General features: G+C 66.3%; 32 protein-coding genes (1 of these 32 cut by a window edge). 13 read left to right on the top strand and 19 right to left on the bottom strand.

Annotated elements, in window-relative coordinates; all coding sequences use genetic code 11:
- The 5 genes from NOV72_RS26420 to NOV72_RS26440 all read right to left on the bottom strand — a co-directional run.
- Positions 1 to 946: the 5' portion of a pyruvate kinase gene (locus NOV72_RS26420; RefSeq protein ID WP_106857489.1), read on the bottom strand. It extends 938 nt beyond the left edge of the window; 946 of the gene's 1,884 nt are visible here — the first part of the coding sequence; it begins with the start codon at positions 944 to 946; its stop codon lies off the left edge, out of view.
- A 15-nt stretch (positions 947 to 961) separates the two neighbouring features.
- Complete coding sequence (locus NOV72_RS26425) at positions 962 to 2,380, bottom strand: inorganic phosphate transporter (protein ID WP_106857490.1); 1,419 nt, start codon at positions 2,378 to 2,380, stop codon at positions 962 to 964.
- 94 nt (positions 2,381 to 2,474) lie between these two features.
- Positions 2,475 to 3,890: an MFS transporter gene (locus NOV72_RS26430; RefSeq protein ID WP_106857491.1), complete on the bottom strand. Its 1,416-nt coding sequence runs from the start codon at positions 3,888 to 3,890 to the stop codon at positions 2,475 to 2,477.
- Between the two features lie 92 nt (positions 3,891 to 3,982).
- Positions 3,983 to 4,492: an NUDIX domain-containing protein gene (locus tag NOV72_RS26435; RefSeq protein ID WP_106857492.1), complete on the bottom strand. Its 510-nt coding sequence runs from the start codon at positions 4,490 to 4,492 to the stop codon at positions 3,983 to 3,985.
- 34 nt (positions 4,493 to 4,526) lie between these two features.
- Entirely contained in the window at positions 4,527 to 6,080 is a 1,554-nt protein-coding gene (locus NOV72_RS26440) for a methyl-accepting chemotaxis protein (protein WP_106857493.1), read from the bottom strand.
- Positions 6,081 to 6,349: 269 nt separating this feature from the next.
- Here NOV72_RS26440 and NOV72_RS26445 point away from each other — a divergent pair, with 269 nt between their 5' ends.
- Complete coding sequence (locus NOV72_RS26445; protein ID WP_106857494.1) at positions 6,350 to 8,491, top strand: alkaline phosphatase family protein; 2,142 nt, start codon at positions 6,350 to 6,352, stop codon at positions 8,489 to 8,491.
- A complete protein-coding gene (locus NOV72_RS26450) occupies positions 8,469 to 9,137 on the top strand; it encodes a hypothetical protein (protein ID WP_106857495.1) in 669 nt (222 codons plus the stop codon). The genes NOV72_RS26445 and NOV72_RS26450 overlap by 23 nt, the downstream gene beginning before the upstream one ends.
- Here NOV72_RS26450 and NOV72_RS26455 read toward each other — a convergent pair.
- Entirely contained in the window at positions 9,134 to 10,606 is a 1,473-nt protein-coding gene (locus NOV72_RS26455) for a mechanosensitive ion channel family protein (RefSeq protein WP_106857519.1), read from the bottom strand. The genes NOV72_RS26450 and NOV72_RS26455 overlap by 4 nt on opposite strands.
- 140 nt (positions 10,607 to 10,746) lie before the next feature.
- Between NOV72_RS26455 and NOV72_RS26460 the strand changes: the two genes are divergently transcribed.
- The 4 genes from NOV72_RS26460 to NOV72_RS26475 all read left to right on the top strand — a co-directional run bounded on the left by NOV72_RS26460 (position 10,747) and on the right by NOV72_RS26475 (position 14,476).
- A complete protein-coding gene (locus NOV72_RS26460; protein ID WP_106857496.1) occupies positions 10,747 to 11,331 on the top strand; it encodes a ParB-like protein in 585 nt (194 codons plus the stop codon).
- Between the two features lie 87 nt (positions 11,332 to 11,418).
- Positions 11,419 to 12,789, top strand: a complete 1,371-nt coding sequence (locus NOV72_RS26465) for a TAXI family TRAP transporter solute-binding subunit (protein ID WP_106857497.1) — start codon at positions 11,419 to 11,421, stop codon at positions 12,787 to 12,789.
- Positions 12,790 to 12,939: 150 nt separating this feature from the next.
- Positions 12,940 to 14,040, top strand: a complete 1,101-nt coding sequence (locus NOV72_RS26470; RefSeq protein WP_106857498.1) for an NAD(P)-dependent alcohol dehydrogenase — start codon at positions 12,940 to 12,942, stop codon at positions 14,038 to 14,040.
- A 100-nt stretch (positions 14,041 to 14,140) separates the two neighbouring features.
- Positions 14,141 to 14,476: a hypothetical protein gene (locus tag NOV72_RS26475; protein WP_106857499.1), complete on the top strand. Its 336-nt coding sequence runs from the start codon at positions 14,141 to 14,143 to the stop codon at positions 14,474 to 14,476.
- 49 nt (positions 14,477 to 14,525) lie between these two features.
- Here the strand turns inward: NOV72_RS26475 and NOV72_RS26480 are convergent, their stop codons facing one another.
- Together NOV72_RS26480 and NOV72_RS26485 are read right to left on the bottom strand one after the other, a co-directional pair.
- Positions 14,526 to 16,880 carry a type VI secretion system Vgr family protein gene (locus NOV72_RS26480; protein WP_106857500.1) on the bottom strand — a complete coding sequence of 785 codons (2,355 nt, stop codon included), beginning with the start codon at positions 16,878 to 16,880 and terminating at the stop codon, positions 14,526 to 14,528.
- Positions 16,881 to 16,908: 28 nt separating this feature from the next.
- Positions 16,909 to 17,391, bottom strand: a complete 483-nt coding sequence (locus tag NOV72_RS26485) for an Hcp family type VI secretion system effector (RefSeq protein WP_106857501.1) — start codon at positions 17,389 to 17,391, stop codon at positions 16,909 to 16,911.
- Between the two features lie 148 nt (positions 17,392 to 17,539).
- Here NOV72_RS26485 and NOV72_RS26490 point away from each other — a divergent pair, with 148 nt between their 5' ends.
- The 7 genes from NOV72_RS26490 (at position 17,540) to NOV72_RS26520 (ending at position 26,509) form a co-directional block, all read left to right on the top strand.
- The gene (locus NOV72_RS26490; protein ID WP_106857520.1) at positions 17,540 to 18,130 is read left to right on the top strand and encodes a type VI secretion system tube protein Hcp; all 591 of its coding nucleotides are present in this window, start codon (positions 17,540 to 17,542) and stop codon (positions 18,128 to 18,130) included.
- A 16-nt stretch (positions 18,131 to 18,146) separates the two neighbouring features.
- Positions 18,147 to 18,653 (top strand): type VI secretion system baseplate subunit TssE, encoded by a 507-nt coding sequence (gene tssE, locus NOV72_RS26495; protein ID WP_106857502.1) that lies wholly within the window; start codon positions 18,147 to 18,149, stop codon positions 18,651 to 18,653.
- Positions 18,654 to 18,676: 23 nt separating this feature from the next.
- Positions 18,677 to 20,563 carry a type VI secretion system baseplate subunit TssF gene (gene tssF, locus NOV72_RS26500; RefSeq protein ID WP_106857503.1) on the top strand — a complete coding sequence of 629 codons (1,887 nt, stop codon included), beginning with the start codon at positions 18,677 to 18,679 and terminating at the stop codon, positions 20,561 to 20,563.
- Positions 20,539 to 21,633 carry a type VI secretion system baseplate subunit TssG gene (gene tssG, locus NOV72_RS26505; protein ID WP_106857504.1) on the top strand — a complete coding sequence of 365 codons (1,095 nt, stop codon included), beginning with the start codon at positions 20,539 to 20,541 and terminating at the stop codon, positions 21,631 to 21,633. The genes tssF and tssG overlap by 25 nt, the downstream gene beginning before the upstream one ends.
- 81 nt (positions 21,634 to 21,714) lie before the next feature.
- On the top strand, positions 21,715 to 24,351 hold the full coding sequence (tssH, locus tag NOV72_RS26510; protein ID WP_106857505.1) for a type VI secretion system ATPase TssH: 2,637 nt from the start codon (positions 21,715 to 21,717) through the stop codon (positions 24,349 to 24,351).
- A 3-nt stretch (positions 24,352 to 24,354) separates the two neighbouring features.
- On the top strand, positions 24,355 to 25,710 hold the full coding sequence (tagH, locus tag NOV72_RS26515; protein WP_106857506.1) for a type VI secretion system-associated FHA domain protein TagH: 1,356 nt from the start codon (positions 24,355 to 24,357) through the stop codon (positions 25,708 to 25,710).
- Between the two features lie 13 nt (positions 25,711 to 25,723).
- Positions 25,724 to 26,509 carry a PP2C family protein-serine/threonine phosphatase gene (locus NOV72_RS26520; protein ID WP_106857507.1) on the top strand — a complete coding sequence of 262 codons (786 nt, stop codon included), beginning with the start codon at positions 25,724 to 25,726 and terminating at the stop codon, positions 26,507 to 26,509.
- 29 nt (positions 26,510 to 26,538) lie between these two features.
- On the opposite strand, the gene tssC is transcribed toward NOV72_RS26520, so the two are convergent.
- The 11 genes from tssC to NOV72_RS26575 form a co-directional block, all read right to left on the bottom strand.
- Positions 26,539 to 28,005 carry a type VI secretion system contractile sheath large subunit gene (gene tssC, locus NOV72_RS26525; protein ID WP_425428782.1) on the bottom strand — a complete coding sequence of 489 codons (1,467 nt, stop codon included), beginning with the start codon at positions 28,003 to 28,005 and terminating at the stop codon, positions 26,539 to 26,541.
- Positions 28,006 to 28,071: 66 nt separating this feature from the next.
- Entirely contained in the window at positions 28,072 to 28,599 is a 528-nt protein-coding gene (gene tssB / locus NOV72_RS26530; RefSeq protein WP_106857509.1) for a type VI secretion system contractile sheath small subunit, read from the bottom strand.
- A 59-nt stretch (positions 28,600 to 28,658) separates the two neighbouring features.
- Positions 28,659 to 29,888, bottom strand: coding sequence for a TIGR02270 family protein (locus tag NOV72_RS26535; protein ID WP_106857510.1), 1,230 nt, complete (start codon positions 29,886 to 29,888; stop codon positions 28,659 to 28,661).
- A 10-nt stretch (positions 29,889 to 29,898) separates the two neighbouring features.
- On the bottom strand, positions 29,899 to 30,783 hold the full coding sequence (locus NOV72_RS26540; protein WP_106857511.1) for a hypothetical protein: 885 nt from the start codon (positions 30,781 to 30,783) through the stop codon (positions 29,899 to 29,901).
- Between the two features lie 19 nt (positions 30,784 to 30,802).
- Positions 30,803 to 31,933, bottom strand: coding sequence for a PAAR-like domain-containing protein (locus tag NOV72_RS26545; RefSeq protein ID WP_106857512.1), 1,131 nt, complete (start codon positions 31,931 to 31,933; stop codon positions 30,803 to 30,805).
- A complete protein-coding gene (locus NOV72_RS26550; RefSeq protein WP_106857513.1) occupies positions 31,930 to 32,967 on the bottom strand; it encodes a hypothetical protein in 1,038 nt (345 codons plus the stop codon). Before NOV72_RS26550 ends, NOV72_RS26545 begins: the two co-directional genes overlap by 4 nt.
- A gap of 10 nt (positions 32,968 to 32,977) precedes the next feature.
- Entirely contained in the window at positions 32,978 to 34,066 is a 1,089-nt protein-coding gene (locus NOV72_RS26555) for a DUF2169 family type VI secretion system accessory protein (protein WP_106857514.1), read from the bottom strand.
- A 12-nt stretch (positions 34,067 to 34,078) separates the two neighbouring features.
- Positions 34,079 to 34,537 carry a DUF6484 domain-containing protein gene (locus tag NOV72_RS26560; RefSeq protein WP_106857515.1) on the bottom strand — a complete coding sequence of 153 codons (459 nt, stop codon included), beginning with the start codon at positions 34,535 to 34,537 and terminating at the stop codon, positions 34,079 to 34,081.
- Between the two features lie 58 nt (positions 34,538 to 34,595).
- On the bottom strand, positions 34,596 to 35,618 hold the full coding sequence (tssA, locus tag NOV72_RS26565) for a type VI secretion system protein TssA (RefSeq protein WP_106857516.1): 1,023 nt from the start codon (positions 35,616 to 35,618) through the stop codon (positions 34,596 to 34,598).
- An 11-nt stretch (positions 35,619 to 35,629) separates the two neighbouring features.
- Positions 35,630 to 41,851 carry a two-partner secretion domain-containing protein gene (locus NOV72_RS26570; RefSeq protein WP_106857517.1) on the bottom strand — a complete coding sequence of 2,074 codons (6,222 nt, stop codon included), beginning with the start codon at positions 41,849 to 41,851 and terminating at the stop codon, positions 35,630 to 35,632.
- Positions 41,852 to 41,885: 34 nt separating this feature from the next.
- Positions 41,886 to 43,437 (bottom strand): ShlB/FhaC/HecB family hemolysin secretion/activation protein (locus tag NOV72_RS26575; RefSeq protein ID WP_106857518.1); only part of this gene is annotated, 1,552 nt, incomplete at its 5' end.

A 43,437-nucleotide genomic window follows, 5' to 3' on the forward strand; every position in this document is an offset into this window, starting at 1 on the left:
TCGAACCGTCGCGCCGGAGTTTGAGCACGGTTCCGGGCACGACGTACGCGGTCCGGTCCATTTCGCAGAGACATTCGCCGCCGCGTGTCGTACGCACCTCGAGCGTTCGCTTGCGGCCTCGGGCATCGACGAAGCGAATCGTGTCGCCGGCGCTTGCCTTTTCGATGAACGCGCCGCCGACCGGAATCGCCGCACCGGTGTCTTTTGCATCGCGCGTCTGCGCGACGAATCGCACTTGCGCGGCGCGCGTGACGCGTCCCAACGCATCGCGCGACGGACGACATTTGACGACCGCCGGTCCCGCTTCGATCGGCCCGGTGCGAAGTTTCGGCCCGGCGAGTTCGCACGAAATCAGGCAGCGTTTCTCTCGGTCGCGATCGGCGTGACGCAACTGCGTCGCCATGCGCCGCCAGGTATCGGGCGTATCGTGCGCGCAATTGATGCGCATGATGTCCATGCCGGCGTCGATCAGGCTTTGAATCAGTTCGGGGTCGTCGGCGGCGTCGCCGGGCATCGTCACCATGATGCGGGTTCTGCATGCTTGCGGCGGCGGGCCGAGCACGTCGTCGGCGTGGCGGGCGAGAAGCGTCGCGCCCGAATCGAAAGAAACCGGCCCGGGTTGCAAGACATCGTCGGGAACCGGTTCGCCCAGCAAGGTGTGGAGCACCCGCAGCACCGCGTTCAGCGACGCCATCACATGCGCTTCCATTCGTCCCAGCGAGCTGAGTCCAATGCACGCCAGTTCCTCTTGAAGGGCGCGCACATCGTGCCGTCGCACGGCGAGGTAATGCACGAGATTGATCGCGCTCATGCGCCTGTCGGATGGCACCTGCGCGATTTCGGCAGCGAATTCCTGTTCGGCGGCGCGGGCATCGTGCCGCAGTTGTTCCACGCCGACGCGCGCGCGCCGGAGCTGTTCGGTCCACGAAGTATCGGCTTGCATCATGTTCGCGCTGCGCGATCAGGAAAGCACATAAAACAGCCCGCCGGCCAGCAGGATCGTGACTGGCAGCGTGACGAGCCACGTCAATCCGATGCGAACGAGCACGCCGCCCTGAACGCCTTGTCCGCTTGCGGCCATCGTTCCCGCGATGCCCGAGGTGATGATATGCGTCGTGCTGACAGGCAGTCCCGTCAGGCCCGCCGTCCCGATCAGCACGGAGCCGACGAGTTCCGAACTCGCGCCTTGTCCCGGCGTCATGTGCTCGCGCCCCAGCCGCTCGCCCAGTGTGCGGACCACACGCCGATAACCGACCATCGTGCCGACGCCGAGACACACCGCGCTCAGCACGCGCACCCACCACGGCGCATATTCGACCGGCCCGCTCATTTCCTTGAGCAACGACGAAGCCTGCTTGCGCTGCGGTTCGGGCACACCCTTTTGCTCGCTGACGTATTTCATTTCCGAGGCCACGTCGTACACGTAGCCGCGCAATTGCGCCCGCGTCGCGCGTTCGTCGCCCTGGTTCTGGTTCTGATTCTGCTGATGGGAATCGAGCGCGTTGGCTTCGCGCTGCAGGTCCGGCTGTCCGCGCTGAAGCGCCTGCGCCGCCTTGAGCCCCTGCGCCTTCACATCGTCGCCGTATTGGGAGATCAGCGGTATCGCTTGCGCGCCGTACTCGCTCAACCGCTTCATCGCTCCGGTCGCCTGGGGATTGAGCGCGTACGTCGCCGGCAGCAGGCCGATGATCGTGAGCATGATGAGACCGATGCTCTTCTGTCCGTCGTTGGTGCCGTGCGACACGCTGACCGTCGTGCATGTCGTGATCAGGAGCGCGCGCAGCCACCACACCGGCGCCTTACCATCGCGCGGCGGTTCGAGCAGATGGCCACGTCGCACGATCTTGCGCAGAATCCAGTAAAGGCCGCCCGCGATGACGAATCCCAGCAACGGAGAAATCGCCAGCGCCTTCAGCACGCTGATGATCTGATGCCAGTCGACGCCCTGCGCAAGATCGCGCGACTTGCGCAGCGCGTCCGACGCCGCCACGCCGATCAACGATCCGATCACACAATGCGAACTGCTGTTCGGGATCGCGAAGAACCACGTCAGGACGTTCCAGAGCAGCGCCGATGCGAAGATCGACACGAGCATCGGGACCGCGGGCGAGCCATCGGGCGGCGTCAGTACGTCGGGCGGCAGAATCCTGACGAGCGCGAATGCCACCGATATCCCGCCGATGAGAACCCCCGCAAGGTTCATGACGCCCGACCAGACGACCGCGGGCACCGGCTTGAGCGAATTCGTATAGATGACGGTCGCGACCGCGTTCGAGGAATCGTGGAATCCGTTGCTCGCCTCGAAAGCGAGCACCATGATCAGGCACACGATCAGTAAGGCGATGACGATCGTCGATGAAGGAGCGAAGTGAGCGAGCATGGACGCGTTCCGAAGACGCCACGGCGGTGGCTGCCCCCACATCGCGCCAGTTACGTGCCCGCGTGCGTGAAATTTTTGTGAACGGCGCTTGGCTTCAGTTCGGCTCGGCGCCGGCTGTCGATGTCCTCGCGGCCACGCGAAGCGCGTGTCTCGCACTGAGCGCGAGCAAGACGCACGACACCGCGTCGAACAGGAACAGCCCTCTCGGCCCGATGAATGTCATGAGCGCGGAAGCCAGCGTCGGTCCCGTCATGCCTCCGAGTGAAAAAAGCACGAGCAATGTCGCGGACACGGCGACGCGAAGATGCGACTCCGTGCGGTCCTGCACGTGCGACACGATGAGCCCGTACTGCGTGAACGTCACGGCGACGTAAGCCAGCGTCGCGCACCATGTGACGATACGGAAGTCGAAGCAGAACAAAATGACGCTGAGTATCGCCGAGACCGACGACGTCCATAAGACGAGACGCCTTCGGTCGATGCGGTCCGAGAGCCGGCCCATCGGATATTGAGGCAGCAGCGCGCCGATGAGCGCGACGCCCATGAACGTCGCGAGTTCTTCCGTCGTGAAGCCGGAGCGTTGCAGATAAACGGGCATCAGCGCGTAGAAGTTGCTGTAGATGAAGCCGGCGAGAATGCAGCCCGGCACGCCGAGCGGTGCAAGGGCCATCATTTCGCGAAGGCTTTCGCCCCAGGTTCGCGCGGGCACGCGATCGAGATTCGCGTCGTTGACTTTCGCGGGCCAGCCTTCCATCAGCGTGACCGGCAGCACCGCCGCGGCGAAGAGCGCCGCGCTGATCGAGAACTGCTGCGCGCCCGACCCCGCCCCGACATTCAACAGAAACTGTCCGCTGCCGACCGCCAGATAGTTGATGGCCGCATACAGGCCGAACACCTGTCCGCGTTTCTCGTTCTCGACCGTGCCGTTGAGCCAGCTTTCGACTGAGGTATAGAGGCCCATGAACGCGACGCCCGTCAGAAGGCGCACGCCGCCGAGCACCCAGGGCGACTGCGCCGCGCCGAAAGCGAGCGCGAGAATCGAGGCCGCCGCCGAGAACGCGACGAAGGTCCGATGCTGCCCGATGCGGTCGATGAGCCGCCGGTTGATCATGGCGCCCAGGATGAAGCCCGCGTAATAGCTCGACTGAATCAGACCGGTGACGAACGTCGAATAGCCCGATTGGAGAATGCGCAGGGGAATCAGCGTCTGAAAAAGGCCATTGCCCGCGACGAGCAACGCAAGTCCGAACAGCAGTCCGGCCAGCGCGCGCACGGTGCCGCGCGTGCCGGCACGCGCGTCGTGACCGGGATTCGCCGCCGCCGAGTCCGGCCACGGCGGCGTCTTGCGGCCCAGCAGCGCCGCTTCGTTCAGCGGCCCGGTGCGGCCGACCGCCGACGCGTCGTGCTCCTCACCGGTTTCGCTACTGTGTGACGCATTTCCGCGTGCTTCGTCCTCGTGCGCAAGTTGGTTCGCACCGGCGTTCGCTTTCTCTTTTTCGAGATGTGACATGACTACCTTGGGTTCGCTCAAGCCCCTACATCATGACAGAAGCGACCCGGTGCGATCCGGCGGCGCGGCCGTCATCGGCTGAACGAGGCACGTTACATCGCGGAGACTTGGCCGGTGCCGTTGCGTTTGGCGAAACAATACGCAGCGACAGCCTGCGTCAGCGCCATGCCTTGCAGTTCCTCCGGCGATGCCAGATGCGCGGCGACGATCTCGCGGTTATCGAGCCGCAACGCGGGCATGGCGTCGAGATGCAACTCGAAGAAATGCACGGTGTCTCGTCGTCCGTCCCAGATACCGCTGGCGCTGCCCGCGGCGATCAAGCCATGCGGCGAAAGACCGATCTCCTCCTCCATCTCGCGCAGCGCCGCCTGGTGCGGCGTCTCGCCCGCGTGAACGCTGCCGCCGGGGAAGTTCCATTCGGACCGGTACGACGACTTCAGGAGCAGAAGCGCCTGCCCGACGTAGATGGCGATCAACGCGCCTTCATGATGAGGCCGTCGAAGAGTCCACCATGCGCGAGCGAGCGGGAATGCGACGCGAAACATCACGCGCCAGACAGAATCGATGAGCCTGCCCGGTCGCGCTTGCTCGATGCTCGGCATGAATGCCCTCCTTGGGTTTTATCGGTGCCACGAATCATACCGACACGGCTTGAGCCATGTCGCCGCGCAGCCTGAACACTGCGACCGCATCACGCAGCGACGCAGCCTGTTCCGCAAGCGCATGCGCGGCCGCGGATGCCTCTTCGACCAGCGCGGCGTTCTGCTGCGTGACCTCGTCCATTTGCGTCACGGCGAGATTGACTTGCTCGATGCCGCTGCGCTGCTCTTCCGACGCCGCCGAAATCTCGCCCACGACGCCCGTCACGCGCTGCACGGAACCGACGATATCGGCGATGATGCCGCCCGCGTCGCGCACGAGCGCGGCTCCGGTTTCGACGCGATCGGTCGATTGTCCGATGAGCGCCTTGATCTCCTTCGCCGCCGATGCGCTGCGTTGCGCGAGCGAGCGGACTTCGGCCGCGACGACCGCGAAGCCGCGCCCTTCCTCGCCGGCGCGCGCGGCCTCGACCGCCGCATTCAGCGCGAGGATGTTGGTCTGAAACGCAATGGTATCGATGACGCCGATGATCTCGCCCATCTTGCCGGCGCTCTCGGAAATGCCGTGCATCGTCTGAATGACCTTCTCCATCGTTTCGCCGCCGGACGTGGCCGTTTGCCACGCGCTCTGCGTGACGGACGACGCCGCCGCCGCATGCTCCGCGTTCTGCCGCACGGTTGCGGTGATTTCCTCCATGCTGGCCGCCGTCTCCTGCAGTGACGCGGCCTGCTCCTCCGTACGCGACGACAGATCGAGATTGCCCGACGCGATCTGCGCGCTCGCCGTCGCCACGCTTTCGGCGCTGTGGCGCACGCGTCCGACCACCTGCGCGAGACTCGTCTGCATGTGCTTGAGCGCCGCGAGCAGTTCGGCGATTTCGTCCTTGCCGCGCGCATCGAATTCGAGCGACAAGTCTCCGGTCGCCACGGCCTGCGCGCAGCCCAACGCGCGATTGAGCGGGCGCGACACACTCCGGCTGAAGAGATAGCCGCCGATCAGCGCGAGCATCAGCACCACGAGCATCAGCGCGATGCTCGCGAACGACGCCTGTCGCGCGTCGCGGTCGGCGCGGGCGGAGACGCGCGCGCTGTCCGCGGCGATCTTCTTCGCCGCCTCGGCGAGCAGCGCGGCCGGTTCGCGGTCGACGCCCGCGACGGCGTTATCGCCCGCCGAAGGTTCGAAGTCCGCAGCCTTGAATGCTTCAAGACCACGTCGATAGCCCGCGCCCATCGCGACATGCGCGGACGCGAAGCGCTCGACCAGATCGCGGCTTTCGCCCGCCGGAAGCGTGCGCTTCAGTTCGTCCGCGAGTTTGCTCACCGCGCGTTCGCGCGTTTCGAACGCGCTCCAGTATTTCTCCAGTTTGGCCGGGTCCTTGCCGCGCAAAAGCGTGTCCTTCCACTCCTGCACCTGCAGCTTGAACGTGACGAGCATTTCCGAAACCATGCGCTCATTGGCGACGTTGGCGGCCACTTCGGTGCGATAGGCATCGATGGAACCGTTGAGCGCGAAGATGCCGTAGAGCGCGCCGGCCAGCATGAGAACGAGCGCGGCGGCGAACGCGAGAGGGATTTTGAGGCTGAGCTTCATCGGGGTAAGTAAGGATGGACGCGGTGAGCGCCGTTGGATGCGGATCGCTGGTTATCGGCAATCCCGAAGAAAACTGGAGAGCCTTCGACATTCGTCCGACCGAAGCACGCTTCACACCAATGCGCCCGCGCGACGATCAAATCGTGGACATTGCGTTCGCCTTGCGAAAATTCACTCGACGCCTACGTTCTTCGGCTCCGGGTCACGGAACTGTAATGTTGCGGTCTTAGCCTCGATTGACCCAACGAAGCTCAAATCGGAGCGAAGTGATGACACGCAAGCACTTGTGGTTGTCAGCGGTGACGGGCAGCGCCATGCTCTTCGGCTGTGGCGGACACGATTCCAACAATCCCAACCCGCCGCAAGCCACGCGAACGGTCATCATGGTCTGGGACGGCCTGCGTCCCGATTCGGTCACGCAGCAGGACACGCCGAACCTGTATGCGCTGCGTCAGGCAGGCGTCAATTTCGCCGACAACCATTCGACCTACCCCACGTTCACGATGATGAACGGATCGTCCTTCGCCACGGGATCGTTCCCGAAGACGAGCGGCTTCTACGGCAACACGTTCTGGACGCCGCCGCAGGGTGCGGGCAACACGATTCCGGTCGGCAGCTCGGCTGCGGGCACGAGTCAGGACTATGTCGATCCGGTCTTCACCGAGGACTATCAGGTTCTGACCACGCTCAACAACTACTACGGCGGCCAGCTTCTGCTCGTCAAGAGCCTGTTCGCCACGGCGCAGTCGGCGGGCATCACGACGGCGACCATCGGCAAATCGGGCGCGGCGTACATTCAGGATCTCGGTCGCGGCGGCTATTTCCTCGACGAAAACAGCGTGCTGCCGCGCAGCCTCGTCTCCGAGCTGCAGGCCGCGAACATCGCGCTGCCGAAGAACACGGTGTTCGGCTACTCGGGCGCGGACGCGGTGACGCTCGCCGCCAGCAACGGCGACCCGACCGCGCGCGCCGGTTACATCACGTTCAACACGACCGCCTACGATCCGGCGGGCGCAACCACCGTCGCCGCGCGCGACAGCACCGACACGACGCAAGGCGCGCCCGAAGATGCGGCCAACAAGTACATGATGTCCGTGTACACGCAATACATCCTGCCGAAGAAGCAGCCGATGCTCTCGCTCATCTGGTTCCGCACGCCGGACAACGTCGAGCACGGCTACGGTCCGGGCACGCCGAACATGAAGGCCGGGCTGCGTTCGCAGGACGCACGCCTCGGCGAGCTCATGGCGGGTCTCAAGGCCAACAATCTCGATACGACGACGAATGTCATCGTCGTCTCGGATCACGGGCATTCGACGGTGTCGGGGCCGCTCGCGCTCTATCCGCTGCGCACGATCAACGCCTCGGCGACGCCGCCGAGCGGCGCCGCCGTGAACGGGGCGACGAGCGGCACGGATGCGGCAACGCTCGGCGGCGCGAATCCGAGCGGCTATTCGTTCTCCGGCGACGTGCGCTCCGCCGACCTGCTGACGTATCGCGGCATGAAGGCGTATGACGGCTCGGGCTGCGTCACGTCCGCGATGTACGGCCTCAACGCGGCCAACGCGCCCACGGTTCCCGTCAAGGTCGATACCACCGGCGCGCTGTGCGGCACGGCCAACACGAAGTATCAGGCGATCAGCGCGACGCTGCCCACGCCCGTCGCGAGCTTCAAGGTGCCGGCGCCCGGCAGCCTGCCGGCGAACGGCATCGTGATCGCGGCGAACGGCGGCTCCGATTATTTCTACGTGCCGGGGCACGACGCCGCGACGGTGCAGAACCTCGTGAAGATACTTCAGCAGCGCGAAGAATTCGGCGCGATCTTCCTCGATAGCCGCTACGGCAATCTGCCCGGCACGCTGCCGATGTCGATGGTCAATCTGGAAAACGCCACGCGCCAGAACAACGGCCAGCCCGACGTGGTCGCGAGCTTCACGTGGGACGATCAGACGACGGTTCAAGGGCTGCCCGGCATCGAGTTCGAGAGCGTCGGCGGCCAGCGCGGCATGCACGGCAGCTTTGGCACCAACGACGTCCACAACACGCTCATCGCGAACGGGCCGTCGTTCAAGACTTCGTCGGTGGTCAGCACGCCGACCGGCAACGTCGATGTCGCGCCGACGGTCGCGCATCTGCTCGGCCTGTCGATGCCGCAAGCCGATGGCCGCATCATCAACGAGTCGCTGCAGAATCCGCCGGGCAATGCGAGCCCGCAGGTCGCGGCATCGACGATCACGCCGCCCGCGCCCGCGACCGGCCTGCGCTTCGAACTGCCGACGGACCCGACCGGCGCCACCGCCGATACGTCGCTCGCGAAGGGCACCTACACGATCAATCTGGCGGTCAAGGATTTGACCGTCGACAACAAGACGTACCGCTATTTCGATTATGCAAAGGCCATTCGCCAGTAAGGCGCGCATCGCGCTGATCGTCTGCATGGCGGCGTCGATGAACGCGTCGGCGGCGCCGCGCGATTCGAGCTTCGAGTCCGTGTTCTCGGTCAAAGGCGAACCGGCTAGCCTGTACTACAAGGTCCGCTTCGTCGCGAACGACGGACCGCACACGATGCAGATCTGGCGCGACGGCCAGACGCGCCTGCGCCGCCGCACCGACGACGCGCTCGACACGTACGTCATTCGCGACGCGGCGGATCCCGGCGAGTTCCAGATGATCGTCGTCGATTACGGCAAGCGCATCACGACGCGCATCGACCGGAACAATCTGGTGCGGCTCGGGCGCTTCATCGACTGGTTCGATCTGGCGCACGGACTGCGGCATCCGGTCGGCGAGTATCGGATCGCCGATGCGAGCGCGCCGCCGAAACTCGACGCGCCGGTCACGCAGTGCCGCTGGTACGAGATCCGCCAGGGCGACGCGGCGCATCGCGTCTGCTGGAGCCAGAGCGAGCGCTTGCCGATCGTGATCTGGTCTGCGTCGCGCGGCGAAGTATGGCGCGTGACGGCCGTCGACCGGCGCAGCATCGCGCCGGACACTTTCCGGCTGAACGACGCCGGATTCGTGCGCAACGACGCGAACGCCGACATCGACAGCGACTAGCTGCTCTTCGAGTCGTCGTGCAGCGAGTGCACGTTCCAGACCTTCGCGACCAGCCAGTGAAACAGCGAGTGGTCTTTTTCCGGCTCGACGGGCATCGGCGTCGTGAGCTTGCCGAGCTTGTCCTGCCGATACGCCAGCAACTGACACATCTGCTTCGCGACCTCGGAATGGTCCTTGAGGAACGACGTCATGTCGTCCTTGCCGAGCTGGAAGAGCACCGACGGCGTGAGCGTCGTGATGGACACGCGCATCGCGAGCCCGGCGAGCAGGCCCGCTTCGCCGAACGCCTCTCCCGGCCCGATGCGCGAGATTTCGCGATTGCTCGTCCCTTCCATGATCGACACCGACAGCGTGCCGGAGTGCACGATCGAAAGGCTGTCGGGCACGGTATCGGGCGCGAGGACCTGATGATTCGCCTGATATTCGTGTCGCGTGAGGCGCTTCGCCAGCTTCGATACTTCGTCGCCGGACAGGCTGTCGAACAGGCTCACGCGCGTCAGCAGCGCCTCTCTTCCGTCACGAGAATTGACGCTCGCCGCCGGCACGCCGAGCGCGCGCAACACGACCGATGCCGCCGCGAGATGCCGATAGCAGAGGTCGAAAAGTTCGTTGGACGCGGCCAGCTTCTTGTTCATGTCGTCGACGAAGGCCATCACCTCATACTGCACCGAGTTTGCCGTGGTGCGCTTCATGCGGGCAAACGGCGCCGGCGACGCGAGAATGATCTCGCAGCCGGTGAGCGCGCGCTCCAAAGCGTCGAGCACGGTCCTTGGCCGCGCCTCGGGTTCGATCTCCAGAACGATCGATAGCCCGTGGACGTCCCCCGGCTTGCTGTTATTGGTGATCTTCGCCTTCGCGGCGACGGCGTTCGGCACGATCAGCGTGTTGCCCTGACCGGTCAGCAGATGCGTCGCGCGCCAGTTCATCTCGATGACCTTGCCCTCGACGTCGTCGATCGTCACCCAGTCGCCGACCGCATACGGCTCCGTCGTGTTGATGACGATGCCCGCGAATACATCGCTCAGCGTGCTCTGAATCGCGAGGCCCAGCACGATGGCGAGCGCGCCGGACGTGGCGACGAGCCCCCGCACCGGCAATTCCAGCACGAAGCCGAGCGCGGCGACGGCCGCGGCGAGAAACACGACCGCGCCGAACACGTCCGAGAACAGGCGCTGCTTGCGCCATGCGCGCGGCAGCAGCAAGGTGTCGAGTGATAGAGACAGCAGACGCGCGCCCATCAGCCACCAGATGATTTCCAGAAGCTGTCCCAGCCAGTGAAGCTCGATCGCGCCGAAATCGGGCGCCTGAGTGAAAGGGCTCAGGCCGGTGGTGAAAAGTATCCAGCTTAGCGCGAAGAAGAGCGCGAGCCTGATGAAAAGCCGCGCGAGGTCATGCGCAGGCAGCCGGCCGCGCCACACGACGAGGTCCACGGCGACGATGGCGTAGCCCAGAATCAGCGGATATTTCACGGACGCTCCCGAATCGGCGACTTTCGAAGAATACAACTTGCAGGCCGTCATTTTTTGGTCTGATGTTTTTGCGGGCGTGACGCGAGACCGGGAACGCGGTTTGCCCGAACGTTCGATGCCTCACTTCTCGGGAAGACGCCATGAATACGCTGCGCATCGACCGGCTGCATCCGACGCAGATGACGCACGGCGAGCGTCAGATCCGGCTGAAGGTCGACCGGTATCGCGCATTGAGCGCGCACGATCTCGAGATGGCGATCGCGGAGAAACCGATCGACGTGGTGTTCGGGCCGGCCGGCGAGCCGTATGTGATCGACCATCATCATGTGGCGTGCGCGCTGGCGCGTATCGGCGTGAAGGAAGTGCCGTTCGTGCTCGTGAGGGACTGGTCGTCGCTCACGCACGCCGCATTCTGGCTCGCGATGGAAAACCACGCGTGGGTCTATCCCTACGACGCGGACGGCCGGCGCATTGCGTTCAAGGACATGCCCGTGCACATGTGGGACGCGGTGAACGACGAGTTCCGCAGTCTCGCGGCCTTCGCGCGCGCGTCGGGCGGCTATGAAAAGACCGACGTGCCGCTCGCCGATTTCCGCTGGGCCGATTTCTTTCGCGCGCATTTCCCCCGACCGAACGACGATGCGCAATTCGACGCGCTCGTCCCACGCGCGCGCGATCTCGCCCGCAGCGCCGCCGCCGCGGGCTTGCCGGGCTTCATCGGCTGATGCGGACTTTACTCCGCCGGTGGCGTCGCCTATCTTCCTTAAGCAGTTGCCGCACCTGATCCCAAGGTCAAACTACCTGCGCCGAACATGGATGATTCGCCGGACGCGCCCGAATCTCGCCGCGGCGGGAGCTTCGGCGTCTCGTGGCCCGATCTGGCCGTCTCCGTCGCGGTGATGGCGGCGGCGATCGTCGTGGTGATCTGGGTCGCGATACGCCTCATCCGTCCCGCGCCGCCCGATACGCTGACGATCTCCTCCGGTCCGGAATACAGCCGCTTCTGGTTCGTCGCTGAAAAGTACAAGGAGATTCTCGCGCGCAACGGCGTGACGCTGAACGTGCTGACGTCGACGGGCACGCTGGACAACCTCACGCGGCTCGCCGATCCCGCCGGCCGCGTGGATCTCGGCTTCGTGCAGAGCGGGCTCACGAGCGTTTCGAACGTGCTCTCGCCCGATACGCGTCACGCGGGTCTGATGTCGCTCGGCACCGTCAGCAACTGGCCGCTCTTCGTGTTCTATCGCGGGCCCGTGCTGACGCGGCTTTCGGAATTCAAGGGCAAGCGGCTCGCCATCGGCCGCGAAGGCAGCGGCACGCGGCAGATCGTGCTCCTGCTGCTGAAGACGAACGGCGTCGAAGCCAACAAGAACGCACGGATGCTGCCGATCGAAGGCGAGGACGCGGTGAATGCGCTGCTCGCGGGCACGATCGACGCGGCCTTCCTGAGGCTGGATTCCGCGCGCGACACGCTCATGCAGAAAATGATCCGCACCGCCGACATCCGCCTTTTCGACTTCACGCAAGCGAAGGCCTACACACGCGCCTTTCCGTTTCTGAGCCAGTTCGAAGTGCCTATGGGCGCGTTCGATCTCGCCGACAACCTTCCTCCCGAATCCACGAAAACCATCGAGACGACCATCGAGCTGGTCGCGCGGGACACGCTGCATCCCGCGCTGTCGGATCTGATCATCGAGGCGGCCGGCGAGGTCCACGGCGGCGCGGGCCTCCAGCAGGACGCGGGCGAGTTTCCCGCGCCGGTCGCGCACGACTTCCCGTTGAGTCCGGATGCCGCGCGCTATTACAAGTCCGGCAAGAGTTTCGTCTACAGGACCATGCCGTTCTGGCTCGCGAGCCTCGCGGACCGGCTCATCGTGCTGGTGGTGCCGATCGTCGTCGTATTGGTGCCGGCGTTGCGATACCTGCCGCCGCTCTATGCGTGGCGCGTCAAGTCGCGTTTTTATCGGCGCTACGGCGAACTGGTTGCGCTGGAACGCGGCGTGTTCGGCGATCCGTCCGAATCGAATTACGTCAGGTTCGCCACGAAGCTCGACGAGATCGAGAAAGACCTCAACAGGCTGCGAATGCCGCTCGCTTACGCCGACTCGTTCTACGCGCTGCGCGAACACATCAGCTATGTGCGCTCGCAGGTCGAGGCATTGCGACGCACCGGCGACGTCTGACCGGCGCATCGTGTGGAGCATGCGCTGGATCAAACAGCGCCTTTTAGTCGAAGCGTAAGATGTTCCGGCCACGCGGTGAAGCGCCGATCTTTCGCAAGCAGTACGGATCACTCACGTTGTGCCGAAGTCCTTAACCGGAAGGAGAAATTCATGACCGAAATGATGAAAGCCGCTGTCTTCATCGAGCCGGGCCGTATCGAACTCGCCGACAAACCCATCCCCGGCATCGGCGCGAACGACGCGCTCGTGCGCATCACCACCACCACGATCTGCGGCACCGACGTCCACATCCTGAAGGGCGAATACCCCGTCGCCAAGGGCTTGACGGTCGGACACGAGCCCGTTGGCGTGATCGAAAAACTGGGCAGCGCGGTCGTGGGCTATGAGGAAGGTCAACGCGTGATCGCCGGCGCCATCTGTCCCAACTTCAACTCCTACGCCGCGCAGGACGGCGTCGCGTCGCAGGACGGCAGCTATCTGATCGCTCGCGGCCAGTGCGGCTGTCACGGCTACAAGGCGACGGCCGGCTGGCGTTTCGGCAACATGATCGACGGCACGCAGGCCGAATATGTCCTCGTGCCCGACGCGCAGGCGAACCTCGCGCCGATCCCCGACGGCCTGACCGACGAGCAGGTGCTCATGTGCCCCGACATCATGTCCACGGGCTTCAAGGGCGCGGAGAACGCCAACATCCGGATCGGCGACACGGTGGCCGTGTTTGCGCAAGGGCCGATCGGCCTGTGCGCGACGGCGGGGGCCCGCCTGCTCGGCGCCACCACGATCATCGCGGTGGACGGCAACGATCATCGCCTCGACATGGCGCGCAAGATGGGCGCCGATGTCGCGCTCAACTTCAAGAACTGCGATGTCGTGGACGAAATCCTCAAGCTCACCGGCGGACGCGGCGTGGATTCGTCGATCGAGGCGCTCGGCACGCAGGGCACGTTCGAATCGGCGCTGCGCATTCTCAAGCCGGGCGGCACGCTGTCGAGTCTTGGCGTGTACTCGTCCGATCTGACGATTCCGCTCGGCGCCTTCGCCGCCGGTCTCGGCGACCACAAGATCAACACCGCGCTGTGCCCCGGCGGCAAGGAGCGAATGAGGCGTCTCATGAACGTGATCCGGTCCGGGCGTGTCGAGCTTGGCGCGCTGGTCACGCATCATTACAAGCTGGACGATATCGTCGCCGCATACGATCTCTTTGCCAATCAGCGGGACGGCGTGCTCAAAGTGGCGATCAAACCGTTCTGAGCGACGCGGGCCGTCCGTCCGCAAACGCCAACACAATGGCGGAAATGACGCGCCGGAAGTGCTATCTTTCGGTTCAATCGAGGTCACAAAGGGGACGGCCATGATCTTGTACGCAGCCGGCACAGGCTTATACGAAGCGAAACGCGCCCTGCTTGAGTCGGTCGATCCTTCCGGTCTGAAGGTTCCGAGATTCTTTTCCACTTCGGAGCAGCTCGTCACGTTCCTGAGCAAGGCGCCCGACCTGAAATTCGCGCTCTCCGCAGTCGGACCGATTACCGGCGCGGACAACCTGCTCATGGAGAGCGCGCTCGACGCCTACGGACCGCAATTCGGCGACGTCCTGTGCGGCCTCATCATGTATGACGGTGCGAAAAACCAGGTGCTGACCGTCGGGTCGTACACACCCGGCGATCTCGGCCGCATTTTCGGAGGCTGAGGGCCGGCGTGCCTTCGGCGGATGCGTGATCGAACGCTGCGCAGAACCCTCAATTCTGCAGAATCTTCGATCCCTTCATCACGATATCGCTGTCGGCTTTCACGTTGATCTTGCCGCTGCCGGTGACCGTAATGTCCTTGCCCTTGATCTGAATGGTCCCGTCTTTTTTCATCGTAATGCTCGCGTCGCCGGTGACGAGCGTGATCGAATCGGCCGCGCTGATCTTCAGGTTCTTCCCGACAGTCAGCGTATCGTCTTCCGTGACCGATGTCGTGCGCGCCCTTTTCACCGTGCTCGACTGCGCGCCGTCGATCGTCTCGCCCATATCCTTGCCGACCGTCACGGTCTGGCCGCCGGTGACGCCGAGCGTCTGATTGCCGCCGACCGTGGTCTTCTGATCGCCGGTGACATCGACGGTCTGATTCGCGCCCACGCTCACGTTCTGATACGCGACGATCTTCACCGTCTGATACGCGCCGATGCCGATTTCCTGCGCGGCGCCCACCGTGATCGTCTCGTTGAGGCCGACGAGATGCGTTCGCTGCAACAGCACGTTCGCGGTTTCCGTCATCTTCACGAGGATCGAGCGATTCTGGCCGATCGTGATGTTCTCGTTGCCGCCGACCGTTTCCGTCCGGTTCGCGACGATCGCGATGGTCTCGTTGTTGCCGACCTTCTCGTTGCGATCGACGACCACTTCGATCTTCTCGTTGTTGCCCACGGTTTCGGTGCGGTCATGCTTCACGACGGTCGTCTCGTCGTGATCGACATTCTTCTTGCGGTCACGCCCGACCCAGTGCGTTTCGTCGTTCTCGACTTCGATGCTCTGATCCTTCTCCGCGTGAATCAAGACCTGCTCGGCGCCCTTCTTGTCCTCGAAGCGCAGTTCGTTGCAGTTCGCGCCGCTGCCGCCCTTGCTCGACCGGCTTTTGATGCCCGACTGCGTCATGTTCGCGGGCAAGTCGTAGGGCGGCATCTGCTCGGCGTTGTACACGCGGCCCGTGATGATCGGCCGGTCCGGATCGCCTTCCAGAAAATCGACGATCACTTCCTGCCCCATGCGCGGAATCGCCACCGCGCCCCAGCCCTTGCCCGCCCAAGGCTGCGACACGCGAATCCAGCACGAACTGTTTTCGTCGCGCTTGCCTTGCCGGTCCCAGAAAAATTGCACTTTCACGCGGCCATATTGATCCGTGTAGATCTCGTCGCCGCCCGGACCGACGACGACCGCCGTCTGCGGCCCCTGCACGAACGGCTTGCGGGCGCTGCGGGCGGGTGCGAAAGCCTGCTTCGCGTCGATCGCGGAAAACCAGCATTCGCAGCGATTCGCCTGCGCGCCGTCGAAGGCTTCGTAATCGGCGAGCTCGATTTCATAGCGCGTGCGCGTGACGAGATACTGCGCGTTCTGATCCGCGCGCGGATGCCGCGTCAGCTTGAGCAGCGCGCCCGCGCGCACGCTCCGGCTGTTGGTGCGCGCCTCGACCTGATGCCAGTTGAGGTCGGGATCGTCGGGCACGCTGCCTTCCACGCGCCATTCTTCCGCGCGCGTTTTCGCGCGGCTCGCGCCGTGGTCCGCTTCGACATAGCCGCCCGGATAATCGAAATGTTCGAGTCCGGAAAACGCGTCGAAGCCTTGCATGTGCTTCACGGCCTGCTTCTGCAACTGCCGCGACGGATGCTTGAAGTCGTAGTCGGTGAGCAGCCAGTTGCGCGTTTCGATCGCGTGATTCGTGCGCCACTCGCTCACATAGTCGATATCGGGCGCGCCGGCCAGCACCGCGCCGTACGGCAGCGATTCGCAACCCGCGACGCTTTCGTGCGCGGCGAGCGTATCGGTGAGAATCAGCGATTCCTTGCCGTCCTTGTCCTGAATCCAGTAGTAGATGCCTTCGTCTTCGAGCAGCCGGCTGACGAAATTGAAATCCGATTCCCGATATTGCACGCAGTATTCGCGCGCCGGATGCGCGCGCGTGCCGGCCTTCCACTTGATCTCGCCGAATTCGAGGCCTTTGTAGACGGGATCGGCGAAGACGGCCTTCACGATCTCTTCGACCGTCTTGTTCTGAAAAATGCGGCAGTTGCTGCGCCGCGCGAGCAGCCACAGCCACGGCCGCACCGCCGCTTCGTAGACGTGCAGCCGGCCGCGCATGCCGGTTTGCCTGAAGCCGACGACATAGCCGCCGAACACGCGCGGCTTCGCCTTCGGCACGCTGAGCGACACGCTCACGCGCTTGCCCAGGATGCGGCCGAAGTCGAGGTCCGCGCGCTTCGAGACGAGCGTCAGCTCGACGCGCGGCATGCGGCCGAGCTCCGCGCAGGCGCGCACGCCGAGGATGCGCAGATCGTCGCCGAGCGGGGTATCGACGGTGACGAGCGGGCTTTGAGCGGCGGCATCGTTGGGCATCGGCGCTCCGGCCTGGCGGCGTCAGGGTTCAGCGCACTTCGGTGCTGCGCACGTCCCAGCCGAACTTCACGGCGCCGCCCAGCGCGCCCTTGTCGTCCTGCGGCTTGTATTCGAACTCGATGTCCGCGTAACTCAGATCGACGGTCTGCTCCGGATGCCCGCCCGGCACGCAGAGCAGCGCGATCTTCGTCACGGTGACCTGCTTCATCGTGACGGTCAGGAATTCCTTCTGCCCTTCGCCCGCCTTGCTGACGGTGAGCTTCGCGCTCGGCATGTGCTTGCCGCTCGCGCAATTCTTCTTGAGCGTGGGCGCCGACTTGTCGTACTGATGCACGAACTGGAAGACGCCCGGACACGCCTTGCCGATGCCGCTGCCGCTGCCGGTCATCGGATTGCTCGCGTTCGTCACGCCCCAGTTGAAGCTCAGCACTTCGATCTGCCCTTCCGCGCCCTTGTGCTTCGATTCGCCGTCGATTCCATCGATCTTCAGATAGCAGTCGGTCGTAGCCATGTGTTCCTCCGTCGTGATCGGCCTTCGCTGCACGCGGCCCGCGCATGCAATGCAACGGTTAAACGAACCGGGTCCGCCGTTTTTGAATTTCAAAATCGCCCGATGCGCGCCGTCTTATCTGCGCAACGTCGTTCAACGGATCAGCACGATGCCAACCTCCGACCCGCGCTCCGACAGCATTCTCACGATCGACGCCCTACGCCAGTTCGATCAACTCGCGCTCGCGGATTCGGACGACATGTTTCTGCACGTCGTGCCCAAGCGCAGCAACACGCCGGTGAAAGGCGAAGCGGCCAAGCGCGGCGACTGGGACACGCCGATGCAAGTCCACGGCTGGCGCTGGGCGCAAGGCTACGACGCCGCGCCGCTCGCCGCCGCGCTCAACGCCAACGACATGCGCGTGACGGCGCTTTGCGTCATCAAGTCGGTCGACTCGGCGTCGCCCGTGCTCGCGCGGCTGTGCGCGCAGGCGGAATTGCTCTCGCTCGCGCATATCCGCTGCTTCAAGTCGGCGGGCACGGACCACGGCGTGCAGATCGAATATCTGTCGATGAAGCTGGAGCAGGCCTATATCCGCAACTATCACATTTACACGAGCACACGCCTCGCGCGTCTGTGCGAAGTGTTCGAGCTGGCGGCGCAGCAGATCACGATGACCTGCGCGCCGCAGACCGAAACCGGCAGCCGCGGCGCCGACGTCACTTTTGCGCTCGACGTCTCCGCGCGCCGCGTGGGCTAGAAGAGGTTCAGCGCCGATGAACGAGCCCAACGCCGCCGACCGCCTGCAACCGACGCTCCTCGACCGCCTGATCGACGACGATCCCGCCGCGCGCGCCGATCCCGCCGGCGAGCGCTTCATGACGCATCGCGGGCTGCGCGCGGCGGTGCTGCGCGACGTGTCCTGGCTCTTCAACACGACCAACCTCGGCGGCGCGATTGCCCAGGAAAGCTTTCCGCACGCGTTCGCGTCGGTGCTCAATTACGGCTTGCCGTGCCTGTCGGGGCGCTTTGCATCGACGATCGACACGGTGCTGCTCGAATCGGCCATCCGCCAGGCGATCGAGCGCTTCGAGCCGCGCATCGATCCATCGACGCTGGAAATCGAGCCCGTGCTCGACCGCTCGGTGCTCGACATGCACAACCAGATCGCGCTCGTGATCCGCGGCCTCCTGTGGGCGCAGCCGGTGCCGCTGGAATTCGCGCTGCGCACGGAGATCGATCTGGAGGAAGGCGGCATCACGGTCATGGAACTGCCGCGCTGACGGCCCGCCCGGACGACCCGCACATGGACCCGCGCCTGCTGCGCCACTACAACACCGAACTCGCGCATCTGCGGGAAATGGGCGCGGAGTTCGCGGAGCAGTTTCCGAAGATCGCGGTGCGGCTCGGGATGAGCGGCATCGACGTGGCCGATCCGTATGTCGAGCGCCTGCTCGAAGGCACGGCGTTTCTCGCCGCGCGCGTGCAGTTGAAGATCGAAGAGGAGTTTCCGCGCTTCACGCAGCAACTCGCACACGTCGTGCTGCCGCAGGCCGCCTGCCCGACGCCCTCGATGCTGATCGCCCGCCTCGCGCCCGATTTCGTGAGCCCCAATCTCGCCGAAGGCTTCACGGTGCCGCGCGGCACCGCGCTCATCGCCCGGCATGCCGCGAGCGCGCACACGACGCCTTGCGAATTCCGCACCGGCGCCGATCTCACGCTCTGGCCGATCGAACTCGCCGAAGCGCGCTATTTCGCGCGGATGCAGGATCTGCCGCTCGCCGCGCTGCCCGCGACGCAGGCGCTCGCGCATCGCGTGAAGGGCGCGCTGCGCATCCGGCTCACGACGCCCGAGGGTTTGTCTTTCGACGCGCTGCGTCCCGACGCGCTGAGCCTCTATTTCGCGGGCAGCGACGAAACAGCGTATCGCCTGTACGAACTGGTGATGGCGGGCACGCTCGCCGTCGTCGTATCGACGCCCGAGCGGCCGAGCCGCGCGCTCGCCGCGTTGCCCGCCGAAGCCGTCACGCCCGCCGGCTTCGGCGATGGCGAAGCGCTCTTGCCCGTCACGCCGAACGCGTTTCAGGGATACCGGCTGCTGCACGAGTATTTCGCGCTGCCCGAACGCTTTCGCTTCGCGCGCGTCGCCGGCCTCGCCGATGTCTTGCCGTCGTTCGCGTCGCGCGAAATCGAACTGACGTTTCTGCTCGCGAGCGGCGATGCGTCGCTGGAGCGAATCGTCACGAAAGACAACGTGCTGCTCGACTGCGTGCCCGCGATCAATCTCTTCCCGAAGCATGCCGACCGCGCGCTCGTCACGGACGCCGCCGCGCGTTTTCATGTCGTGCCGGACCGCACGCATTCGCTCGACTTCGAAGTGCATTCCGTCACCGGCGTGTCGGGTTACGGCGCGAGCGACGACACCGAGCAGGTGTTTCATCCGTTCTACGCGGATTTTCTGACGGACCGTCCCGGCGACGCCGCCTATTTCACGACCGAGCGCGAGCCGCGCATCGTGCCGGCGGGACGGCGCAAGAGCGGTGCGCGCACCGAGTACATCGGCAGCGAAACGTATGTGTCGATCGTCGATCCGAACGCGGCGCCGTATCGCGGCTCGCTGCGGCAACTGACGTTCGCGACGCTCTGCACGAATCGCGATCTGCCGCTGACGATGCCGCCGAGCGCGACAGGCAACGATTTCTCGCTCGAAATCGCCGCGCCCGTGAGCGCCGTGCGCTGCGTGAGCGGCCCGTCGCGGCCCGCGCCCGCGAACCTCGACGCGGCCCGGAGCTGGCGGCTGATCGATCAGTTGTCGCTGCATTATCTGTCGATGTGCAACGGCCCGCGCGAAGCCGCCGCGGCGCTGCGCGCGCTGTTGATGCTGCACGTACCGGACGCGGATCAGGCCGCCAAGGCGCAGGTCGCGGGCGTCGTCGCCGTGGATGCGCAAGGCGTCGTGCGCCGCCTGCCGATGCCCGGCCCGATCGCGTTCGGGCGCGGCCTGCTGATCGACGTGCACGTCGACGATCTCGCTTTTCAGGGCGGCAGCGCGTGGCTCTTCGGCTGCGTGCTCGACCGCTTTTTCGCGCGCTACGTGTCGATCAACGCGTTCGTGCAGACGGCGCTGCGCACGAGCGCGCGCGGCGAGATTCTGCGGCTGCCACCACGATGCGGCACGAGAACGATCTTCTGAGCGCGGCGGCGGCGTCCGAAGCGCCGCCGGAAGCCACGCACGCGCTCTTCGATCTCTTCGATGCGGTCGCGGCCGAGCCGCATCGGCATGATTTCTATCGCGTGATGCGGCACGTCGAAGCGCTCACGCCGCACTTGCCACGCCTTGGCAGCGGCGCGCGTCCCGCCGACGAGCCGATTCGACTCGCGCAGGACGTGTCGCTCGCATTCGCGCCCGCGCCGCTCGCCGCGCTGAAACGCGAGCGCGACGACCGCGCGCCGCGTCTCGAACAGCGCTTTTTCGGCTACCTCGGCCCGAATGGCCCGTTGCCGCTGCACCTGACGGATTTCGCCCGCGAACGCGCGCTGCATCACGGCGACACGGCGTTCGCGCGACTGCTCGATGCGCTGCTGCATCGCTTTCTGCTGCTGTTTTATCGCGCGTGGGCGCAGGGACGGCCGGTGACCGGGCTGGATCGTCCGGGGCACGACCGCTTCGCGTTCTACGCGGGCGCGCTGATCGGCATCGCGGATGACGCGAGCCGTCATCGCGACGCGGTTTCGGATCACGCGAAGCTGCATTTCGCCGGCCTCTGGAACATGCAGACGCGCCCCGCCGACGCGCTCGAAGCGATCGCCGGCGCGCTGTTGCGCGTGCCGGTGCGCGTCGAGCCGTATCGCGGACACTGGATGACGCTGCAGCGCGAGGAACGCACGGCGCTGCGGCATCGTGCGGCGCGCTTTTCCGGCGATGCGTCCGGTCTCGCGCCACTCGGACGCGGCGCCGTGCTCGGCCGCGCGGTGTGGGACCGGCAGCACGCGTTCCGTCTCGTGATCGGGCCGCTGTCGCTTGCGCAGTTCGAAACGCTGTTGCCGGGCGGCGCCGCGCTGCCGACGCTCGTCGCCGTGGTTCGCCAGCATCTGAACGGCGAGTTCGCGTGGGACGCGCAACTCGTGCTCGCCGCCGGCGACGTGCCGACCGCGCGGATCGGCCGTTACGGGCGCCTCGGCTATTCGGCGTGGCTCGGACGCGCCGCGCGACACGCCGATTGCGCCGATCTCGCGCTCGACGCCGACGCGCATCTTTCGTAACGGACGCGCGGCCTTGCAAAATCCCCGTCGCTGCGCCGTCTTATCGAAGGGAGACGCGTGCGTCGGAAAAGGAGTTCGGCGATGGCGGAAATCAGTCGTGTCGCGCTGTTCGGCAAGCTGGACAGGCTCGGCTACAAGACCGTCGAAAGCGCGACGGTTTACTGCAAGATGCGCGGCAATCCTTATGTCGAGCTTGCGCACTGGATCATGCAGATTCTGGAGACGCCGAACTCGGACTGGCAGCGCGTCGTCGCGCACTACGGCGTGGATGCCGCCGCGCTCGCGCGCGAGCTGACCGCGTCGCTCGACGCCCTGCCGCGCGGCGCGAGCTCGATCTCCGATATCTCCGAGCATATCGGCGATGCCATCGAGCGCGGCTGGGTCTACGGCACGCTGCTGTTCGGCGCGACGAAGGTGCGCACGGGCCATCTGCTCGTCGGCATGCTGAAGACGCAGCGCCTGCGCCACGTGCTCTTCGGCATCTCGCGGCAGTTCGAGCGCATCAAGCCGGAAGACCTGTCGGACAACTTCGCGCGCATCGTCGCGGATTCGGTCGAGGAACCGGAGGCGGCGCAGCAGCCATCCGCACTCGATGCGCAGCCCGCGCCCGCCGGCACGGGCGGACAGGACGCGCTGCGCAGATACACGACCGATCTCACCGGCAAGGCGCGCCAGGGCGCGCTCGATCCCGTCACCGGCCGCGACGACGAAATCCGCCAGCTCGTCGATATTCTGATGCGGCGGCGGCAGAACAATCCGCTGCTCACCGGCGAAGCGGGCGTCGGCAAGACGGCGGTCGTGGAGGGTTTCGCGCAGCGTCTCGTGCGCGGCGACGTGCCGCCGCCGTTGCGCGAGGTCGCGCTGCTGTCGCTCGATCTCGGGCTTTTGCAGGCGGGCGCGAGCATGAAGGGCGAGTTCGAGCAGCGGCTGCGTCAGGTCGTCGATGAAGTGCAGGCGAGCCCGAAGCCGGTGATCCTCTTCATCGACGAAGTGCATACGCTCGTCGGCGCGGGCGGCGCGGCGGGCACCGGCGACGCGGCCAATCTGCTGAAACCCGCGCTCGCGCGCGGCGACCTGCGCACGATCGGCGCGACGACCTGGGCCGAGTACAAGCGGCACATCGAAAAGGACCCGGCGCTCACGCGGCGCTTTCAGGTCGTGCAGGTTCAGGAGCCAGACGAGGACAAGGCCGTGCGCATGCTGCGCGGCGTGGCGGCGGTGCTCGAAGGGCATCATCGCGTGCAGTTGCTCGACGAGGCGATCGAGGCCGCCGTGCGGCTGTCGCATCGCTATATTCCGGCGCGGCAGTTGCCCGACAAGGCCGTGTCGCTGCTGGACACCGCGTGCGCGCGCGTCGCCGTCAGCCAGCACGCGACGCCCGCGCAGGTCGACGACTGCCGCCGCCGTATCGAAGCGCTCGACGTCGAGGCGCAGATCGTCGCGCGGGAAGCGAATGCGGGCGTCGATACCGGCACGCGCGCCGTCGATGTCGCCGCGGCGCTCGCGCGCGAACGCGATGCGCTCGGCGGCCTCGAAGCGCGCTGGAACGAAGAGAAAGGTGTCGTGGACGAACTGCTTGCGCTGCGCGCGTCGTTGCGCGAGCAAGGCGAAGCGGTCGATACGCCATCGCGCGACGAACGCCTCGCGCGCATCGCGGAACTCAAGGCGCGTCTCGACGCGCTGCAGGGCGACGCGCCGCTGATCCTGCCGAGCGTCGATGCGGGCGTGATCGCGGGCGTGGTCGCGGACTGGACCGGCATTCCGGTCGGCCGCATGCTGAAGAACGAACTCGACGCGGTGCTGCATCTCGCCGACGCGCTCGATCGCCGCGTGATCGGCCAGCGCCACGCGCTCGACATGATCGCGAAGCGCATCCAGACGTCGCGCGCGCGGCTCGACAACCCCGACAAGCCCGTCGGCGTGTTTCTGCTCGCGGGCACATCGGGCGTCGGCAAGACGGAAACCGCGCTCGCGCTCGCCGAGACGCTCTACGGCGGCGAACAGAATGTCATCACCATCAACATGAGCGAGTTTCAGGAGGCGCACACCGTCTCGACGCTCAAGGGCGCGCCGCCCGGCTACGTGGGTTACGGCGAAGGCGGCATTCTCACCGAAGCCGTGCGCCGCCGCCCGTACAGCGTCGTGCTGCTCGACGAAGTCGAAAAAGCGCATCCGGACGTGCACGAAATCTTCTTCCAGGTCTTCGACAAGGGCTGGATGGAAGACGGCGAAGGCCGCTACATCGACTTCAAGAACACGATCATCCTGCTCACGTCGAATGTCGGCTCGGAGATCATCATGTCGATGTGCCGCGACCCGGCCAGCGTGCCCGCGCCCGGCGATCTCACGCGCGCGCTGCGCCAGCCGCTTCTCGACGTATTTCCCGCCGCGCTGCTCGGCCGGCTCGTCACGGTGCCCTACTACCCGCTTTCCTCCGCGATGATGACCGACATCGTGCGCCTGCAACTGGAGCGCATCCGGCGGCGCGTCGCGGACAATCACGGCATTCCGTTCGACTACGACGACGACGCCGTGCGGCTCATCGTCTCGCGCTGCACGGAGAGCGAATCGGGCGGACGCGTGATCGACGCGCTGCTCACGAACACCGTCCTGCCGCGCATCTCGACGGAATATCTGACGCGTCTCACCGAGGGCGGCGCGCTCGCGCAGATCCGGCTTTCGGCGAGCGCGGGCGATTTCGTCTACGCGTTCGACTGAACCATGCTCACGCTCACGGTGACGCTTCACAACGGACAGCCGCCGCGCGTGCCGCTCGCGGCGCGCTTCGATACCGACGGCGGCACGGTCGGACGCGCCGTGACGAACCGGCTCGTGCTCGACGACGCCGAGCGCACCGTCTCGCGTCTGCACGTGCAGATCGTGTGGCGCGACGGGCGTTATCTCCTGATCGATCGCGGCAGCAATCCGGCGCTCGTCAACGGCGCGCCGCTCGATCCGGGTCAGGAAGTCACGCTTGCGCACGGCGACGAAGTGCAGATCGGCGGCTATCAGTTGCGCGCCGGTATCGACGCCGAAGACGATACGGTGAACGCGAGTGAACCGACATCCGCCGACGATCCGTTCTCCGGCTTGTTCGACGCGCCGCCCGTGATATCGAAGGCGCCCGACGACGTGGACGACCTTCTCGCCGCGCCCAAACCGAAGACCGCGCGCGCCGAAGACTTCGACTTCGGCTTCGACGATCCGGCCTCGAAACGCTCGATCGACGAACTGTTCGATCTCGCGCCGGGCGCTTCGTCGCAAGGCGATCCGCTCATCGATCCGCTCATTGAACCGTTAACGCAGCCCAACACCGCCCACGACGCCGATCCGTTCGCGAGCCTCACCGGCGCCGCGCGTCCCGTCGAGCCGCCCGCAACGCGCCCCGACGCCGGTTCGGAACTGCACAGCGCATTTACACCGCCCAGGCAGCAAACGGCGCCGAAGCCGGTTTCATCGCAAGCGGAGCCGGCCGGCGACCGCGCGCTCGTCGAAGCCTTCCTGCGCGGCCTGAACACGCACGGCGTGCGTATCGACGCGCTCACGCCCACGCTGATGCAGCTCATCGGCGAGTTGTTGCGCGAAGCGGCGCGCGGCACGCTCGAACTGCTCGCCGCCCGCGCCGCGCTCAAGCGCGAGATGCGCACGGGCGCGACGATGATCGCGGCGTCGGACAACAATCCGCTCAAGTTCTCGCCGAACGTGGAGGCCGCGCTCATGCATCTGCTCAATCCGCAGATGCGCGGCTTCATGCCGCCCGCCGTCGCGTTCGAGGATGCCTACGCCGACTTGCGCGCGCATCAGGTCGGCATGGTCGCGGGCATGCGCGCCGCGCTCGACGGCGTGTTCGAGCGATTCGAGCCGCAGCGCATCGAGGCGCGCCTGTCCGGACGCTCGATGCTCGACGGCTTTCTGCCCGGACTCAATCGCCGCGCGCGTTGCTGGGATCTTTTCATCGAGATGTACGGCCAGCTTTCGAGCGAAGCCACCGAGGATTTCCATACGCTGTTCGGCCGCGCGTTCGTAGCCGCTTACGAAGCGCAGATCGACGAACTCAGGCAGCGCGGCCGCCAGTGACGAGAGGCACGACATGCAACTGCAAACCGCGAGCGTGAGCGACGTGGGCGGCCGCTCGCGCAACGAGGACGCCTACGGGCAATGGCGGCGCGCGCCGCTGTTCGCGAGTGTCGTCGCCGATGGCGCGGGCGGTCACGGCGGCGGCGATGCCGCGTCGCGCATCGCGGTCGATACCGTGCTCGCGGAACTCACGCGCGTCGCGTCGGCGGGCGTGGCGCTGACCGGGCCGAATCTGTTGCGCGTGCTGCTGCGCGCCAACGACGCCATCATCGACGCGCAGGAACATGACCGCGATCTCGCGCAGATGCGTTCGACGGCGGTGCTGCTCGGCATCGACGAAGCGGCGGGCGTCGCGGCGTGGGCGCATTGCGGCGATACGCGTCTTTACTGTTTCCGGCGCGGCGCGACCGTCGTGCAGACGCAGGATCACAGTCTCGTGCAGAGCATGATCGACGCGAACCTGCTCGACACGCGCGACGTGCGCAATCATCCGCGCCGCAACGTGCTGTTCTCGGCGCTCGGCACGGCGGACGATCTGGCGATCGCGGCCTCCGACGAACCGTTTCCCGTCGCGGATGGCGACGCCTTCCTGCTATGCACCGACGGCTTCTGGGAATACCTCGACGAATCCGTGATGATCGGCGCAATCGGCGGCGCGCAAACGCCCGCCGAATGGCTCGATCTGATGGTGTCGCGCTTGCGCGGGGCCGCGCGGCCGAATCACGACAACTTCACGGCAAGCGCGGTGTGGATCGGCGATGCGTCGCAGACGACGGTGATGCTGACGCCCGGCGCGTGACGCGTCGCGGGCATCGTCGATAGGAAACTTCAGGCCGCCTGCTTCGCCGACGGCAACCGCGAAACGAGCCGCAGCGACACCGTGAGCCCTTCGAGCTGATAGTGCGGGCGCAGGAAAAACTGCGACGTGTAATAGCCCGGCGCGCCCGGCACTTCCTGCACCTTCACTTCGGCGGCGGCGAGCGGCTTTTGCGCCTTGGTGTGCTCGGACGAGTTGGCCGGATCGCCGTCCACGTACTGCGTGATCCACTTGTTGAGCCAGATCTCCATGTCGGAGCGTTCCTTGAACGTGCCGATCTTGTCGCGCACGATGCACTTCAGATAATGCGCGAAGCGGTTGCACGCGAACAGATACGGCAGGCGCGCGGCGAGCGCGGCGTTGGCGGTGGCGTCGGGGTCTTCGTACTCGAACGGCTTTTGCAGAGACTGCGCGCCGATGAACGCCGCAAAATCCGAGTTCTTGCGATGAATCAGCGGCATGAAGCCGTTCTTCGCGAGTTCGGCTTCACGCCGGTCGGAAATGGCGATCTCGGTCGGGCACTTCATGTCGACGCCGCCGTCGTCCGTCGGAAAGCTGTGCACCGGCAGCCCTTCGACCGCGCCGCCCGATTCCACGCCGCGAATCCGCGAGCACCAGCTATACAGCTTGAACGAACGGTTGATGTTCACCGCCATCGCATACGCGGAGTTCGCCCAGGTGTACTTGGTGTGATCGGCGGAACCGGTGTCTTCCTCGAAGTCGAATTCATCGACGGGCTCGGTCTTCGCGCCGTACGGCACGCGCGCGAGGAAGCGCGGCATCGCGAGCCCGATGTAACGCGAATCCTCGGATGCGCGCAACGAACGCCAGCTCGCATATTCCGGTGTGCCGAAGATTTTCGTGAGATCGCGCGGATTGGCGAGCTCCTGCCACGAGTCCATCTGCAGGAGACTCGGATCGGCGGCGGCGATGAACGGCGTGTGCGCGGACGCCGCGATCTTCGATACTTCGCCGAGCAGTTCGACGTCCGGCGGCGTCTGATTGAAGTAATAGTCGCCGACCAGCGCGCCGAACGGCTCGCCGCCCAACTGGCCGTACTCGTGCTCGTAGATCTGCTTGAAGAGCGGGCTCTGGTCCCACGCGACGCCCTTGAAGCGCTTGAGCGTCTTGCCGAGATCCTTCTTCGAGATGTTCATCACGCGAATCTTGAGCATCTCGTCGGTTTCGGTGTTGTTGATGAGATAGTGCAGCCCGCGCCACGAACCTTCGAGCTTCTGGAAGTCCGGATGATGCATGACCGCGTTGACCTGCTCGGTGAGCTTCGCGTCGATCTCGGCGATCATCGCCTGAATGGAGCGGATCGCGTCGCCGGAGACGAGCCTCGTCTGCGAGAGCGCCTGCTGCGCGAGCGTCTGCACGGCGGTCTGCACGGCGGTTCGGGCTTCGTCGCTCTTCGGGCGGAACTCGCGGTTCAGGAGCGCGGAGAGTTCGTCGCCTTCGAGCATCGCGCCCTGCATGGCGGGCTGCGATTCGGCGGGCGACGCGGATTGCGGAATGTCGGACATGGTCGTTTCCTTTTCGGCTCATTCGGCGGCGGCGGGCGCGGCGGCGCCGTCGGCGGCGGGCGGCGTGACCGTGGCGAGCGTCTTGAGCAGCGCGGGATCGTCGAGCACGCGCGCGATGAGTTCCTCGGCGCCGTTCTTGCCGTCCATGAAGATGACGAGATTCGCGAGTTGCGTGCGCGCTTCGAGCAGCTTCGCGAGGGCGTCGACCTTGCGCGCGACGGCGGCGGGCGAGAAGTCGTCCATCGTCTCGAACGTGATGTCGACGCTGAGATTGCCTTCGCCCGTCAGCTTGTTGGGCACCTGAAACGCGACGCGCGGATGCATCGCCTTCATGCGGCTGTCGAAATTGTCGATGTCGATTTCCTGGAACTTGCGCTGATCGACGGGCGGCAGCGCCTCGGCGGGTTTGCCGGACAGATCGGCCATGACGCCCATGACGAACGGAAGCTGGATTTTCTTCTCGCTGCCGTAGGTTTCGACGTCGTATTCGATCTGCACGCGCGGCGCGCGATTGCGCCCGATGAATTTCTGACTGCTGGTTGCCATGACGTCTCCTTCGCGTGAGCATGAGCCACGCTTTGAAGACGATTCAGCCGCGCGCGGATTTAAAGCGCATCGAGACGGCGCTGCTGGCGCCACGAGGGCGCGGCGCAGTTGAAGAGCGCCGTGCCGGGTTCGAGCAGGCACAGGTGACGCGCGGCGGCCATGCGCTGACGTTGATAACCGTCCTTCAGGACGTCGATGCAATGCGCTTTCGACGGCGGCGCGCCGCACAGATAGCGCCGGCCGCTTTCGAAGCGCGGCGCGTGGGCCTGCCACCACTGCGCGATCTTGCCGGCGTCGGGCCACGGGGCGCCGTCGTCTTCGTCCATGGCGATGTCGGGGTCGCCGGGGTCGTCGGTCGGGCCTGCGGGAATGCGCTCGGGCGGCTTGCGGTCGAGATCGAGCCACGCGAGGTCCGCGCCGGTGATGAAACTGAAGCTTTCGCCGGCGATGCGGGCGAAGCGGTCGTCGGACATGAGGCCGATCAGCCAGTCGATGTAGTGCGGATCGCCTGCGTGGGCGATCGCGCGGACCAGCAGGCGTTTGCCGATGTGCCGTGCGGCGATGCTTTCGAGCAGACGGCGGGCTTCGGCGGGCGGCAGCGCGCTGGCGGCGTCGGCCGGTGCGAGTTCGCGCAGAATGTCGAGCGATGCGTTCCGGTCGCCGAGCAGCAGCGCCGATTGCGCGGCGCGGCGTTGGCAAGTCGCGTCTTCGTCGTCAAGGCGTGCGATGCAGGCGCCGAGCAGATCGATGCGGCCGATTTCACCCGCGCATTGCAGGGCGCGCGCGCGCACGGCGGCGTTTTCCGAGGCGATGGCGGTATCCAGAAAGCGCTTCGGGTCCACGCGATGCTGCGCGCACGCGGCGAGGCCGGCGCGTTGCGCGGCGGGGTCGTCGCTGGCGAGCAAACCGCCGACGGTTTCCTGAAGGCGGCTCGCGGAGACCCAGCCGAACGCGGAATGCAGGCCGGACCGGGCGGCGGGCACGGCTTCGCCGAGCGCGACGAGTTGCAGCAGCGTCTTGTCGGAGCGCGCTTCGATACAGCCGATCGCGGCGGTGAAGAGTTCGCCTTTGCCGGGGCGGTCGAGCGCCTGCATCGTCATTTGAGCACCGACGCGGCCCGCGACCGCGATGCCGTCGAGGTGGGCGGCGATGCGCTCGTCGAGGCGTGCCAGATGCCTCAGCTTGACGTGCGGGGCGCGGACGAGGTACGAGCGGGTGTTGCGGAGACAGGCGGAGTCTTCGAGGTGTTGGTGGAGGATGGGGGCCAACGAGCCTGGGCGCGCGTTCATCGGGGCGCCTTTAGTCGTAACGACGCCACGTTGTGCCGTCGAACGAGGCGACGTCGTTGTGGCCGATCGACCATAAGGTGCCGCCCGCCGAGGTGAGGTTGAAACAGGAGAGTTGCCCGACTGGGCCGAAATCGACGGGAATCAAACTCGTTCCATCGAGCGTGTAGAGATTGGAATACGTAGCAACGTAGAGACAATCTCCGAACCAGTGCACGTCCCAGATGTCCGCTCCGAAGCCATCTTCCCAGTTCATCAGCGTCCACACGTCATGTCGACCGCGTATGAGCGTGCCTTCCTGTCCACCGACAAAGACCTCGCCATTCGGTGCACAGCATATGCACGTCAGAATCAGATTGGTCAATTGAGCCCTGTCGAACCAGCGTGCGCCATCGAATTCCCAGATTTCACCGCTCCAGCCCGCGGCATAGATTTCCTCGCGCGAATAGCCCTGGATGCTTTCGAATCCCGCCGTCTCCCCGGACGAGGCGAGCGGCGCACTCAGGTCGCGCCATTGGTTCTCGCCGCTTCGCTCGTAGACCTGACGCTTCATGCCGCATGCATACACATAGCCGTCGATGGTGCATGCGTTGCGAATAGTGACGGGGTCCGGGTCTATCTTTTCGACGCCCTTTTGGCCGGCGGCGTATGTTGCAACATCGCCATCCTGTCCGACGATCACGACTTTCCTGAAGGGCTGATGAGCAAAAGCGATCGCAGTCGAATCCCAGGCGACGTTCATCATGCCCGTCCAGGCGCCTTGCTCCACGCAGATGCCGCTGGAGTGGGCAATCTCCTGTCTGACCAGATCCTTCACTTTGCTGATGAGGCAGACGAGATCCGGGCGTGTGGCCACGCCCCTTACGAACTCGCGTGTGTCAGAAAATCGGCTCGTCATGGTTTCGCCTCGAAAAGAGTTAGCCAACCGAACTGGCGGGCAAGGGAGGACCGACCGTGTTCTTCATCAACGCGTCGAGATCCTCTGGGTTGTCCGTGTAGTTGCGTCCTGTAGGCGAATGCTTGATGTCGGCTTTCGGATCGCCCATGTCTTTGTGTCCCGCAACCAATTGTGCAACGATGCAGTCCTTGTCGCATCGAGGAGCCACAGCCACCGCACCGTCCGCGCAGTGATCGACCTCGTCGGCGAAGGAAACCGGGTCACCTGCCTCGACATCGCTGTATGCCTTGTGATGCGAACTGCGCAAACCATGCGTGCCGCTGCAACTGCCGCCCTCGAGACACATGCAGGGCGCCTTCTGATCTTCGTATTTCTTCCAGTCATCGAGTTGCCCACCCTTCTCGAATCGAACCTTGAAGAATGAACTCTTCGGAACGATATGATCGGGAGTCTGCGCGGGACAACAGCCGTGAATTCCATCCTCGGGTGTCGCGTTGAAGGGAACGAGGCGGCACCTCCTGGCTACGGAGCAAGGATCGCTGCTGGCGGCTTTGGCGCGCGTTGTCGTCGCGCCTTTCCCATATGTGAAACTGCCGCTCACTTTGGCTTCCTCGCACACGTCCTTGCCGTTTTTCTTGTAGGGCTTGTAGTCTGCGCAGTCCGTCTTCTCGTTTTCGATCATGGTTGCGCATTTCTTCTTCTGCGCCGCGGTCATCTTCTTCACGAAAGGCCACGGTACCGCCTCGTTGGCCTCGGGGCAGGCGTGATTGTCGGTCGTCATGTCCAGATGGCGCACCACGTTTTCGCCTTCCACGATGACGTCCATCGACCAGGAGGTGAAATACACCTTGCCCGATGTCGATCCGGAAATCGCGCCCTTCTTCGCTGCACATCCTGCTTCGTCGCCGGTCGACTTTTTGAAGTAGGACTGGTTTTTCAGCATGATCTCCTTACCGGAAATCTCCACCGTCTTGCTGCCGTCGGTCGTATCTGAATCGAAGGCCGAGTTCGGATACGGCACTGGAACGCCCGGCGGCGTGGCAGGATTTTCCGGCGGAGTGAAACAGACGTCGGGCATCGCGCATATCGTCTTTCCTTCGCCGGCGCCGCAAGCCAGTTCGCGCCCGTTCGCGTAGACCTCATTGCTCAATGCGCCTCCATGCGATCCGTCGCCTGTATGACGATGGAAGCCCGAAGCCCCTCGTCCGAGCCGAGGTGCGCCAGAATGCACCGTCCCTTCAAATATTGCTTCCGATGCGCGGCGAGCAGCACGACCAGCAACAATGGTCCTATTGCCGCTCCCGTTTCGCCGATCGACTCGGCGGGATGCCACACGTCGAAGTGCGTTCGTATCGTGCGATCGATCCGGCTGAAGGCAATGCTCGCTTCCTTGAAATAAAACTGTTCACCGGAAAGATCGCAGATCTTGAACGCCAGCTCGCGTTCGTTGCGTTCGGCGTCGCGAAGCGATTCGTTGATAGCCAGAGCCAGGCCCTCGCCTTTCATCGGCGTGTGCGAATCGATATGCGCGTGTTCCATTGCGAAACCGATACCGATGCAGCACAGATCGCCTTCGCCGCGCGGACGTCCCACCAGAATCGCGCTTCCGGCCTCGCCGGGCATGAACCCGTCCGAGTTCCCTTCCGTCAGTATTCGTTCGGCACGGTCATACGCGCTGAGAGTGCGCCATTGAATGAGGCTGTCCGCCGCGGCTATGATCACGTGCTCCACGCCCTCGTCATAGATCAGCTTGCGAGCACGTTCCAGGGCGAGCGCCGCGCCGACCCGACCTTGGGGATAGACAGAGGAACGCCGCTCGAACTTCGTATTCAATTCGAGTTCCAGCTTTTTCAACAGGTCATCGTCGAGGTCGGCGAAGCGGCCCGGGCGGCCTTTTTCCGCCACGCACAGCAGCAGCGGAAGGTTCTTCCAGGCGCTTCGTTCGGTATCCGAAAGACATTCGCCGATTGCGCTCGCAGCCATTTTCACCAGACGCGACAACCCTCGCCACGGTTTTTCGAATGGCACCTGTTGAGACATGATCCAGTTGCCGCCCGAGTCGATGAACCGCGTCTCGGTTGGATTGCTGAGCTTGGCCCGAATGGCCGCGCAGGACGCCGGCGCCGACAACCCCACGCTCGTGACGAGGCCCGAACTCAAGATGGCGATGGATCGGTGCGTCATTGAACCTGTCTCACTGTGCATCGAACGGTACAGCCACGATGGGAATCGGAAACGCCACCACCCCCTTCTGCTGCCACCACTCCCTCCCCTTCCTCCCCACCAGCACCCGCGCGATCTCGAACATGTTCTTTTTCAACGGCCTTCTCACCCGCCAGCTCATCGTGAACCGCTCCATCTCCGGCTCGAACACGATCGTGTCCACGCCCGCCCGATAATCCTCCGGCTCGCCATGCTTCGGCACCACCAGCACCGGCGCCTCGAAATCCGGCAACGCGAAGCCGCGCTTGCCATCCGCCGTCAGATTGATCAGCGTGACTTCGGCCCCGCCCACCGGCATCGTCAGTTGCTGATCTTCCGGCGCGGCCTGGTAATACCGCTCGTCGAAATCCGGCGGCAAAAACGGGAAGTGCTTCTCCATCCATTCATCGTCGTACGTGCCCGCATAGCGATAGCGCCCCTCCCAGCCACGCCCCAGCACGCCGAACGACATCGGCCGATACACCTCGTCCGGCCGCGTCACCGGCCGGTTCAGTTCCTCCGTATTCGGCAGCCGCCGCCCGTCGACCCATTCGCGCCGCAGATGCCGGCGAAACCCGCGCCCGACCGGATTGGCCATGAACGCCGCATGCTGCATCGGATCGTCGTGCTCCTCATCGACGCCGCCGAACGCGACATCGTAGGTAATCGGCTTCGTCACGAACGGCACCGGCGCGCTCGCCTCGATGCGCGCCGCGCCCGCCTGCCACACGCGGTCGCCGATCACCGCGAACTGCTTCGCCATGCCGCCCACGCGCAAGCCGACCGGCACGCGCGTCGCGGGCTGTCCGCCCGGCGCGTGCGCGCTGCCAAGCAGCAGCACGTCGCAGCGCGGCTTGTGCGGCGCATAGTCCACCTCGTGATACGGCGCGGAAAATCCGGGCTGGCCGGTGAAGGTATCGGCCATGACGAGCGGCAATTGCTCATCGGCAAGACGCACGGCCTCGCCCGGCGCAGGCAGCCGGAACGTGCCCTTGATCACGACGACGAGCGACTCGCGCCCGCTCGGCTCCGTGCCCATCGTGTAGCCCGCGACCATGCGGGTGGCGTTGACCAGTTCCATCTTCGTCGACGATCAATTGAGTTGCACCGATCCGCCCTTGATGCGGTTCACGCCCGAAGACCGGCTCGACACGTACGTTCCGCGTATCAGCACCTTGCCGGCCTTCGTGAGCGTGATGCTCGCCTGCCCGCACCGGAAGACGATCTCCTCTTTCGCCGTCACGACGAGACGCGCGCCGTCGGCATCGGCTTCGACCTGCGCGGGCGCTTCGTCGAGCGGCCACGCGCGCTCGGCGCGCACGCAACCGATGATCACCGGCCGCGCCGGATCGCCGCCGTCGAACATCAGCAGCACTTCGCAGCCGATATGCGCGCCACGCACATCCGGAATCGTGCGCGCGGGCAGCGCCGCGCCGCCGCTCTGTCCGGGATAGACGACGAGCGGACACGCGCCATCGCCAGTGAATCCGATCAGCTCGCCGATCCGCACGCCGTCGATCGCCGCCGGTTGAAGGAAATCCCGTCCGCTCATCGCGCTCTCCTCGCTGTCACGATCGTTAGACGAACGACGCATCGGCAATTTCAAACGCTCACTGCGGCCGCGTCCCCGCGATCAGATGAATCTGCGCGAGGCTGTCCGGCGCGAGGTCCTGCATCACCGCGAGAAAGTCCTTGCCCATCAGCCCGCGCGCGCGGCGAATCAGCAGCGGCGCGGGATTCGTCGGCTCCGTGCGTTCGAGGAACGCGCACACGGCGTCGAGCGCGGCGAGCGCGTCCTCGCGTGTCGCGATTTCGCCGAGTCGCGCCATCGCGCGATGCGGCGCCGGCTCGTCAGTCGATTTCATGGTTTCCGTCGCTCGTTCTTCATGCGCCGCCGGCGCGATGGCGCGAAACTGCGCGGCGACGTGACGCGTCGCCGTCGTCAGCGCGCTCATCGAAGGCGCGCGCTCCGCGCCGAGCGTGTCCGTCATGCGGTCCGAAAGCGTCTGCACGGCGCGCGGCAAGTCGAGTCCGTCGGTGAGGAGTCCGGGATCTTTCGCGGCGGCCTCCGCGAGCATGCCTTCCACGCGCGGCAAGGTCGCGGCCGGCGCGCCTTCCTGCGCGGCGAGCCTGCCTTGCGCGACGAGCATGTCGCGCACCGTCAGCCGCTCGCCGTGCACGCGGCACACTTCGCATTCGCGCAGATCGTGCAAGAGCGTTTCGGCTTCCGCGAACGGCGTGTAGGCATCGGCGAGCGGCGCGAGCGCGTTGATGCGCAACGCGGCGTCGTTGTCGTCGTCGGGATCGAGCGGTGGATAAAGACCGTCCCAGTATCGTTCGACGAGACCCGTCAAGAGCCGCATCCCCGCCAGAAAACCCGCGAGGCCGTGTACGTGCGCCGCCGCGCGCGTCCACGCGAGCGCGACGCGCACATCCTTCGATCGCGTGAGCAACGTTTCGGCCTGTTCCAGCACGTCGGTCCACGGCGGCGGCTCGGCGGGCGTGTCGAACTGGCGCTGCGGCATGCCGCGCGCGAGCGCTTCGAATTCGAGAAACGCCGCGTCGTATTCCAGATCGATGCCCGCGGGCGGCATCGTTGCGGCCGGCGCGAGAAGCGGTTCGATGTCGATCATCGCCGCCGCGCTCAGAATTCGCCGCAGCCGTGCTGGCCGTTCACGACGAGGCAGTTGTTCAGATTCGGCCGCGAACGCACGCGCTTCCAGTCCGCCGCGAGCGTGTCCGCCTCGCCTTCGGCCTGTTGCAGCGCGAGGATCGGCTCGTTCGTGCCGACGCAAATGTTGATGGCGCCCAGATTGCTCTCGTACACGAAGGTCTGCTCCTGCGCCGTGAAGAGCGGCTGCAAGCCGGTGCGATTGAAGACCGCGCCCTGAAGCTGCATCGGCGTGACGGTGAGCGTGCCCGGCACCACGACGATGTCGTAGCCGACCGGCGACGAAAACGCGCCGTCGATCGAATACGCGCCGGCAAGCGATGTCCTCGTCGCCGACGATCCGGGCGCACGCGTGACGAGAATCGCCGAGTCCGGCCGGTCGCCGCCGAGCAGCCCGCCGATATCGAAGCCGTACGGGCCGTTCGGCGCGCCTTCGCCGCGCGTCTGGTTGCCGATGGTGACGGTGGCCGTCGGCCGGTCGGCGTAGACGAAGTGGTTGCCGTTCGCGGGCACGACGCGTTGCGAAGGCTGGCCGTTCCAGCTACAGATGCCGCCGTAGACGCAGCCGTAGAAGTTCGGCAGCGCGCCGCCCGGATCGATGCCGTTGCGGTTCTCGCCGTTGCGCGTCGATGCCCACACGCGCCACGCGCCCGCGCTGAGCGTGCCGCCCGGCGCGTTGTCGAAGACGCCGTGCTCCATCACGAGGTCGATGCTGCCGCCCGCGCTCAGTTGAGACGGCGCGCCGGGCGTGCCGAGCGCGATCGCGCCGTTGCCGGAGATCGCGGTCAGATCGCCGGTCACGGCCGGCTGCGTGCCGCCGATCGTCGTGAGCGCGCCCGTCGTGCCGTCGATGCCGGCCGCGCTCGCCGTGCCGATCGCGAAACTGCCCGGCGTCGAGAACGTCACGTCGTGCGCGCCGGAAAGCGCGAGCGTTTGGACGTTGTTGCCCGCATCGGCGAGAACGAAGTCGCCGCCGCCCGCGAGCAGCAGCGTCTGCGCCTGAATGCCGCCGGGATCGGTGACCGCGCCGGACGAATCGAGCGCGAGCGTCTTGCCGGGCATCGCGATGCCCGACGGCAGATCGATGCCCGCGCTGCCCGCGCCGGTGTTCTGGAGCGTGAGGCTCGTCGCGACGGCGGGCCGCGCGGCGCAACTGGCCCCGCCCGCGCACGGTCCTTCGACGACGATGCGCCCGGATTGCGTCGACGAACCGAGCGCGAGCGTCTGAATGCCGGTCGAGAAAGTGCGATACGTGACGGCGTCGATGGACAGGCCGGGCGTCGCGGCTGCGCCGAACAGCGTGATCGGCACGGCGTTGGCTTGCGCGACGCCGAACGTCGCCGGATCGACGGTCGCCGGCGACACGAACAGCAAGCCGCCGGGCGTCGAAATCGATCCCGGCCCGCTGCGTCCGGCGAGACTCGTGGCCGTGCCGTCGTTCGACGCGCGCAGCGTGATCGTGCCTTGCGGCCCGGTCGTGATCGAGAACGGCCCGGTGACGCGCCCCGCGTTGACCGGCAGCGGCACCGCGCCATACGCGATGCCCGCGTCGGCCGTGGTGGTCGAACCCGCGATCGATACCGTGCCGCCCGGCGCGCTTGCGTCGATCGAGCCGTTCAGCAGCGCCACGCCGAAAGCAGGCGAGGACGGCTCCGCACCCGCGCCCACGTTCGCCCCGCGAATGTCGATGGCGCCGCCCGCGCTCGCGAGCGCCGATCCATCGAGCAGCGCGACGCCCGCCGCGCCCGGCCCGCTGCCCGCGCCGTACACGTCGATGCCGCCCGCGCCGCTCGCAAGCCGCGACGCGTTGCGCAGCACGACGCCATCGCCGGGATTGACGTTCGGGCTCAGGCTTTGCCCGATCAGTTCGATGCGCCCGCTGCCGCTCACAATCGACGCGCCGTCCAGTTCGACGCCGAACGGTGCGATTGCGACCGGCCCGGCTCCGTCTCCGTTGCCGGGAAGCGGCGGCTGCGCGACGCCGTGGATCGTCACGGCGCCGCCCGTGGCGGCGGGCGCACCGGCCGGCGCGCCGATACGCGTGTCGATGTCGGCGAGGCGCAGCGTCACCGACGCGCCGTCGAAACCCGTCGCGCCGCCGCCCTGCGTGCCGAGCGTCACGCTGCCGCCGTTGGTCCGGATCGCGATGCGCGCCCCGCCCGCGCCGCTCACGATCACCTGCTTCACCGCGTCCGCGACGATATTCAACGGCGCCAATCCCGATGCGATGCCGTAGCCGATCGACACCGTATCGGCGGCGCGCATCGTGAGCGTGGTCCCGCGCGTGGCGGCGCTTTGCATCGGCATGGCGGTCGTGATCGTGCCGGCGCCCGCGTTTGCGCTCGCGCTTGCCGTCAGCGTGAGATCGCCCGTCAGCGTCGAGGCCGCGCCGAGCGTCGAAACCGGCGCGAGCGCGTTGCCGCGTGCGTCGAATACATTGCCGGCGAGCGGCGCGACGACGAGCTGCCCGAGACCTGTCAACGACGTGTCGCCCGTGCCGGCGAACGAGACCTGCCCGATTACGTTCGCCGCGCTCGTCAACGCGAAGCGGCCCGGTCCGGCGAGCAGCAACTGGTTCGTCTGGATGCCGGCCGCGCCTTCACTGGACGGGCCGGCGGAATCGAGCGTCAGCCGGTTCATGCCCGACGCGCCCGACAACGCGATGCCCTGGCTGCCCGCGCCTGCGTTCGCTATCGACAGTTCGCCGCTGATGCCGGGCAGCACGCTCCCGCATCCCGCACCGGCGCATACCGTGCCGAGCGCGATGCGCCCCGTGTGACTCGCCGAGCCGATGTACGTATTGGCGACGCCCGCGGCGAAGCGCGCGCCGAAGGCGGCATCGAGCGTATATCCCGGACCCGGCACGCCGGGAACGCCGATGTTGATCGGCGCGGCATCGTCGGCGGCGACGGTGAACGACGCACCCGGCGTCACCACGCCCGGCGCGAGCACGAGCGTGCCGGCGGGAACGCCCAGGGCCGAATTGCCGCCGACCTGAATCGACGACGTCGTCGGACTGAGGTTCGATGCGCGCAAGCCGAGCGTGCGCGTCGCGGTCACGCTCGAATTCTCGATATCGAGCCCGTGCGCCGCCGACGTGCCGGACACCGAGCCGGCGAGCGTCACGTCCGAGCCGTTGACGAGCGCATTGGCGATGCTGACGCCCGCCGCGCTCGTTCCACCGGGCACGGGCGCGCCGTTGGTCGTGCCGAGAATGGTCAGCGGCGGCGTGAACGCGGGGCCGACGTCCGCGTTGAAGAACACCGTGCGCGCGGTTCCGGCGGGGACGTCGTTGCCGATCGCCACGCCCGAGTAGCCGTTGCCGCTGCCTTCGATCCGGATGCCCGGCGTGCCGGAACTCAGTGTCAGCGTGCCTTCCGCCGCCGACAGAATCGTCACGCCCGCGCCGAGCGGCCCTTGCAGCGCGGCGACGCCGCGTATCGTGATGGCGCCGGACGCGTCGATCGGCGTCTGGCTCATCGCGACGGCGTCGGCGCGCGCGCTCCCGCCCGAGGCGAGCGACGTGCCGTCGAGGGTCACGCCGCCCTCGTCCGACGAAAAGCTGCCGAAGCGCGTCTGTATGCCGCCCGCGCCGCCGCTGCCGCGCACCGTCACCGAGCCGGTGTTCGATTCGGCATCCGTGTTCGACAGTGCCACGCCGACGCCCGCCGCCGACGTTCCGGTGATCGTCAGGTCGCCGAGCGAGGACAGGCTCATCGTGTCCATCGACACACCGCCCGCCGTGCCAGTGCCGCTGATCGCGAGCGGCCCGGACGACACGTTCACGATGCTCGATTGCCCGCCTCCGGTCATGCCGACGCCCACGCCCGCCGACGCCGTGCCGCTGACCGACGCGCCGCTGAGCGCCGTGACGTCGGTCGCGTTCAGGAACACGCCGCCGCTCGTGCCGCGGCCGGTGAGCGTGACCGCGCCGTTCGTCGATTCGAGCGCGGCGCCGTTGACCGCGCCGATATCGACGCCCCGCCCCGCCGATGCCGTCCCGTCGATCGAGATGTTGCCCGCCGTCGAGACGGTCACCGCGTCGAGCGACACGCCGCCCGTCGCGCCGGTGCCCGTGAGCGTGACCGCGCCCGTGGTCGCCGCGATCTCGGAGTTCCCGGCGATCGCGACGCCGACGCCGGCGCGGCCCGCCGCCGGGTTCGTCGCCGGTCCGTTGCCGTTGAGGGTGATCGCGCCGCTCGGGGCGGCGGCATCCGGCACGACGGTCTGCAACGCGCCACTTAGCGGCAAAGCCACCGTGCGCGGGCTCGCATCCACCAGCGCTGCCCGAACCGCGACGACGGGCGGCGTCGGCGGCGGCGGCGTGAAGCTCATCGCGCGCGAATCGATGATTGCGCTGGCGAGCTGGACGGCCGGCGCGATGCCGTTCGCCTGCTGCGGCACGCCGATCGTAATGAATCCGCCGTTGCTGAAAATGTTCATCGGCAAAGCCGACGTGCCGACGAGGGAAATGATCGCGGTGCCGTCCGTCAGTCCGGCCGTGTTGGCGTTGAGCACGATATTGAGCGGCCCCGTCGCGGCCGCGCTCGTGTTCGAGAACGCGACGATTTCCGCATCGGCGGTGGCGCCCGGCGCGCGCTGCGCGATGATCGATCCCGCCGCGCTCAGCGTGAGCGTCGCGGCGTTGCCGGATGTCTTCGCGATCGGCCCTTGCAGCGTGATATTGCCCGCCTGCGTCCCCGCGGTGCCCGTGCTGACGGTGACGTTGACGCCATCGTTCAACTGGTCGTTGATCGTCTGCGACCAGATGCGCGTATCGTCGGTCGTCGCGGTGAAATCGCGGGTGGGATTTCCGTCCGTTCTGTCGTTGCTGATGACCACGTTGAACGGGTCCAGCAGCCATGTTCCGCCCGCGCCGTGCGGCGCGCTCGCGTCGATGTTGTCGCCCGGCACGTCGAGATGAAGCGCCGATGTCTCGATCAGCCCGCCATTGCCGCCGTTCGGGCCGCCTCGCGCCGTCACCTTGCCGTAGACGCGCGCGGCCTGCGTGCCGAAGAACACGATGTGGCCGCCGTCGCCGGATGCGAGCGCGTCGGCGTTCACCTGCGCGCTCGGGCTCATCCACAGCGCATCCGAATTGGCGATATCCGGCTCCTTGCCCGCCGCGCCGCCGCCGATGCGCACGCGCCCGCCGCCTTGCGCGCCGCTCGCGTCGATCTGCGCGCCGTCGTTCACCGCGACGTGATAGCCCGTCGCGTCGATCTGCCCGCCCTTGCCGCCAGCGGGCGCGCTGACGTCGAGATTGCCGCCGATATCCGTCTCGCCCGCCGTCCCGCCGTCGAGCACGATGCGCCCGCCGCGCGTCTCCACGCTCCTCGCGCGCACCGTGCCCGTCTGATTGAGCACGCTCGCCGTCGCCTGATCGGCGGCGCGCACCGACATCACGATCTGGCCGCCGTCCGCTTCGAACGTGCCCGCGTTGCTGACGAGCGCGTTCGCGACGCTCTTGTTCACCTTCAGCATCGTGAGGCCGTCGCCCGCGAAGTCGAGCGTGATGTCGCTGCCCGCGCCCACCGCGATCTTGCCGAGCGTCGCGCTCACGTAGCCGCTGTTGTCGACTTGCGCGCCGAGCAACGCGACCGCGCCGCCCGACGATGCCGCGATGTTCGCGCCGTTTTCGATCGACACTTTCGCGCCCGGCGCCGCGCCCTGATCGAAGCGATATTTCCCGGCGAGGAATGCGTCGTTCGTGATGCCGAGCGTCGAGGCGACGAGCGATCCCACGTTCACCGACGCGCCGCGCGCGAACACCACGCCCGCCGGATTCACGAGAAACACCTGTCCGTTGGCGTTGAGCTGTCCGGCGATGCGGCTCGCGTCGCTGCCGACGACGCGGTTGAGCAGCACCGCCTGCGCCGAAGGCTGCGATATGTCGACGCGCTCGTTGCCCTGAATCGAAAACCCGGTCCAATTGACGATGCCTTTCTGCGAGCGCTGGTCGATCGTCATCGAGGTCGCGCCCGGCCGGTTGACCGTGACGCTGCCGCTTTGAACCTGCTCGCCGACCGGCAGCGCCAGCGCGCCCGGCGACGCGACCAGCACGAGCAGCGGCAGGAGCGCCGCCGCCTTGAGATCCGCGCCCGCGTGACGCGCGGCGCGTCTCGCGAAACGCCGGATCGCGCGATCCCACGCCCGGCGATGCTTGCGGGTGCGAAGGCAAGTGCTGTCGCTCATGGCGAACTCCTTTGATTGCAGAACCGCTTGCGCGCTAGAACGATTTGGATACCTGCACGTAGACGCGCGGCACTTTGTCGTCGCCGGTCGAGTCGGCGCGGGTCGTGCGCCATGCCACGCTCGCATCGACGGTGATGCCGTACGGCCCGCTCCAGAACGCCCCGATGCCCGCGCCGCTGCGCGTGACGGTGTTCGCGCCTTGTCCGGGAATCGAGCGCGCGTTGTAGCGTCCGACGCCGATATCGAAAAACGCGGACAGCGTGAGCGACGGAATCACCGCGTAACGGAACGCGGCCGTGGCGATCAGCCCTTCGTCGACGACCGCTTCGGACGGCGAATAGGCGCGCACCGCACGCGGCCCGCCGAGCGTGATGCGCGAGGAACTGTCGAGGTTCTGGTTCGCCCATTGCCCCGACACGCCCACGAAAAAGCTCGTGTTGCGCGTGATCGCGTTGAGCCGGTTCGCCTGCATCGTCAGGCGCACGCTGTTGCCCTGCGTGTGGCGTCCGAGCGGCCCCTGATCGATCGCCTCCGCGAACGCCGAGTCGATATTCAGATGCGCGAACGCCAGTTGCAGGTCCGCGCTGTTGAAACCGCCGCCGAGAAAACTGTCGCGGCTCTCGTACGACAGCCCGACGCTCGCCACGTACAGCTTTTGCGGATTGTCGAAACTCACGGCGTCGATCTTGTCCGTCAGCGAGCGATACTCCAGCGCGCCGCGCAGCAACAGGTTCTGGCTGCGCGAGCGGATCAGCGGCTGCGAAACCGACGCGGTGACGACATCCGCGTCGCCGTGCGCGTTCAGCGACGCGAACTGGTCGCCGAGGTAGTAGTACAGATGCGAATACGCGATGCCGACGCGCGTCCCGCTCGCGTCGACGGGCACGTCGTAGCCGACGCGTCCGTACACGGTGTCGGCGCGCTCGGCGGCGAGCAGGTTCAGGTCGAGGTTGTCGCCGATGCCGAGCGGCGACGCGATGCGCCCCACCGCGCCGAGCCGCCAGCGTCCGGCGGGCGCGGAGCCGTAGTCGTCGGCGGAAACGGCGAAGTTCCAGCGGCGCACGGGTTCCACGGTCACGCTCAGATCGACGGTGCCGGGCGTGCCGCCCGTCTCCAGCGCCGACGTGACGCGGATGCCCGGCAAGTCCGAGAGCAGCAGCATCGTGCGTTCGAGTTCGCTTTGCCGCAGCGGCTTGCCGGGCTCGATCGCGGCGAGCCGCGCACGCACCATCGATTCCTTGATGGGCGCGCCGGGCGCCATCGTCAGACGCACCTGGCCGATCTTGCCTTCGAGCACGGTGAACGTGACATCACCGTTCGTGACGTCCTGCGGCGGAATCACGACCTGCGCGAGCGGATACCCGCGATCGCGATACACCTGCGCGATGCGCGCGCCCATCGCGTTCAGATCGTTGATCGACACTTCCTGACCGATTTTGTCGGCGACGAGCGGCAGCAGCACGTCGTCCGGCAGCGTTTCGTTGCCCGCGAAGCGGATGCTTCGCAACACGAACTTCTTGCCTTCGGGCGCTTCCGCCGGCGCGGCCGGCGGCGTCGGCAGCGCGCCCGTGCCGCCGGGCGGCGGC

This window comes from Caballeronia novacaledonica (assembly GCF_900258035.1).
GTDB lineage: Bacteria > Pseudomonadota > Gammaproteobacteria > Burkholderiales > Burkholderiaceae > Caballeronia > Caballeronia novacaledonica.

Coding starts and splice junctions, on each gene's coding strand:
- NOV72_RS26425 (WP_106857490.1), bottom strand. CDS start 2,380: ATGCTCGCTCACTTCGCTCCTTCATCGACGATCGTCATCGCCTTACTG.
- NOV72_RS26430 (WP_106857491.1), bottom strand. CDS start 3,890: ATGTCACATCTCGAAAAAGAGAAAGCGAACGCCGGTGCGAACCAACTT.
- NOV72_RS26435 (WP_106857492.1), bottom strand. CDS start 4,492: ATGCCGAGCATCGAGCAAGCGCGACCGGGCAGGCTCATCGATTCTGTC.
- NOV72_RS26440 (WP_106857493.1), bottom strand. CDS start 6,080: ATGAAGCTCAGCCTCAAAATCCCTCTCGCGTTCGCCGCCGCGCTCGTT.
- NOV72_RS26445 (WP_106857494.1), top strand. CDS start 6,350: ATGACACGCAAGCACTTGTGGTTGTCAGCGGTGACGGGCAGCGCCATG.
- NOV72_RS26450 (WP_106857495.1), top strand. CDS start 8,469: ATGCAAAGGCCATTCGCCAGTAAGGCGCGCATCGCGCTGATCGTCTGC.
- NOV72_RS26460 (WP_106857496.1), top strand. CDS start 10,747: ATGAATACGCTGCGCATCGACCGGCTGCATCCGACGCAGATGACGCAC.
- NOV72_RS26465 (WP_106857497.1), top strand. CDS start 11,419: ATGGATGATTCGCCGGACGCGCCCGAATCTCGCCGCGGCGGGAGCTTC.
- NOV72_RS26470 (WP_106857498.1), top strand. CDS start 12,940: ATGACCGAAATGATGAAAGCCGCTGTCTTCATCGAGCCGGGCCGTATC.
- NOV72_RS26475 (WP_106857499.1), top strand. CDS start 14,141: ATGATCTTGTACGCAGCCGGCACAGGCTTATACGAAGCGAAACGCGCC.
- NOV72_RS26480 (WP_106857500.1), bottom strand. CDS start 16,880: ATGCCCAACGATGCCGCCGCTCAAAGCCCGCTCGTCACCGTCGATACC.
- NOV72_RS26485 (WP_106857501.1), bottom strand. CDS start 17,391: ATGGCTACGACCGACTGCTATCTGAAGATCGATGGAATCGACGGCGAA.
- NOV72_RS26490 (WP_106857520.1), top strand. CDS start 17,540: ATGCCAACCTCCGACCCGCGCTCCGACAGCATTCTCACGATCGACGCC.
- tssE (WP_106857502.1), top strand. CDS start 18,147: ATGAACGAGCCCAACGCCGCCGACCGCCTGCAACCGACGCTCCTCGAC.
- tssF (WP_106857503.1), top strand. CDS start 18,677: ATGGACCCGCGCCTGCTGCGCCACTACAACACCGAACTCGCGCATCTG.
- tssG (WP_106857504.1), top strand. CDS start 20,539: ATGCGGCACGAGAACGATCTTCTGAGCGCGGCGGCGGCGTCCGAAGCG.
- tssH (WP_106857505.1), top strand. CDS start 21,715: ATGGCGGAAATCAGTCGTGTCGCGCTGTTCGGCAAGCTGGACAGGCTC.
- tagH (WP_106857506.1), top strand. CDS start 24,355: ATGCTCACGCTCACGGTGACGCTTCACAACGGACAGCCGCCGCGCGTG.
- NOV72_RS26520 (WP_106857507.1), top strand. CDS start 25,724: ATGCAACTGCAAACCGCGAGCGTGAGCGACGTGGGCGGCCGCTCGCGC.
- tssC (WP_425428782.1), bottom strand. CDS start 28,005: ATGCAGGGCGCGATGCTCGAAGGCGACGAACTCTCCGCGCTCCTGAAC.
- tssB (WP_106857509.1), bottom strand. CDS start 28,599: ATGGCAACCAGCAGTCAGAAATTCATCGGGCGCAATCGCGCGCCGCGC.
- NOV72_RS26535 (WP_106857510.1), bottom strand. CDS start 29,888: ATGAACGCGCGCCCAGGCTCGTTGGCCCCCATCCTCCACCAACACCTC.
- NOV72_RS26540 (WP_106857511.1), bottom strand. CDS start 30,783: ATGACGAGCCGATTTTCTGACACACGCGAGTTCGTAAGGGGCGTGGCC.
- NOV72_RS26550 (WP_106857513.1), bottom strand. CDS start 32,967: ATGACGCACCGATCCATCGCCATCTTGAGTTCGGGCCTCGTCACGAGC.
- NOV72_RS26555 (WP_106857514.1), bottom strand. CDS start 34,066: ATGGAACTGGTCAACGCCACCCGCATGGTCGCGGGCTACACGATGGGC.
- NOV72_RS26560 (WP_106857515.1), bottom strand. CDS start 34,537: ATGAGCGGACGGGATTTCCTTCAACCGGCGGCGATCGACGGCGTGCGG.
- tssA (WP_106857516.1), bottom strand. CDS start 35,618: ATGATCGACATCGAACCGCTTCTCGCGCCGGCCGCAACGATGCCGCCC.
- NOV72_RS26570 (WP_106857517.1), bottom strand. CDS start 41,851: ATGAGCGACAGCACTTGCCTTCGCACCCGCAAGCATCGCCGGGCGTGG.